A 57671-nucleotide genomic window follows, 5' to 3' on the forward strand; every position below is an offset into this window, starting at 1 on the left:
CGAAGTGGAAATACCCAGCTCCATTCCGAACCTGGAAGTCAAGCACTTCTGCGCTGATAATACTGCAGGGTCCCCTTGTGGAAATGTAGGTCGCTGCCAGCTCTTGAGTATTGCATTCTTTTAAAATGTTCCATTTTATCAGAGTATTGCAACTTTTAAAGCCTATCTAAGCATTCTTTCCTAGTCTGTTTAGATAGGTTTTTTTTTGCCTGCATAGCTCCAACGGTAGAGCAATTCCATGGTAAGGAAGAGGTTACTGGTTCAAATCCAGTTGTGGGCACCACAACTTTAAACTCTATTTCTTTTTATTATCTGTTGAAGTAGTTTCCAGTAACCAATTAATATTATCACTCCTATATAAAAGAACTGTATTATTGTTAAAGATTTTTGAGCCATTATAAAATGGATTGTGATAAGAATTAAACTTAAATATACTAGCTTATGATAATTTTTAAATATCTTATAAAGCTTATTAGTAGATGTTATTGCCATAAATAGTAAGATTAAAAATGCAATCATACCTAAATAGATAAAAGGTTTATCTATGGTCTCTTTTATAAGAAATTCAATGTTAAATTCTGCATCTAATACTAAAAAATTTAAAAAATGAATTAGTGCATAGAAAAAACCATATAGACCTATCATTCTTCTATATTTTATTAAATTATAATGTTTTTTTATTAGGGAGATGCAAATACTAAAGAAAAGTATAACAGTAGCAGTAACTCCACTAATTGTATAAATATACTTTATTGGATCTTTTACATTTTGTATTAAAAATAATTCATAACATGCAAATATAAAAGGAATTAAAAGTATAAAAAAAAGTAAAACTCTTTTCATAATAATCCTTTAATAATGTTTTGTTAAATCCATACCTTTATATAAGTGGGCAACTTCTTTTTCATATCCATTAAACATAAGTGTTTTTTGTTTAAAGAATTTTCCTAAAACTCTTTCTGTTTTTTGAGACCATCTTGGATGGTCAACATTTGGATTTACATTTGCATAAAAACCATACTCTTTTGGGTTTGATTTTTGCCAAGTATTTAAAGGTTCTTTTTCAACAAAGGATATCTTTGCAATTGATTTTATTGATTTAAATCCATATTTCCATGGTACAATAAGTCTAATAGGTGCACCATTTTGTTTTGGCATTGATGTGCCGTATAGTCCTACTGCAAGTATTGCAAGATCATTCATAGCTTCATCCATTCTAAGTCCTTCCACATAAGGATATTCTATTGCTGGAAAAATCATATTTGCTTGGTCAGGGAACATATCATCATCAAATAAAGTTTCAAATCTAATATACTTTGCCTTTGAACTAGGATTTACATATTTTATAAAATCACTTAGTTTTATTCCAATCCATGGAACAACCATTGACCAACCTTCTACACATCTAAATCTATATATTCTTTCATGTAAAGTGAATTTCTTTATTAAATCATCAAAATCTACTTCTATTTCTTTATCTACTAATCCATCAATAGTAATTTTCCATCCATTTGTATCTAAAGTATGAGCCATATGTTTAACTCTCTCTTTTGATGTTGTAAATTCGTAGAAATTATTATAAGAGGTTATTTGTTCATAAGTATTTAATTCTAGATTATCTTTGTTCGAATCTTTTATATATTTTAAGTTAGCTGCTGGAATGTTTTCTTTAGCTAGTGCTTCTACAATTGCTGAAGATGTAACTAATGATGCTGCACCTAATTTTATAAAAGTTCTTCTTTTTTCAAATAATTCTTTAGGAGTAATATCTTTTTCATTTAGCTGCCATGAAGGTTTTTTAAAATAATTCATTATAAATCCTTTATTTTCTACTTATAATGAATTGTAAGTTATTTGTGTTAAGTTAATGTGTAGTTAAAATAGAGGAAACCTCTATTTTATTGAATCAAAGACTGCTTGATAGTTTGGTTGGTCTGTTATGTCTTCACAAATTTCTTTATGTATTACTATTCCTTCTTGATCTGTAACAAATATTGCTCGACAAGTAACTCCTTTTAGAGGTCCATCAGCTATTAATACTCCATAAGAATTTGCAAAATCTTTATCTCTAAAATCACTTCCTACTTTTAAATTGTCAATTCCTTCTGTAGTACAAAATCTTCCTGCAGCAAATGGTAAATCCATTGATACTACAATAACTTCAATATCTAGTTGTGCTGCTTCTTCATTAAATTTTCTTGTTTCTTCAGCACATACAGGTGTATCTAAAGAAGGAACTACCGCTATAATTTGAGCTTTTCCACCAATTTTAATTTCTGATAAATCATTTGCAATAACAGTAACTTCAGGTGCTTTATCACCAATATTAACTTCTTTTCCAGTTAAGTTAACAATATTTCCTTTTAATTTAGTTGTTGCCATATAACTAACCCTTTTTGTAAAAGTTTTAGAAGATTGTATCTAAATTAAAAATATAATGAACTTATGGAGATTTATATATTATTAAATAATGTGATTTAAAAAAGACTTTATGGCAATCGTAATATAATAATTTACTTATTATTTAGGGCTTCTTATGAAAAATATTTCTATTCGTGTAAAGTTAATATTATTATTTATTTTAATAAAAATCATACCCTTGTTTATTGTTATTTTTATTGCTTATGAAGGTATTATAAGCTTAGAAAGATATTTAAATGATAATAGAAAAAATTTGTTTAATGAAAATAAAGAGATTATATTAAATACTGCTAATAAATCAATTGAAGATAGCATAAAGTATTTAGATAAAAAAACTCAATTGTCTTTAGAAAGATTAAGTTTTGAAATTGCTAATAAAGTTGCAGACTTTTTATATGAAAGGGATAAAGACTTACTTTTTTTATCAAAAATAGATATTAATCAAGAAATATTAAAAAATTTTTATGATGTGAAGAATAGAGATATTATTTTACAAGAAGAGTATATTTATGATGATAAAAATAAAAAATGGACTCCTAAAAATAAAAGGCAAAAAATTCAAAGAGAGGTGACAACAGCAACTTTAAAGGATAATGAAAAGAATTTTAATTATACAGATCCAATTGAGTTAAAGAAAAAGTCAATTCCAATATATAAAGAAGTTGTATATTTTGATATAAATGGAAATGAACAGTATAAAGTTTCAAGTATTAGCAATAAATTAAAGAATATTTCAAACAAAAAAAATACATATATAAATTCAGAGAATTATTTCAAAGAGATACAAGTATTAAAAAAAGGTGAAATATATGTTTCTGATGTAATTGGAGAATATGTAGGAACAAAAATAATAGGTCCTTTTACAAAAGAAAAAGCCAAGAAAATTAACATCGCTTTTGATCCTGAAAAATATGCACATGCAGGAAAAGAAAATCCTGTTGGCAAAGAGTTTGAAGGAATTATTAGATTTATTACACCTGTTTTTAAAAATGGAATAAAAAAAGGGTATATCTCTTTTGCATTAGATCATAAACATATTATGCAGTTTACTGATACTTCAAATCCAACAAGTAATTATGCAATACAAACTCTTCCTGATCCAAAGAATGGGAATTATGCTTTTATGTGGGACTATGAAGGTAAAAATATTTCCCATGTAAGAGACTATTTTATTTCTGGGTTTGATAGAAATACTGGAAAAAGGGTAATACCTTGGTTAAGTAAAGATGTTGCAATAAAATTTGAGAACTCTAAAAAAGATATAAATGAGTTTTTATCTACATATCCTAAATTTGAAGAACAATCTTTACAGAAAAAACCAAATATTAAACAACTTTTAGAAGAGGGAAAAGTAGCTTTAGATTGTAGGTATTTAAATTTTGCTCCACAATGTGAAGGATGGATGCAAGTTACTAAAAATGGAGGATATGGTTCTTTTGTTATCTTTTGGAGTAATGTTTGGAAATTAACAACTGCAGCTGCAATTCCATATTATACTGGTAAATATGCAGATAGTAAAAGAGGTTTTGGTTTTATAACTATTGGAGCAAATGTAGAAGAGTTTCATGCTCCTGCAAATGAAACAAAAAGAAGTGTAACAAAAATCCTAGAAGAACAAACAAAGAATTTGAAAGAAGTTTTAGCTAAAAATAAATTTGAAGTCACATCTTTTATTGACTCTTTAATTCATGAATTATCAATAGTTACTTTAATTATGATAGTTTTAATTATATTTATTTCAATATTTATCTCAAAATATATTACTTCAAAAATTGAATACATTTTACAAGGAACAAAAAGATCTATAAATAATGATATTTTAGATATAAGCAAAATAAAAACTGATCTTTATTTTATTAGTGAACATGTAGTAGAACTATTTTCAAAAAAAGCAAGTGAAAAACATCTAAAACTAATATTTAATATTGACCATAAAATACCTCTATGTATCTTAACAGATGGAATAAGATTAAGACAAGTATTATCAAACTTATTATCAAATGCAATTAAGTTTACTCACGAAGGTAAAGTATCTTTAAATATAACTCTTCTAGAAGAAAAAGATAATAGATGTAAAATAAGATTTGAAATAGAAGATAGTGGAATAGGAATACCACAAGAGAAGCTAGAAAATTTATTAAAACCCTTTGACCAAGTAGATCATAAGGTAAATAGACAATATGAAGAAACTAGATTAGGATTAAGTAATTGCTTTCATATTATACAAGCATTAGGTTCTAAAATGAATACACAAAGTGAAAAGAATGTAGGAAGTAAATTCTTCTTTGATTTAGAAACCAAAAGTTGTGATGATAATCTTCATATTTCAAAAAGCTTTTTAAATCATCTTAAATTTAAAGTAACTAAAGAAGATAGTGATTTATATCACTACATAAAAAGATACCTAGGATTGTTTGGAAAAGAAACTAAAGAAGATGAGAAACCTGATATAGTAATTTGCTCTTGTGATAAAATAAAAGAACAATTAAATACTATGAGAGATAAATATAAACATATTCCTATTCTAATTCTTTTTGAGTATGAAGATGAAGTTAAAGATTTTAAATTAAGAGAAAATGAACATACTTTAGTTCTGCCTTTTTATGCCTCAAAAGTAAATGATGCTCTAAAAGAACTTTTAAGAAAAACTAAGCAAATAAAAAAGACTTCAAAAGAAGAAATAAAATATGAAGCTAAAGTACTTGTAGCTGAAGATAATGAAACAAATCAAGAGCTAATTTCTAATATCTTAGATAGTATGAATATAAAATACTCAATTCAAGGAAATGGATTAAAAGTTTTAAACGAATATAAACAAAACTCATATGACTTAATCCTTATGGATATAAATATGCCAGTATTAGATGGTGTAGAGAGCTTTAAAGAAATAAGAAAATATGAAGAAGAGAATTTTTTAAAACAAATACCAATAATAGCTCTAACTGCAAATGCTATAAAAGAAGATAAAGAGAGATTCTTAAGCTTAGAAATGAATGAATATTTAAGTAAACCAATAAATATAGATGAATTAAAGAAAGTATTTAATAAATATCTAAAAAAGAGATAAAAGCTATTATATAGCTTTTATCGAAGTTTCATTAAGTATGATTTTTTTATCTTCTAATAGTTTTGTTAGTGAAGCTTTGAAAGCTTTTTTACTCATTTTAAAAGTATCTTTTATATCTTGGGTATCACTTTTATATGTAAAGTTTAATTCTCCACTATTTTCTTTTAGAATATCTAAAACTCTTTGTGAGTTGTCATCACTTTTTTTAGCACCAATTTTTTGTAGTGAAATGTCAAGCTTGTCATCTTCTCTAACAAATTTGATATAAGCTCTTTTTTTATCTCCAACTTGAATTTTCTCAAAAATCTCATTGTGATAGATAAGACCTGGATATTTGTTATTTACAATAACTTTAAAGCCTAGAGGTGTTTTAATATATGGAATAATCTCTACTTCATCGTTTTGTGAAAACTTATAATCAAGTTTTTTTAGTTCAAATTTTTCAGTTCCAATAAGTCTATGTGTTTTTTCATCTTCTATAATTTGAACTACTTTTTTCTCTCCTATATTAAAAGTAGATCTTTGCTTATTTTTAGGAACTAATAAGTCTTTTGGAAGACCTATATCTAAAAAAGCTCCAAATTTTGCAATATCAATTACCTCTAAAGCTACAAAGTCACCTTTAAATCCATAAGGAGTTAAGGTTGTTGCTACAAGTCTATCTTCACTATCTGTGTATATAAATACATCTATGATAGAATCAATTTGCATCTCTTTTTTAATATATGCATTTGGAAGTAATACTTCTTCATCATTTAAGGCTTTTAGATAAAGTCCTGGTTCACTAACTCTTGATACTTTTAGTTTATTTATTTCACCTAAGTTTATTTCTTTGTTCATTTTTTTCCTAATAGTTTTACCAATAAAAGTGTGATTACACCAACAATAATGATACTCGCTCCTGAGCTAATGTCATATACATATGAAACTAACAATCCACAAATTGTGAAAAATGTTGCAAAAAGTGAACTAATAATCATCATTGAAGAGAGTCTTTTGGCAAAAAACTCTGCTATAAAAGTAGGAATAGTTAATAGTGCAATAACTAAAATTAGACCTACAACTTTAATTGCTGCAACAACACTAAGCGCAGCAAGAATTAGTATTAATGTATAAAAAAACTTAACAGAAATACCTCTTAAACTTGCAAATTCACTATCATAAGAGACTGCAAGTATTTGTTTATAAAATAGTGATACTGATATTAATATAAATAAGTTTAAAACCAATAGATAATAAACATCAGCTTGAGAAACTGCAATAATTGATCCAAAGAGATATGACATTAAATCAACATTATATCCTGGGGTTATGTCAATTAGAATAATACCTATTGCCATTCCTAAAGCCCACATAATACCTATTATTGAATCAATTCTCTTTCTATTTTTTAAAGTTATTGCTGCAATAATCACTGCTGTTAATATTGCAAAAAATGTTGCTCCAAATAAAATAGGTAAACCTAAATATATTGCAAGACCAATCCCTCCGTAAGAGCTATGGGCAATTCCTCCAGCTAAAAAAGTAATTCTATTAACAACAATTAATGAACCAATAATTCCTGCTGCAATAGATACAAGGATACCTGCAAGTATTGCATTTTGTATAAAATCATATTGTAAGGCGTCTAGCATTTTTTCTCTTTATACATGTGTTGAGTTACAACAAACTTGTTTTTTACCAAGGGCAGAAAGTAGTTCTACTTCACATAGATGCTCATTATCATCATACTTTTCTTCAATATTTTTTAAATGATGATAAACTAAATTTTTATTTATATGGGCAACATTTTTTGCATAGTTTAAAAGTACTGAAATATCGTGACTAACAACAACAATAGCTATAGACTTATTTAATTCTTTTAATAAATCATATACTTCTTTTTGTCCTTTTACATCAATACTTGCAGTTGGTTCATCAAGTAGCATTAATTTTGGATTTGCACAAAGTGCCCTTGCTATAAAGACTCTTTGTCTTTGACCTCCACTTAAATCACCAATTTTACTATCTGCAAAATTATCCATACTAACTTGTTTTAATGAGTGCATTGCACAAGAAATATCTTCTTTTGAATAACCAAATAGTTTTTTCTTTTTTAACTTATGACCCATAAGCACTACTTCTAAAGCAGTAATAGGAAAATCAATATTTAAATTTGTATTTTGGGGAACATAACCAATTTGGTTTTCTTTTAAAAAATTTTTGATTTTACCTTTTTTGGGCTCAAGAAGTTTTAGTATTAGTTTTAGTAGAGTTGATTTCCCTCCACCATTTGGACCAATAATAGCAAGAAAATCATCTTTTAAAATATCTAAATTGATATCTTCTAAAATAGTTTGTTTATCATAAGAAAAAAATATATTTCTTAATTCTATAATTTTATTCATTTATATTTATATTACCCCTTGTTAAGGGCGGTATTATACTATATTAAGTAAAGAAAAGTCAATCAATAAGGAATTTTACTTTTTCAGTTATTGAGTGCCAAAGAATTCCTATATATTCATGCATTGCAGATTCTGTTTTTTTAAGGTTAGAAGCTTTGGGAACACTAAATATTTTACCTTCTTCTTTAGCTAAATAATCTGTAGGTGCAGCAATTGGGTTTAGCCAATTATCTTCAAATATTTTCATAGCTCTTGGCATATGAGATGCAGATGTAACAAGAATGAAAGGTTCTTTTTTTAAAGTTTTTTTAGTATATTCTGATTCTTCTTTTGTATCTTTTGCTTCTTCATGCAAAATGATACTTTCTTCTTTTAGTCCAAGTTTTATTGCAACATTTTTCATCATTTGAGCATTTGATAGTTTTTCATCACCTTTATATCCAGAAAGAATAAGTTTTGCATTGTTTAGTTCTTTATATATTCTAATTCCTTCTGTAAGTCTCATCAATGCAGTTTTTGAAAGTTGAGAAACATCTGATAGATTTTCATTATTTATATGCCCTGAACCTAAAACTAACACATAATTTATTGATTTGTCAATTTTTAAATATGAAGGATATTGATTTTCTAAAGATTTTACTAAAGTATTTGAGAAAGGAGAATAGGCAATTAGTGCAGTCCACAAAAAAGCAATAATCATAAAAAAGTTTGCTTTTCTTTGTTTTTGAATTAATAGATAAAATAAACCAATTACAAATAAAGTTAAGCCAATAGACAAAGGCATAAGTAAAGCAGAAATAATTTTTTTTAAAGTAAATAACATTTTTTAGGTTTTTTCTCCAATTAAAAATGATGCATATCCCACTACACTTTTGTTGTCTTTTGTTCTATCATAACTTGTACAATAATGTAAAAATTTAGTTATATAGTTATTTTTTATGGAACTTTCTATTATAGCTTTTACGCCAATTTTGCCACAAGCTTCACAGGGTTTATCAAGTAAAGTTATATCCTTATTTATTATACCATTTAAGCAAATATTGTCAAGATGTTTTGCTTCTTCAAGCTTGTAAAAGTGACTTAAATCTGTACTTATTACTATTAAATTATTTTCTTTTTTTAAAAGTTCATCAATTAAAAAAGATAATTTCTTGAAATCTATCTTGCCATATACTATTTCTATTATTTTTGAATTTTGAAAATAGTTTTTTATAAAAGGAGCTTGTGTTTCAGTTGAGTGTTCAAAGTGGGCATCTTCATCAAATCCAAGAAAGTCAAATTTATTTTTTAACTGCTCAACTAGATTTAAATTGATTTTTATATTTCCCAAAGGGGTTTCATATTCACTTTTCGTTGCAATAGAAGCACCTTCTAAGTAGTGTCTATGAGAAGGACCAATAACAATTATATTTTCAAAGTTTTGTCTAGCTGCAATATTATATGCTAAGTTAGCAGTAAAGCCACTGTAGATATATCCAGCATGGGGAACAATAATAGCTTTTATATTCATATTTAAATCATTTTCTAATGTGAAACTTGAATTAAAGTGCTCTATATATTTTTTAATCTCTTCTTCTCTGTCTGGATAAAAACTTCCACTTACTACTGCTTTTCTAATATCCATAAAAGACTCCTTCTAGTTTTTTGTTGCACTTAGGACATAGGTCATTTTTTAGATTATACTTTTTTACATTAAAAAATTCCCTTGAAATAAGAAGTTCATTGCAGTTTGAACAGTAAGTATTATTTTCATATCCTACATTTCCAATATAAACATATTTTAATCCATACTTTTTTGCAATATCATAAGCTTCTTTTAACTTCTCAAAAGAAGTTCTAGGAAGGTTTAACTCTTTATAGTCAGGATGAAAAGCAGAAATATGCCAAACTGTATTTTCTCCAAGGTTTTCTTTAATGAACTTTACAATTTTTGTTATCTCTTCTTTGGAATCATTTTTTGTTGGAACTAATAATGTTGTAATTTCAGTGTGAATATTATTTCTTCTTAATTGTATTAAATTTTCTAAAACTTGATTTAAATTTCCACCTAGACTTTTTTTATAATAGCTTTCACTAAAAGATTTCAAATCAACATTTATTGCGTCAATAATACCTTTCATATCGTTTATGACTTCTTTACTTTCAAAACCATTACTTACAAAAACTGATTTGATTCCAAACTTTTTAGCTTCAATTGCAATATCCTTCGCAAAGGGGTAGAAAATAGTTGGTTCATTATAAGTATAAGAAATTGATTGACAATCCCTTTGTTTTGCTATATTTACCACTTCTTTTGGTGATATATATTTTGTTTTATCTATTTTCTTTTCTTGAGAAATACCATGATTTTGGCAAAAGTTACAATGGAAATTGCATCCTACAGTTCCTAAAGATAAAGACTTAGACATTGGAAGAAAATGATATAAAGGTTTCTTTTCAATGGGATCAATATTAAAAGCACTAATATGACCATAAACTAAACATTTAACTTCATTGTTAATATGTTTATTAACTCCACAAATACCTATTTGGCTATCTTTTAAATCACAATAATAAGAACAAAGTAAACATTTTAATTTGTCCTTATTAGATTTAATAAAATAGTCCATATTAAGATTCTTTTATTTTTTCTGCTTCATAGATTTGGATTTTTGGATAAGTAGGTAGATTTGTAGGATCTAGTCCTGCTTTTTTACAAAGTTGTGAGATAAAAGCTTCAAAAGTAGGAAGTTGTTCCCATACATGAGGGAGGAAAGTTGCTCTTTTCCCTCCTATTTCTAAAATAACTCCATGTTTATTTGGTATTAGTTTTTGTTTTAAGTCATCTAAGTCTGTGTAGATTAGCTCTTGAGGTGGTGTTAATATAGAAATCTCAATTTCGATATTTTGAAACTCTTCATAGCTTAATCTATTAAACCTTAAGTCATTGAACGCTGCTGCTTTTGCGTTGTGAATAATATCATCAAATAAGGTTTTATGAGCAACAAGTGAGCCAACACAACCTCTTAGCTTATTGTCAAGATTTATTGTTACAAAGCTTGCAGCTAGTTCATTTAAAATTGGAAATTGAGTTTTTAAAGAAGTATCTAAATAAGTTGTTTCATCAAATTCGCTTTTGATAGAATCTTTTGCTAACTTTAAAAGAACATCTTCTATTTGCATTTTTTGCTCCTAGTTTAATTTTGTAATATCTTTAATAGCTTCAATAAAAATATCATCATCATTTACACATTTGCAAACTCTGTAATCTTTTATTCCTATTTCGTCTGCTTCTTCTTTGTATTCAATACTTAATTCAAAATCAGTTTCTGAATTATCAACTATAAATGCAATAGGGTAGATTAATACATTATCATCTTTATATTTTTTTAGTTGATCATCTAATGATGGCTCTAACCATTTCATTGGCCCAACTTTTGATTGGTAAGCTAAAGAAATCGATTTAAATTTAATACCTTTTTCTTTTAGCTTTTCTGAAAGTATTTGTACATGATCATTAACTTGTTTTTCATAGGGATCTCCTGCATCTACAATTTTTTGAGGTAGTCCATGTGCTGAAAAAATTAAGTTAAAATCTTCAGTTCTAGCATTTGAAACTTCTTTTGTAATAGAATTTATAATTACTTCATTATAAATGTCATTTTCATAAAATGGTTCAATAACTGTAAGGTTAAATTCATTTTTTGCTGCTTCTTCAAAATCTTCTAATGAAGATTTTGTAGTTGTAGTTGAATATTGGGGATATAAAGGTAATAATACTACATCTTTAATACCTTTTTCTTTTAATTGTTTAATACACTCACTTGCAAAAGGAGGAGTATATCTCATAACTTGGAAAGTTTCTACTTCTTGTAATTGTTTGTTTAATTTATTAACTAAATCTTCTGTAAGTGGGTTTAAAGGAGAAAATCCTCCAATTTCTTCATAGTTTTCCCATGCTGAGTTTAATCTTGTTGTAACAATAAACTTTGCAATAAATGATCTAAGAAGATTACTTTTTACTGTTAATATATTTTTGTCATTGAACATATTTGTTAAAAACATTTTTAGTTCATTTTTATTTCTTGCCCCACCCATATTTAAAAGTACTAATGCTTTTGTAGGAGTTTTGTTCATTTGTTTTAATCCTTTTGTAATTCATTTAAATTAATTATTTTATCGCTGCTCCAGTTGGCAAGACTGTTATCGTGAGTAATTAGAAGCATACCACATTTATCTAAATTATTTATTAATAATTTCATAACTTCAATGGCGACAATGTTGTCTAAAGCTGAGGTTGGTTCATCTACTAATAATAAATCAGGTTCCATGAGTAATGCTCTTAAAATAGAACATCGTTGAAGTTGTCCACCACTTAGTTCGTGAGGTTTTTTATTAATTAACTCTTTTGATAGATTTAATTTTTCTAAAAGATCTTGTATTTTTTCTTCTAAGTTGACAGGGTTAATTACATCTTTAATTTGTTCAATAATTTGAAATGATGGATGAAATGAGCTGTACGGATCTTGATAAATACAAGATACTCTTTTTGACTTTATTGAGCCTTGCAAAGGTTGCAAATTTTTACAAATTAGTTCAAATAAAGTACTTTTACCACTTCCACTTGCTCCTACAATAGAAATTAATTCATTGTTTTTAACTTCCAAAGAGAAGTCTTTATATATTAAATTATCTTTTGTATAACCAAATGACAAGTTTTTTATAGATAATACAGCTTCTTTACTATTCATTTTATATCCTATTTTCAGAAGCTAACTATATAAAAAAAATCATTAAGATTTATTTTTATTGGATGATAATTTGATTTTTGTGAGTTACTTGAAAAGTAATGTCATGTTGGATTAGTAAATCTGTTACAAATACTAATGCTGCTGTAGGAATATTATCTGAAAGAAAAGAATCTCTATCTTTGCAATATTCAAATTTCAAATATGGATATTCTATTTGTACTTTCTTTTTTATTTTTTTTAAATTAAACTCTTTAGTTGATAAAAATTCGTTTTCACAAGTAAATTTTCTACTTATGATTTTTGTTAGTTGATTTTGAGAAAGAGGTTTTATAATAATACTTTTTCTAAATTTATCTTTACAAAGTTCACAGTTTTTTTCTAAAGGACAATTATCTTTATCAGATAATAAAAATATTTTTTGGTGAGGGTTTGTTTCAATTATGGTATTTAATATTTTTTTCCCTATATCGTCATTATAGTCTATAAATATTTTATCATAATAATGTTTATTGAAAAAGTATAACATATCATTGTAATTTGATGCTTTATTTACAATAATTTCAATAGGGTAAAGATTAATCATATTACAAAACTTTTCTAAGTCTTGTTTATTATTATCATAAATTAGAATTCTCATACGGTATTGTACTAAAAAAGTGTCTCAAAAGTGTCTCATTTTAATATAAAATATGTAAAAAATATATTTTTTATATATATCTTTTTATTGTGGAATATAGTTTCTTTATTTCAATAGGTTTTTTTAAGTGATCATTCATCCCACATTTATGTGATTTTTCAATATCTTCATCTTGACTATTGGCTGTAAGGGCTATAATAGGGATATCTTTGTTCTTTGTTCTTATTATTTTTGTAGTTTCATATCCATCTAAATCAGGCATTTGTATATCCATTAAAATTAAATCAATAGAAGAGGAGTTATTTATTTTTTTTATAGCATTTTTTCCTGTAGAAACAATTTCTAAGTTGGCTTTTGTTCCTTTAAGTATTCCTTCTATGATTTGTTGATTCAATTTATTATCTTCTACAAGAAGTATTGTTTTATTTGAGAAATCTGGTTTTACATTTATTTTTATTTTTTCATCTTTTTTTGAGTAAGCTTTTAGTTCAAGTTTTACAAAAAAAGTACTTCCTTTGTTTTTTTGTGATTTTACCCAAATTTTACCATTCATTAATTGTACTAAATCTTTTGATATTGCAAGTCCTAATCCTGTACCTTCATACTTCTTAGAAGTGCTTAAATCACCTTGAGAAAAAGATTCAAATATAGTTTTTTCTTCATATTTATCAAGTCCTATACCAGTATCTTCTATTTCAATATATAATATATCTTCTTCTTTTTGTTCAATTTTTAATCTAATATAACCTTTTTGGGTAAATTTTACTGCATTGTGTAAAATATTAGTAAAAACTTGAGAAACTCTTAATTTATCACCAAAATAGTATTCACTTAAGTTTTCATCATACTCTAAAATAAATTCTAAATCCTTTTCTTCTAAATCAATATCAATGTAATCAATACAATCACTAATTACTTCTCTTAATTTAAAAGGAGCATTATGAAACTCTATTTTACCTGCTTCAATTTTTGAAAAATCTAAAATATCATTGATAATTCTAAGTAAAGAATTAGCACTTTTATCAATTTTTTCAATATATTCTTTTTGATCTTTTTTAAGTTCAGTCTCTAATACAAGATGACTCATTCCAATAATTGAGTTCATAGGAGTTCTAATTTCATGACTCATATTTGCTAAAAAATTAGCTTTTGCTTTTGTTGCTTTATAAGCTTTATTTCTCTCTTTTTGCAATTGCCTATTTAAAAGAGTAAGTTTTCTATTCCAATACAGAGTAATTAGAATAATAAATAAAGAGATAATTGAAAGTTGCCAAACTAAAGTATAATCTGTTTTGATTTGATAATTAATTTTAACCCATTTATTAAATATTTCTTCTTTGATTTCTTTTGTTAATACTGTTAAAGCTTTTTCAAAAATAGTATTTAAAATAGGAAGATCTTTTCTAGTAGCAATAGAAAGATTCATCTCTCCGTTTAGTTTTCCAGATACAGCAATTGAACCTATGAAATTTTTTTGAATAATATGGTTAATTACAATTGAGTTATCAATAAAACCGAATATCTCTTTTTTTTCAACTTTATTTAATCCCTCTTCAACAGAATCAACTTCGATAATATTAACATTTGGATAACTTTGTTTTAATACTTTAAATAAATAGTGCCCTCTTAGGACAGCAAAGGTTTTATCTTTAACTTGTGCAATATTATCAAAAAAAGGTACATTTACTTTCGTTGCAACTACAATATTTAATTTAATAAATGAACTTGTAAAGTTTAAGTAAGCTTGTTTATCTTTTGAAGGAAAGGCTAAAGGTAATATATCACAACGTTTATTTTTAATTTTTTCTAAAGACTCTAACCACGTGTTTGTATGTACTAATTTTGTTTCAATATTAAGTTGATTTGTAAGTATTTTTAAAATATCAGAAGATATACCTATATATTTACCATCTTCAATCTTTTCAAAAGGTTCCCAATTAGGTGAAACACAAATTTTTAAAATACTATTTTGCTTTAAAAACTCATTTTCTTCTTTGGAAAATTCAATTCTCTTTTTATAGTAAGCATTGTCTTTAAAATATATTGTTAATTTTCCTAATTTATTATATGTGTACTCTTTTTTTTCAATAATATCTTTTTTTATTGAGTCATAAAGTTTATATTTTTCAGGAAGCTTTTTAGTAAATTTAATTTTATTATTTTCATCTCTATAAGCAGTTACAAGAGTTTCATTTAAATAAATATCTTTTATTTCAATTGCTTCTATAAAGTTATTTTGGAAATCTAACTCTATTTTATCTTTAAGTCCTTCAATTGCAAAGTTTGAAAGATAAATAACACTAGATTTTGCAATTATTTTTGCTGTTTTATCTATATCTTGTGAAGTATTTATTATAGTTTCATATTTTTCAGGTGCATTTTTTGTTTCCAAAAAATACTTTTTTATAGTAAATTCTCCAAATAAGTAAATTAGTACTATAAGTAAAGCAGGAACAAAAGTATAAGAAAACCTTTTTAAACTTCTTTTTTTCACAATGTATTTAATATCTTTCTAAAATTTTATCATAAGTGCCATCAGCTTTTATTTCTTCAAAAGCTGATTTCCAATCCTTTATTATATCATCACTTGTGTCTTTATTGAAAGCAATATATAATTTTGATTCAAAGAAAGCTTCCATTTTTACTGGAAGAATTTTTTTATCTAAATCTTTTTGTTTAAGATTATAAATAAAAGTCACTTCATCTGCAGGTAGAAGGTCAGTTTTATTTTCTAGCAACTTATTTAGTCTATTGTTAGCTAATGTATTTATATCAAGATTTTTAAACCCAAGCATTTTAAGTGTGTCAAATGTAATAGTATCACCTTCAACAATAATTGAATCTACTTTTTTTGCATCTTCAAGAGTTTTTATATCTAAATCTTTTCTTGATGCATTTTTAAAAAATCTTACTTTAATTGAAGCAATAGGACCTATCCATTTAAAAAGTTTTTCTCTCTCTTTTGATTTTGAAGTAAGAAATAGGGCATAACCTTTTTTTCTTAGGGTTATATTATATGCTCTTTTCCAAGGGAAGAGTTTTATCTCTTTTTTATTTCCTAATCTTTTTTGTATCTCTTTTATTAAGTCTATGCTAATTCCAGATAATCCATTTTTATTTTCTATTTGATAAGGAGCCCATGACTCAGTAAGAGGCTGTATTTGATCACTTGAAAACAAAATATTTATAAATAATAAAAGTATAAATAAAGTTTTCATAACTCTCTCTTTTTTTATAAATTTTTTAATTATATAAAAAAAGTAATAAAAGTATTCTAATATTTTATGATAATGGTTATCAATATAATAAAACTTTAAGTTTTCTACTGTTACTATACTGATATTCATTATCATTTAAAGGATAGAGAGATGTCAGTTTTAATTATCGGTGGAGACAAAATTGATACTATAAAAAGTATTTTAGATCAGTTGGGAAGTTTTTCAGTTACGCATTGGGATACAAGAAAAAAATCAAGTGCTTGTAGAAAAGATATTCCTCAAAATACAGATTATGTATTAATGTTAACAGATTTTGTAAATCATAATGCAATGTACAAATATAGAAAGGAAGCAAAAAAGAAAAATATTCCAGTTATTTGTACAAAAAGAAGTGCTAGTTCAGTGTATTGTGAGGTTTGTAAGTTTTTAAATATAAAAAAATGTGAGGCATAGATGAGCGAATTAGTTATCAATGAACTTAATGGTTTTAAAAACTATAAGTATGAATCAACAACAAGTAGAGTAGTAAACTTAAAAAATATATCTGATGCAGATTTAGATGAATTTTTAGCTATTACAAATATATTAGATAGAAATTACATTAAATATAAGTTTACTACAAATATAGACATTAGAATTTTAGGTAAAAAGTAAAAAATAAAAGGGAAAAAATGTCAAATTTAATTTTAAGAAAAGAGATAAGAAGTGTCATTAGAAACTCAGGACAAGTAGCAAATTCTAAAATGCTTTGTTCAATTGTAAAACTAATGAATATGCGATATAAAAACTTAGATAAAAAAAGAGTTGTATCATTAACAAATGAATTACTTTTTGAGTCAAGAATATAGATGAAAAATTTTGGCTTTAATAGTAAACATGAATATCTTCCTTCTTTTGATAAATTTCAAAGTAGTGTAAATCAAAGATTAATGTTTTTAAAACTTTTTAATCAACAAGTAAACTGTTCTTTGAAGTTTTCAAAAAAGGAGATGTTTTTATGTAAAAACAACTCTTTATTTGAGATTTTTATTAACAAAATATTTACTAACTTACAATGTAGTTCTAATTATTCTTCTAATGTTAATATTGATATAAAAAAAACGATATTAATAAATAAGTTCTTAAAAAAAGTTAGATTAAGAACAGAAACAATCCCTATAAAATACTCTATATTTACAAAAAATATTAATAATTTAAAGAAATCAACTGCTTTAATAAAACTACTTTTAGAAAACGATTTTTCATTTTTTTTAGATGGAAATAATAGTTTTAAGAAGTTTGTTTCTAATAAAATTGTTAGTTCTTCTCATAATAGAGAAGTAACTGTTAGTGATGACTGCATTGATATAATCTCACATGAACAACTATTCCAGACTAAAATATTCACTTTTTGGGAATTTATAAATAGTAAAAAACTAGATATTGATAAACATATAAATAAAGCAGTTAAATGTATTAAAGAAAGTAATTTTAAACAAGTTTATTTAGTTTATCCCAAAAATGATGATTTTTGTAAACATGTAAGTGTTAGATGTAATGATATAAAAAGCACTGAGTATAACATTAAATTAGTTCCATACTCAATGCGTTCAACTTTAAGATAATTTAGGAGGAAAAATATGAAAGCAATATTTTATGCAACAAGTACAGGAAATACAGAAGAGGTTGCAAATAAAATTCATGAAAAATTAGATGGGTTTGAATTAATAGATATTTCAAGTGATGGCGTTGATAAAATCAATGATTGTGAATCAGTTATTTTAGGTGTTTCTACTTGGGGTGAGGGTGAATTACAAGATGATTGGGAAGATTGTTTTGATGATATACAAGAAATAGATTTTAAAGATAAAAAAGTTGCACTTTTTGGCTTAGGAGATCAAGACAGTTATGGTCATGAGTTTGTAGATGCTTTGGGAATTATGTATGAAACATTAGTTGAAAAAAATGTACAAATCGTAGGTGAAACTTCAACTGATGGGTATGATTATGAATATTCTAAAGCTGAGGTAAATGGGAAGTTTGTAGGATTAGTAATTGATGAAGATAATCAAGAAGATTTAACAGATGAAAGAGTAGAAAATTGGTGTAAGCAAATAAAAGATTTAATATAGTATTGATAATTATTCTTAAAATCAAGAAATATTAAGTTTTTTTTTATTACAATTCAAAACTAATTCAAGCTGGTTGAATTACACACAAGGAGATTTAATGAAAAAAATAAGTTTAATTGCTGCATCTTTACTATTATCAACTAATTTAGTTGCTAATAGCTTTGATGAAGCTTTCAAAGCAGGTTCTGTAAGCGGTGACATTACACTATATGGTGAAAAGCAAGATAATAGTGGTGGAAATAAAGACTCAGGTTTTTCTATGGGGTCTATTGGACTTTCATATGAAACTGGTGAGCTAAATGGTTTTAAAGCAGCAGTAGGTTTTAGAGGAAATCACGATTTTTCTGAAGTAGAAGAAGATGATTATTCTGATGGAAGTGAAAAAGAAGCAATTCTTCATACTGCTAATATCTCGTATGCTAATAAATATTTAGGATTAACTCTTGGTAGACAAGAGATTGATTTAGAATGGTTAGGAGACTACCATGAATCAGCGGTTCTTGGCATTACTGCAATTCCTAATACAACTGTTGTACTTGGATATACAAATAGAATAGCAGTTGCAGATGCAGATGCACCTTTAGAAGATTTTGATGATTTTGGTGAAACAAGTGAAGGTAAAAAGATTGATTATGCTGCTGTAATAGATGCAAAATATGAAGGTGTAAAAGGTTTAGTTGTTAATCCTTATTTTTATGATGCAGACAATTTAGCTAACTGGTTTGGTTTAAAAGTTGATTATGATACTGATATGTTTGGTGTAACTGTGCATGGGGCAAGTTCAAATGAAGATGTTTCAGGAACAAAAGATGGAGATATCGCTCATATTGAAGGTAGATTAAATATTGCAGGATTTGGTTTTAATCTTGGATATATAACTACTGATAATAATGGTGGAGTAGGTTCAATGGCTACTTTAGGTGAGAATATTAATCCTTTTGATGCCTTAAGAGGTGGTGATGGTGAAAAGGTTTATGAAACAGATACCGAAACTACTTATTTAAATGTAAACTATGAAATATCTGGTGTTGAACTAGGAGCTATGTATGGTGAAATGGAATATGGAAGTGACAAAGATAAAGAGTTTGATTTTACTGTAGATTACGGAATCACTGATAACTTATCTATTGGTGCACTTTATGTAAATCTTGACGCCCAAGATAGTGATGATGATTATGATAAATTAACTTTAACAGTTGAGTATTCATTTTAATAAAACTTATTAAAAAATAAGGAAGAGACTTTTTTAAGTTCTTCCTTATAAACTTTATATAATCTCTTCTTTATCTAATTCAGAAAATTCATTATTAATTATGGCATCTTCATGGAAATATTCAATCTTATTTTCTGCTGTTTCTAAATTCTTAAATTTTGCAATATGAAAAATAGCATCACCTTCTTGGATTAAAGGAATTTCAGATTTACCAATAATTATTCCATCAAAACTTGCTCTTATTTCATAACTCATGTCATCTAAAGGTTCATCAACATAGGCTATAACTTCATCTTCTTTAACTGTTTCTCCTAAGCCTTTAATAGTTCTTATAATTCCACTTTCAGTTGATCTAATCCATTGACTTGTTTTTGCAATAATAGGAAGAGAAAATTTTTTTCTTTTAGTTGTTTTAGGAATCATTTGTGTCTCTCTTAAGACATTTATTATTCCTTTTACTCCTATTCTAATTGATTTCTCATCAAATCTTAAAGCTTCTCCTGCTTCATAAAGTAAAACAGGAATTCCTCTATTTTGGGCTTCTTCTCTTAATGAACCATGTCTTAATTCAGAGTGTAAAACAACTGGTGCTTCAAAAGCTTTTGCAAGATTGTAGGTAAAAGGATTATTTAAATCTGTACGAACTTGAGGTAGATTTGATTTATGAATAGAAGCAGTATGTAAATCTATTCCAAAATCACATTTTGTAACAATTTCATCAAAAAATATTTTTGCAATTCTACTAGCAAGTGAGCCTTTTTTTGAGCCAGGAAAAGATCTATTTAAATCTCTTCTATCTGGCATATATCTTGATAAAGTTGTTACTCCATATGTATTTACAATAGGAATTAAAATCAAAGTTCCTTTTAGTTTTTTAAGAATAGTAAGCTTTCTTAATCTTCTAATAATTTCAATACCATTTAATTCATCCCCGTGAACAGCTGCACTAACAAAAATAGTTGGACCATCTCTTCTTCCTCTTATGATTCTAATAGGTAATCTCATAGGAGAGTGATAAAGTTTTGGAAGCTTTAAATCTAAAGTAATATTTGAATTTGCTTCTATTTCAGTATCAGCTATTATTAGCTTTTTCATAATTATGCCCCAATATTATCTCTTTTGATTCTTCTTTTTTTGCCTCCTGGGTTAGGTACATTCTTTTCAATATAATCCATAATCTTTCCAGCAATATCAATTTGAGTTGATTTTTCTATTCCTTCTAAACCTGGACTTGAATTAACTTCCATTACAAGAGGACCACGACTTGAAGGAATCATATCTACTCCACAAACTCCTAAGCCCATAGCTTTTGCAGCTGCTAAGGCAGTTGATTTTTCTTTTCTATTTAATTTATAAGATGTAGCACTTCCACCTTGGTGTAAGTTTGATCTAAAATCTCCTTCTGCACCTTGTCTTTTCATTGCTCCAACAACTTCACCACCTACAACTAAAGCTCTTATATCAGCTCCTCCTGCTTCTTCTATAAACTCTTGAACAAGTAAGTTTACATCCATCCCATAAAAGGCATCTAAAACAGATTTTGCAGCTTTTTCACTATCTAGTAGTACTACTCCAACACCTTGAGTTCCTTCTAAAATTTTAAGAACCAATGGTGCTCCACCACTTAGGGCAATAACGTCCTTTGCACTCGATTTGTTTGAGGCAAAAACGGTTCTTGGCATATCAACACCATTCTTTGATAAAACTTGTAAACTTCTTAGTTTGTCTCTACTTCTTGCAATAGCTAAATTTCCAGAAGTACTAAAAACATCCATCATTTCAAAATGTCTTACCATTGCAGTTCCATAAAATGTTCTACTTGCGCCAATTCTTGGAATAATTGCATCTGGAACAGGTAATTTTTTTCCTAAATAATTTATTAAAAGTTCACCTTTAATAATTTCAATTGTGCACCTTAAATAATCAATTACTTTTATTTCCCAGCCTTTTTTTTCTCCTGCTTCAACTAATCTTCTAGTAGAATATAGCTTTGAATTTCTTGATAAAATATATACTCTCATTTTGCCCTCTCTTATAATTTAGATAAATACTCTTTTGATACATCAACTAAGAACCTCTTACTTAAGAACTTTCTTCCTATTAGCATAGGTAGTTTCATATCTGCTCTATTTGTAAGAGTAATTACACTCTTATACTTTTTGCCCATAAATTCTACATTAACCTTGATAGAAGCTCTTTCTTGAAGTTGACCATTAGAACTTCTTACTTTTTTTAATTTAAAAAGTGGCATTTTCATTCTCTTCCCATGATAAGAAGGGTGTACTTCATCAAGTAGTGTAAAATATACTAAATTATCTTTTATCTCTATATCATCACAGTGTAATGCATTTGAGTCTGCACCTGTGTCAACTTTTGCATCTAAGTCATAAAGTTCTAAATCAATTATTGATATAAGTTCTTTTTTACCCACAATTTTCATATGTAAATACTCGCATATTAAGATGTAAATTAATTAAAATTATTACTCTATGCTATCATAAAATTATTAAAATATAAGTGTTTGAGTTTAGAAGAGGGAGTTTATTCCTCTTCTAGTAGGTGTTCGTATCTTTTGTCAGTTAAAAGTTTCATAAATGCAACTAAGGCATCTATTTTTCTATCATTTTGTTTTTTTGCTTTTAAATCCTCTAAGGAAATAGTCTCTTCTACTTCAGGTTCTGCCCAAGGTTTTCCTGTTTCTGGATTTATTGTTCTTTCTTTATTATTATATTTATCATAAAATTCAACTACAGTTCTTAAATCTTTAAATACACCATTGTGCATATATGGAGCAGTAACTGCTACATTTCTTAAAGTAGGAACTTTGTGTTTACCTAAATGTTTTTTATCAGTAACTTTTGGATTTGCTAATAAGCCTTTATCAATATCTTTTACACCATTTTTAGCTCTTAATTCATGATTAATAGGTGTTCCTATATTGTGATACTCATAGTTTGTAAATGTTTCACCCTCTGAATCTTCTGGTTTATTTAAGTGGCAGTTGGCACAAGAGTTATTTGCATTTGAGAAAAATAGTGATCTTCCTAAATCCTCTAATGGAGTTAAATCATATTCCCCTCTTAAAAATCTATCATATTTTGAATCAAAAGGTGCAAATTCTTTTGTTTGTTCAAATTTTTCAATTGAATCAGTCATTGCAGTATAAGCTTTTTCATTTGATAAGAAAATATCTTCCCCATAAATTGTCTTAAATGTTTCTAAATAATAAGGGTTCTCTTTAAGTCTATCTACAACAGCTTTTTTAGATGGCATTCCCATTTCAATTGGATTTGTAGGAGGACCTCCTGCTTGTCCTGCTAAAGTATCTTCTCTTCCATCCCAGAATTGACCACCAATATATTGCTTGCTTTCTTTATCATAATGAAACTTTGGGCTAAACATTGCATATGCTGCACTTGGTGCTTGTCTATCGCCTAGAGATTTGTTGTTGTCCCCAAGAGATGCCATGGCTTTTATTCCATTGTCTCTATCATCGGTAAAACCTCTATTAGGATTGTGACAAGTAGCACAAGCTTGTGTTCTATTTTTAGATAAGTTTTTATCAAAGAATAAGACTTTTCCTAATTGTTCTTTTTGTTTTATTTTTTGTTCTAACTCTTCTTTTGATAAAGTAGAGTTTGTACAACCAGCAACAAGTAAAGCAGTCGTTGCTAGGGCAACTAGATTTAAATATTTCATTAACTTCTCCTTCTTAAAATATTTATAAATGGTAATAGTAATAAGTTTTTTATTGAGTTATACTCTTTCATTTGCTCTTTTCTAAGTCCAAATTTTAAAACTTTAACTTCCTGTGAAAGTTTTAATGTTCCAAAAACTCTATCCCAAACACTCAAATATCCACCATAATTTTTATCAAAAAAGTTTTTACTATGATGTATTTGATGTTGTTTTGGTGAAATAAGCCATTTTTCTAAAAAAGTAAAATATCCAAGAGGAATATGTGAATGTCTTAAGTTTGAACCTAAAAAAGAAAAAAGAAATACAAAAGCATTAGCCCCAATTATTTCTACAGTTCCAATTTTTGAACCAAAAAAATACAGAAATACTCCAGTTGTAAGTCCTATACTAAAAGAGTATCGAAAACCAAAAAGAATATTCTCTATTGGGTGAACTCTATAAAAAGTTAGAGGATTTAAAACTTTTGCACTATGATGTATCTTATGAAACTCCCATAAAAAAGGAATAGTATGAAGAAATCTATGAAGCCAATATCTTGTAAAGTCACTTATAATAAAAAGTGTAATAGTGTACATAATAATTACTACTTCATAAGAAAGAGTATTTATATGATTAAATCCAAACTCTAAATAAAGAAGTTTTCTTATATATAATGCAACACTATTTGCGCTAATTACTATTGGAAAAATTATTGCAACTTTAATAATATATGAAAGAATAAAATAGTAATAATCAAGCTTAGCACTTGGGTGTAGCCATAAAGCTTTAGATATATTAGTTCTTATATATTTTTTATTAAAGTATAAATAAATCATTGCAATAGCAATTGAAGAGATAATATAAACCCAGAAAGTTCTCTTATCTGGGTTTATTAAATACTCAAAGAGTAAAAGGTCATTCACTTTTAGTCACCATCTGCATCAATTATTTTTGCATTTATTGAAAGTTCTTCAATTAAGTCTAAAAAAAGAACAACATGAATTGTATTTGTTACTTCATAAAGCTCTTTTGCATCTTTAAAATCATCATCTTTAATCTTATCATTTAATGAGATTGCTTTTGTAATAGAGTCTCTTAAAACATCAACTTGTTTATTATGAGTTAAATCTTTAAGATAATCTCCATAGTCATAATAATTTTCGCTGTTAAAAATATTTTTATATGTATTTAAAATAGCAGCAATAGCTAAAGAAGAGTTCTTACTAATAAAATATTCACCTCTTTTATTATCAAAGTTGTCTTTATATTTTTTGCTAGTACCTAAAATATCTCCAACTCTCCACTCTTTTAGTTTATATGTATTTTGAATTAATCTATTGATTAAAATTCCATTTGCTTTTTTTAAATCACTTAGAAAAGTTTTATGTAAGGCTTTATACTCATTATTGATATCTTCAAGGTAAGACTTAATTCTTTTTACAATAGTAAGAGTTAGTTCATTTACTCTTTTATTTTTAATATCTTTTTTATATAAAACATACTCTAATGCATTTATTGATTTAAGTGAGTTTTTAAATAGAGCAATTCTTGGTTCATCGTTACTTTTTATAGCTCGGTCTAATTGTATTTTTATATCTTCATTTCCATGATGATAAATATCAATTAATCTTGGAGTATCAATATAATCTTCATTTAAATCACCTAAAATGTAAACTGATTGAACACTTTTCCATGATGTAACAAGGTTTTTAAACTCTTTTTTTGCATTTTCTATATTTTTATTAGTAATCTCTTTTTCTAAAGCTTTAATATCTTCTAAAACTTTTTGTGAATCTTTTAATATCACTTGTTCATAGATATTGTTTAATGCTTTTTTATTTTTGTCAACCGCTGCATTTGAGATAGTAACTAAACAAAGTATTGTTAGAACTATTTTTAATATTTTCATTTTATAACCTTTCTAAAAATTGTAGTAATTCTTTTCTTTTTTCTTTTTGTAAGTTCATGAACGCTTCTTTCGAAGTTTCTGCTTCTCCACCATGCCAAAGTATTGCTTCTTGGAAGGTTCTTGCTCTTCCATCATGTAATAATCTTGGCTTTTTGCCATTAATCTTTTCATGCAAACTTAAACCCCATAGAGCAGGTGTTTTCCATTCACTACCACTTGCATTAAACTCTGTTCTTCCATCTGCTAAACCCTCTCCCATGTCATGCAATAATAGGTCAGTAAATGGTGAAATATTTATACCACTTTTTGTAGTAAATGAATCTTTATGACAATCTGCACAACCAATAGATTTAAAAAGTTTTAATCCTTTTTTATATAAATCATCTTTTGGAGCAGTATATGTTTGTCTTTTCTTTATATAAAAATCAATTGCATGTAGTCTATTGTCTGGTAAGTCTATTTTATGTCTAGCTTTTGGAACTTTTTTGCAAGCTATTTGTTTATCTGTACATCTATCTTCTGTAAAAATTGTAGTTGTTAAACCCATATCATTTATAGCTGCATCTGCTGTTTGATGTACTAGTGATGTATTATTTGCTTTCCAAGAATATTTACCTATTTCTTTTTTCTTTGTAATAGGAGAGTAGGCATAATTAACACGTCCAGAAATTCCATCTTTATTTTTATCAAATTCATCTGCATTTGCTAATATTTGTTCATCCGGAATATCTTCTATTAGTCCTAAACCATTTAAAGAGGGTGCAATTCTAAATGTTATAATAGTATCTTTGTGTAATTCTCCATATTGTAAATCATTTAATACATAAGTAGGTTTTAAAATAGTATCAACTTCACCATCTGGAAACTTCACTTTAAGTTCTTCAAATTTTATTTCTGGTTTTGCTTCAAACTTTACATCAAGTGTACCATTTATTGCAATTTGACCACCATAAGTTGGTTCAGGAATTAAGGGATTTGTTTTTAAAAACTCTAACTCTTCTTTTAAGCCTTTTGAAGGAATTGATAGTTTAGGAATAACAGATCTTGATAAACTACCATCTTCATTGTATAAATTACCTCTACCATTACTTGGGTGACAACTATTACAGGTATTTGCATTAAATAAAGGACCTAATCCATCCCTAGCTGTAGTAGCACTTGGAGCTTCAACCCAAGGAATTCTAAAAAAACTTTTTCCTAAAATAAATTTATCGTACTCTTCATTTGATAAAGAATTTACAGGCTTTAGTAAGGTTTTTTTATTTTGGCTATGAGTTATTTCTGAACTATTAGCTAAAACCGCAAAAAGCCCAATAGCAAAAAGTGCTACGAGGCTTTTATTTATAAGGGTTTTATTAATTGATTTGAAATTATAGTTTTGTTTCTTCTGGATCTGTAACATCGTCTGTACTTAAAGAGATTCCATTTGCATTTGCAATTGTAACCATTTCATCACCAAGTTTTCTCATTTGATTTTTAAGTTTTACAATAACTTTTGCCATTGGATTATCTGGCTGAATTTGGTAATCAAAGTGTTCTTTTGTTTTTGCTGTTTTATCAACTTTTGCAATTTTTTCTTCAATAGATGACATTAAAGCAGTAATTCTAGCTTTGTCTTCTTTTGAAACTTTATCTAATAATGATGGACCATAGTCTTTACCATTATAAGTTGATGTTAAAATATTTTTGAAACCTAAATAGTTTGTTACAATATCTCTATGTGTATTATCAGAGAAGCAAGAGTGCTCATCTTCTTCAGATGGTGTTAATACAGCAACTGCAATTCTTTCATTTGCAAGTTCTGATTTAATAAATACACCCATACCAGCAATAACTTGTTTTAATGCTTCTTCTTTAGATAAATTTTTAGCCGCATCTTTTCCTGTTAATTTTCCTTGGAATGCTGCTTGATATAAACCATCTTTATTCCAAGCTGAAGTAACAGTTTCTAAATCAGAAACAATTTTTTGTGCAGAAGCTTTTAAGTAAGCTAATCTTCTTGGTGCATTTACATCTGAAGTAAAATCAGAAAGTGGTCTTTGTCCCGCTGTTAATGGACCATGAGTAATTGAATCTTTTACAAAGTTAGAGTAATCTTGATCTTGTCCCCATAATAAAAACTCAACAGCGTGATATCCAGTAGATACATTTGCTTCTCCACCATTTTCATTTAATGCAGTTAAAGCATCAACTGTAATAGAACTTACATCAACTGTTGATGAATCTTCTCCACCTGGATTAAACTTACCTTTTGTATCAATGATATTTCCAGCAGTTCTTTTACCATTTGCATCAATAGTATAGTCAATCATATTTTCATCTAGTGGCCAAGCATTTAATTGCCCTTCTAATGCACCATATTTTTCTGCTACCCAACCTTCTTCTGCATCAATTGGACCATTTGAAAGTCTAAAAATTTCAGTTTGTCCATAAGACTCTCTAGAAACTAACCAAGCATCTTTTGCTGCTAGTAAATTTTTTTCTGTAGGATTTGCTGCAAATTTATTAATAGCATTTTGTAATGCTTTTGCATCTTGAAGTGCATCATTGTAGTTATCATGTGCAATCATTGCATAAGCACTTAAAACATCACCTTTTTCTATGTTGTGGTGTGAATGTACTTTTGAATCTGAATTTGAAGCTGCACAACCAGCGAATGCTAGTGCTGCTGCAAAACTAATACTTGCTGCTAATAATTTTGTTTTGTTCATATTTTTCCTTTTAGTTTTCTAAGTGATAGTCGTTATCAAATAATAAGAGTATTCTAAATGAATCACACTTAAATCATACTTAATATTGATAGTCTTTATCAGTATTATAGATTATTAATATATTTTCTAATTGTGTTTATAAGTTCATCATTAATTGATTTCATATCAATTTCATCTTTATAGCATTCGTATTCTTCTAAAATAAAAATATAGTTATTTAATGTATTAATTAACTTGATTTCATTAGTTAGTAATACTAATTTTGAAATAATAGATCTAATAACTACTTTTTTTTCTGCTAAGTTTTCACAAGACATTGTAACAATCTCATCACTTAATATAGAAAAGGTATTAAGCTTTTTTTCTCTTAACCATTTTTTTCTATCTTGCTTTTGAGAAATTTTTGAACTAATTACTGAATCAATTAACTTTGTGGCAATTGTTCCAACTAATGCATTGCTTGCAAGAGTGTTTATAGCAGGTAGTGCAATCATTTTTTATCCTTTACTTGATAATAGCTATCAAAATTATAAGAGAAGAAGTCTTAAAAGGAGTTTAAAATGATAATTACTATCATTAATATTAAATTAAGAATATTTACATTAGTATTTTGATACTGATTATTAAGGTTGAAAATGAAAAGAGAGTATCAAGTATCAAATTTACATAAAAAGAATATCAAAATTCATAGTAGGCTTTGGAAAGTTTATACTCTAGCTTTATTAGTTAGTATTGTAATAATATATATAAGAGGATAATAATGAATACTAAACATGGAATGACATTCGATGCATTTTTAAAAAACTTCAAACTACATGTATCAAAACTTGGATTTAAAAACTCAATTCAAAAAGATTATATTTTAAAAATTCTTTTTTATTCAGAGGAACACTTAACGGCTGAACAAATAGCTTTTAAAGTAAAAGAAGAATATAACATTGATGTGGGAATTGCAACAGTTTACAGAACAGTTAAGTTTTTTGAAGATTTAAATATTCTTGATAGTTTAGATGTTGGAGATAGTGTAAAAAGATATGAGCTTAAAATTTCAGAACATCATGACCACTTAGTTTGTACCTCTTGCCATAAAATTATTGAGTTTTCTGATGACACAATTGAAGAAAAACAAGAATCAATTGCAAAAGATAATAATTTTATTTTAAAAGACCATGCAATGATAATTTATGGCTTGTGTGAAGATTGCCAATAAAAGAGTTTCTCCTTTTTTAACAAAGAATCTTTAACTTCTCTTTTTCTTTATTTTATAAATTAATAAAAATAAAATTTGTTGATAGTGATTCTAAATTTATAATAAGTTATTATTAAGATTAAGATACAATAATTACAAAAAGGAATTAAATGATAAGTACTGAAGATATTATTAAAATAGCTAGCTATTTTACTGTTATAGCTCATACTCCTGGAAGATTAAGAGTAAGAGTAAATCCAAAAATTAAAAATGAAAGTGGAAATATCACTTTAGAGGATATAGAAAACTTACCAGAAAAGATTGATGGAATAAACAGTATTAAAGTTAAAAAAATAATAGCTTCTGTAACTATTACTTATGATCCTTCTGTTTTTCCTCCTAGTCTATGGGATGATTTAATAGCAAATAGAAACCTAAATGAAATCACAGAGCTAATAAATAGTTTAGCAAAGGAGGTTGTGTAATTGGCAGCAAATTTAGATGAGGCTTTATTAATAAGCCAGAGAATAGATGTAAATGATCCTCAACCAATAGTTTCTCAAGCACTTAGAATAGCAATTTATGATGAATGTAAAGCATATGAAGCATATGTAAGAATAATTGAGAAATTTGGTTTAGTTCAACCTTTTGTGCATATAAAAGAATCTGAAGCTAGGCACTATCAAGCTTTAATCTTTTTATTACAAAAATATAATGTAGAGGTACCAATTAACGATTGGCATTTAAAGATTGAAGCACCAAATAGTTTTATTGAAGCTTGTGAATTAGGCGTGGCAAGTGAAATTCAAAATATTGCTATGTATGATAATCTTTTAACTCATGTTCAAGAAGCAGATATAAGAGATGTTTTTTATCAACTACAGGCTCATTCTTATAATAACCATTTGCCAGCTTTTAGAAACTGTATTTTAAATCATTATACAGTAGCAAATGATGTTCAAGGTTTTAATCAAGAACAAATAATGGAAAAAATTGGTGAGTATCAAATGATATTAGAAGATATGCTAAATGGAAATATGGATGAAGCAAAATTGACAAATCTATTTTCTAAGTTAAATCTTTCAATGCTTTCAGGAGCAGCACTAGGCGCAGCTGGTGTTGCATTTTTTAATGACTATATGAATAAAAAAGATAAGGAGTAAGTCATGGCTTTACCATTTGTAGTAGGATTAGCAGTAGGAGCAGGGGCAGTATATGCTTTTACAAAATCAGATAAGTTAAAAGAAAAAGCAACTTCAATATTTTCAAAATCAAAAGACGTAGCTAATACTTCAATTGAAAAAAGTAAAGAAACTGTTGATGAGGTAAAAGATACAATCAATGCAACAGCAGCATGCATAAAAGAGAAAAAAGAACAACAAAAACAAGAAAATAATAAAGAAAAAAAAGAGGACTCTAAATAATGAATCAACCTTTAATTAATAATCCATCAAATCCTATTTTAAGAAGTGTAATAACTGGAGCAATTGCTTCAGCTGTTGCATCAAGCACTATTAATATGAGAAAAGTTAAAAATCAAGAGATTAGTAAAAAAGAAGCACTAAGAGATACTTTTAAAAGAACATCTCAAGGAGCAATTGCAACGGGAGCTGCTGTCGCTACTGCTGATTATCTATCTCAAAAGGGTGGATTTATAAAAGCAATGACAACTATCTCTGTTGGAATGGCAGGAATTTATGCATTAGAAGTTTTAGATGATAAACTAAATAAATGTGATGAAAAAGAGTGTTGCGAAGATGTTACTTTAATTGCAAAGGAGCAATAGATGAATCAAAATGGAAATCAAAACCCACAAAATATGAATATAAACCAAAATCAAATGAATAATATGAATCAACAAAATATGTATGATCCAAATATTGATAATACAAGAGTTGGAGCAACTGCTTCAATGAATATAAATCAAAATCCATATATAAATCAAAATCAACAGTTTTCAAATGCACAACAAAATCCTCAAAATCAAGGTATGTTTAATAATGCTGATTTTGTAAAGGGTGCTTTAGTTGGAGCAGCTGTAACTTTCCTTTTAACAAATAAAGGTGCTCAAGAAACTATTATGAAAGCAGCTTCAAAGGGAACTGAACTTTTTCAAGCAGGAATGGAAGAGTTAAAAGAGCGATATGAAGATGCAAAAGCTCAAATGGAAGCAAACCAAGAATAATAGCTATGAGTAATAACTATAAAATAGTACACCAAACTAACTTACGGGTTAGATATAAATATTCTTTATTAGATGATAAATATATTGATGAAAATATATTAAAAAAAGATTTAGAGAAGTTAGAAGGTGTAGAAAGTGTAAGAGTTAATAAAGTAGCAAAAAGTGTTGTAGTTAACTTCACTGACTCTAAAGTTTTAGAAGCTGTAGAAAAGAGACTTAAAGATTTAACCCTTGATGATTTATTAGAATCTTGTAAAAATGAAGCAGTGTGTGTTTCTTGTGTTAGTAATGAAGATCCTAGCATAAAAGGAATAGTGAGAGCTAGTTCTGCTTTACTTGCAGAAAGACTTACAAAAAATAGTTTAATCAAAGCTACTGTTTCTTCTGTTGCTGCTGCACCTTTATTACTTGAAGGAAGTAAAGAACTTTTTGAAGAAGGTCTTACTTCAAAGGTATTAGAAAGTGCAGCAGTTGGTATCTCTTTATATAGAAAAGATTATTTAGCTGCAAACTCTACAAACGCAATGTTAGAGTTAGGTGAATATATTGAAGAAACAACAGTACATAAAAGTGATGATTTATTAAAAGAGCTTTCTAAGCCAAATGTTGAAGAAGCTTGGATTGAAAAAGAAGTTGACGGAAAAATCACAGAAGTTTTAGTTAAAAGTAGTGAGATTAAAACTGGTGATGTTGTAGTTGTAGGAGTTGGAAATACAATTGCAGTTGATGGTCATATTTTAGATGGAAGTGCAAGTGTAAATGAAGTTTCAATGACTGGTGAAGCTGAACCTGTTACTAAAAGAAGAGGGGATAGAGTTATTTCTGGAACTATCATTGAAGATGGTAGATTAAGAATTTGGGCTGAATATGTAGGGGCAGATACAGCAACACAAAGAATCAAGCACTATATAGAAAACTCATTGAATGAAAAGTCTTCTGTTCAATTAAAAGCTACAAAATTAGCTGACAAATTAGTTCCTGTAACTCTTGGACTTGCTGGTACTTCATATGTTTTAACAAAAGATTTTGAAAGAACAGCTTCTATTTTACAAGCTGATTACTCTTGTGCTTTAAAACTTGCAACTCCTGTAGCTTTTAAAACAACTATTTCAAAAGCAGGACATAGTGGTATTATGATTAAAGGTGCAAAATCTATTGAATCTTTAAGTAGCGCTGATACCTTTGTTTTTGATAAAACTGGAACTTTAACTGAAGGAGAACTTGAAGTTATCTCAGTTGAGTCATATGATGATGAGTGGACTGAAGAAGATGTTTTAAATCTTACTGCTTCAACAGAAGAACACTATTTCCATCCTGTTGCTGAAGCTGTTGTAAAAGCTGCAAAAGAAAAAGGGTTTGTACATATGCACCATGAAGAAGTTGAATTTATTGTTGCCCATGGTGTAAAAACAGAAGTTGATGGAAAACAAGTAGTTATTGGAAGTAGGCATTTTTTAGAAGATGATGAAAAAATTAATTTTGGTAAAGCTAAAACAAGAATTCAGAAATCCTTAGACAAAGGAGAAACACTTCTTTACATAGGTTTTGATGGAAAACTTTTAGGAACAATCTCTTTAGCGGATAATTTAAGAAAAAATACTAAATCTTCTATACAAAAATTAAGAGAACTTGGTGTTAAAAATATTGTAATGCTAACAGGAGATACTAAGAAAAAAGCTTCGATGATAGCCCAAGAGCTTGATATTGATGAGGTAAGAGCAGAACTTTTACCAACTGATAAAGCTAAAATTGTAAAAGAGCTTATGGATGAAGGTAGAAAAGTTGCATTTGTTGGAGATGGAATAAATGATGCTCCAGCATTAATCTCTTCTCATGTTGGTATATCAATGAGTAGGGGAGCAGATATTGCAAAAGCAACAGCAGATGTAAGTTTATTAAAAGATGATATATCAGCAGTTGTAGAAGCTAAAGAGTTAGCAAATAACACAATGAAATTAATTAACAATAACTTCAATGCAACAGTAGGAATAAATTCAGCTATTTTAGCAGGAGCTACTTTTGGATTGTTTTCTCCTATACAAACAGCAGTACTACATAATGGTACTACTATAGGTTTACTTCTAAACTCAATTAGAGGTGTAAAAGTAAATAAATTAAAGTAGAAGAAAATTCTTCTACTTTTAATTATTCTTTAGAAATTTTCATTAAATTTACATACCAGTCTTCATCAACTGTGTCTAAATCAATACTTGAAAGAAATATCTCTAAATTATATGCATCATTTACATTTAATTCTTCGATAAACTCTTCTGGAATAAATAGTGCTTCTGTGCAGTAACTAAATAGTTGTTCTTCACATTGGATATCTTCCATACCCCAACCATCTTCAAAATCACTTACAATAAAATATCTTTCTGGTTCAACTTTACTCTTCAAGTAGATCCTTTCTTTTTTGGTTTATTTAAAAATTTCTTGATCAATTTTTTTAAAGTTTTTGTCAAAAATTGCGACATGATAACTTTTCTCATCTGTATATCTTATTAGATAATATTTAGGATTTGAAATAAGTTGTAATCTCATTGTTTTATAATCAAAATTATCTAGTTCTAAGCCCCTAAATTGAAGGTCTTTATAATCAATTAAATAAATTTTGTTATTTTTAGAAATTGCAAATCCTGCTAGTTTTTGTTGGTTATTTTCAGCTATTTTTATATGTTTTATTTCAATATTTTTAGGATAAGTAACTTCTTTTAAATAAATTTCATTATTAGCTCTATTTATTTTAAAAAGTTTATCTTTTGCATCAAGAAAAAAGTAACCTAAATCAAATGGTTTTAAATTTGTTGCTTTTCCCCAAATATTTTTAATTGGAAAAGTGACATTGTTTTTCTTAACTAATTTCTTAACCTTATTTGTAAGTTTATTATCTAGCTTTTCATCAAAGTTATATATTTTTATTTCTTTATTTTTAAATAAAATAAACTCTTCTGGAAATTTAATCATTCCTATATTACTTATTGGATTTATAAAAGGAAAGAAGTCTAGTTCTTGTTTTTTTAAATCTTCTGGGTTGTATGAAAAACTTAATCTTGATTCTTTAATAATTTTTTTATTAAAACTTTCATTACCAATTTTTATTGGAAGTTTATTTTGAATATCAAGATTTCTCCAATATACAAAAGGTAGATAAGACTCATAAGTCTTTCTATCAAAGGTTTCTTTACCTTTTATTCCATATTCAAAATGATGCTCTCCAAAGTTTTTTTGATAAATAAACTCTTCTTTTATTGGTGAATAGAATATATAGTATTTATTAAAACTTTTTTTGTATTTTTCTTTGTAGGTATTGTAGGAGAAGAAAGAAACTATTACAATAGATATAAGAAGCAAACTTTTATATAATTTACTTTTTAGTCGTTGTTCTTTTATACTATAAAAACTATCTAATGTAATAAAAAACATTGTAGCAAGCAATACTAAGCAAAACAGATCAAAAGATGTATATATACTTTTATGAAAATTAGTTGTAATAAATAGAGTAATAAGTAGTTTTATTACACTAAATAAAGGCTTTCTTTCAATAATAGCAGAACTAATCCCAAGGTATAAAATTGTTGCTGAAAGTAAATAGAAAAACATATCTTTTAAAGCTATAAAAATCATCTCATAAGGATAGTAGTTTAATAAAATAAAATAAGTTGAAATACTAAAGATAATACAAATTATAAATAGACAAAAAAATCCTACAGCAAGGTGCATAGATAAAGATTTGTACATGTCAATTGGAAGATGAATCATTATTTTTATTTTTTTACCCATTTTTTCAGGAATAAATTGAAAAGAAGATATTAAAAAGGCTGTTATATAAAACAAGTATGAAAAATATTGGTATGGTTTTTGTTCTAAAGTAATAAACCTATACCACATCATAGACTCAGGTTCAACAGTTGAAAAAAGAAAATCAAGCCTAAACCAAAAATATCCTAATATAAAAATACTTAGAAATAATAAAGAAATTACTAAATATTTAATCTTTAACCACTCTTTTTTAACAATTGAATAAATCATTTTAATACTTTCCTACAAAACCTAAGAACTTATCTTCAAAACTAGTTTGAACTTCCTTTAGGTTTTCAAATTTTTCAAAACTATATATTTTCTTTTTGCCCTTGAACTCTTCAATTCTATGAATAAGTGATTTGTCTATTTTTTCATTATGAAATTCATAGCATCTAAAATTATCAATAAAATTAGACATTTTATCTTGATATACTTTTCCACCCTTTTGGACAATTGCCATGTCATCAATTAGGTCAACTAAATCTTCCATTACATGAGAGGTTATTAGTACCGTTATTTTTTTTTCTTTTATATAATCTTTTAAATAATCAATAAAAAGTCTTCTATATCCTGCATCTAATCCCATTGAATAATCATCTAATATAAGTAGTTTTGCATTTTGTGCAAATAAACCTCCTAAAACAACTTGAGATTTTTGTCCAAAGGATAAAGTTGAGATTTTTTGCTCATAGGATAAATTCATTAAGTCAATAAGTTCATAGAATATATTTTTATCCCAAGTTTCATAAAAAGAAGAATAAAACTCTTCGTTTTGTTTAATTGTCATAAAATCATAAGCAATAAACCCTTCATGAAGAAGTGCAATTTTTTTCTTTGTTTGAGACGATAAATTATGAGAAGACTCATTAAATAGTGTACAACTACCTTTTAATGGTTTGATATATCCCATTAAAATATTTATTAAAGTTGACTTTCCAACACCATTTTTGCCTAAAATACCATAAACTGAGCCTTCATTAATTGAAAGGTTTAGATTTTCATATATAATTTTCTCACTATACTTGTGTGTTAGGTTTTCTATTTTAATAATTGTTTTTTGCAAATAATAGCCTATTTATAATTTTAATAATTGATATCAATTATACTAATTAAAAATTAAATAAAGATGAAAAGAGTTAAAATAATTTTATAATTTATTTATACTTTATTGATTACTTTTTAACAAAAATAATGATATATTAACTTTATAATATTCTATGACTGGAGAGATATGGGAACAAAATATAAGGTTGTGTTTTTAATTACAAGTTTATTAATTATATTGTCTATTTCTATCTCTTTTATTAACTATTCAATTTCATATTATTCTGTGCAAAAACAGTTAAAAAATCAGACATTACCACTATTTTTAAATAATGTATATTTAGATATTCAAAAACATATTGTAAAACCACATATTATTTCTTCTACTATGGCAAATAATAGTTTTCTAAAAAACTGGCTTAAAGAAGAATCCAACACAGAAAAAATAAAAGAGTATTTATTCTCTATAAAAAAAGATTATGATTTATTTAATACTTTTTTAGTATCAGAAAAAACAAAAAAATATTATACTAAAGATGGAGTATTAGAGGTTATAAATGAAAAAAATCCTTTAAATGCTTGGTATTTTGACTTTAAAGAAAGTGATAAAAACCATGAAATGAATTTAGATTTAAATAAATTTATGTCAGATGACTTAATCATATTTATAAATTATAAAATCTATGATGAAAATTCAAAATTACTTGGAGTAACAGGAGTTTCTCTTAAAACATTATATATAAATAAAATATTAAAAACATTTAGAACTCATAAGCATTTTATAGTAAGCTTTTATAATAAAAATGGACAAATGGTTTTATCGGAAAAGTATATAAATAGTAAATACTCTGATTCTGGGAAAAAGAGTTTAAGTAAATTTAAACAAGAGATTTTAAGTAAAGACTCTTCAATGTTAGAGTATAAAGAAAATGGAAATACTTATATTTTAAACTCTAAATATATCCCTGAACTTGATCTATATTTAACCGTAGAAACAAATTTAGAAAATTTTACTTATAATATAACAAATGTCTTATATTTTAATATGATTGTTTCTTTTTTAGTCACAGCAATAATTGCATTTTTAGTTTATTTAATTATAAAAAACTATAGTAAAAAAATAGAGTTTTTATCTCAACATGATCCATTAACAAAAGTTTCTAATAGAAGAGATTTTGAATTAAAACTTAATACTTATTTTAACTTAATGAAAAGAAAGAGAAATGATATATGTTTAATCTTTATAGATATTGACGATTTCAAAAGTCTTAATGATAAATTAGGTCATCATATTGGAGATAAAGTATTAGTTCAGTTTGCAAATATAATGCAATCAGAAATAAGAAAAACTGACTTATTTGCAAGATGGGGAGGGGAAGAATTCCTCATAGCTCTTATTGATTCAAATATATCAGATACAACAAACTTAACAGAAAAATTAAGAATGCTTATAGAAAATGATATTAAATTAAATAAATTAACAAAAACAAAAGTCACAGCAAGTTTCGGTATCACGAAGTTAGAAGAAGATGATACGATAGAAGAAGCAATATCAAGAGCTGATAAAGCTATGTATCTATCAAAAAATGAAGGTAAAAATCAAGTTTCAATATTATAAGAGTTTTTATCTAAATAAGAAACTAAAATATCCTTTCCTTCTTCTTTCGCTTTTGATAAAGCATCATAAGTTTTAGTTAATAAAGAATCAAGATTATCTTGTGGATTGTCAATTGTAGAAAGACCTATACTTGTTGTTATATTAATTTTTTTATTTTTATACTCAAACTCCATATTTCGAGTCTCATTTAATAATCTTTTTGCAAGAATTTGTGCATCTTCTAATGAAGTCATTGGAAGAAGTAAAATAAACTCTTCCCCACTGTATCTAGCTAAAATATCAGAGTCTCTAATACTACTTTTTAAAAGTTCTGCAAAACTTTTAATAATAGTATCTCCAAATGCATGAGAACATGACTCATTCACATGGGTTAAATTGTCAATATCTAAAACCATACACGTAAGACAACTATCATATCTATGAGCAAGTGATATAGCTTTATTTGCATGATCATTTAAGTATCTTCTATTTCCTACTTCAGTTAAGATGTCATTAAATGCAAGTGTTTTTAGTTTTGAATTTGTACCTTCTATTTCTTCAGTTTTTTGAATTAAAAGTGCATCTAAATCTTTATTTAATTCTTCTAATCTTTGTTTAGTAAGTTTTAATTCTGTTACTTCTCTTGATATTCCAATAACTTTCTTTTCATGAGTATCCTCATCATTTATAGGAATAATCATAGTATTATAGTATCTGTCTTCACCATTAATATTTACTGTTTCTTCTTCTATAATAGGTTTATTCTCTTCTAAACACTTTAAATATTTTTCTTCTAAAAAACAAGCATTTTCTTCACCTAAAAACTCTTTTAGTTTTTTATTGATAATTTTTTCATTTTGACCAAGATTTTTCATTTGCGATGGATTCATTTCTTCGGCAACAAAATCTCCATCTTTATCAAGGGATGCTAAAAACATATTATCATTTGAATTGCTCCAAAAATGGTCAAAAAGGCTAAGTTTTCCTTTTGCTAATTTAGAAATTGTATCCATTTAAATTCTCTTTTTTTAAAATATTATTGATTATATTAACTTATAAATTATGAAAATAATATTAAGAGTGACTTTATTTTTTATTAATTATTTTATACTTTTGGTTTAATATTAATAATAAAAAAATTTTTTTTAGGTAAAATAATTATATTGTAAATATGTGTATGTGAGGTTTTATGAAAGTTTTCTTATTTGTTATTTTTCTTACTACTTTAGTTTTTTCTCAAAAACTTGATTTTTTATTAAAAGAGTATGAAAGCTCATCAAAAAACTCACTTGAAACATTAAATGAAAAAATGGGTTATGTAATTGTTTATACAAAAGAAGAACTGGAGTTTATGCAGTATAACAATTTATCTGACGTGTTAAAAGATATTCCTTCAAGTAATTCTAATATTAATAGGTTTGGTTTAAATACTATTTCACTTTCTGGAAGTAAAACTGATGTAACAGGATTTTTTAGATTATATATAAATGACCATGAAGTAAGTTCTATTTATAATCAATCTCCTTCTTTAACTTGGCTTCAAATGCCTGTATCTATGATTGATCATATTGAAGTTTATTATGGAGAAGGCTCTTTTACATTAGGAAATGAAACAGGAGTTCAGTTTATAAGAGTTTATACTAAAAGTGCTCAAAGAGAAAATGGAAGTGAAATACAAACTGTTCAGTCAAATAAAAATACAAATACTCAAAGTTTTACTCACTCTGCTATTTTAGAAAATGGTTGGAGTTATTTATTACACTTTACAAATAACAATAATGATTCATATAAAAATTTTAATAATAATCAATTAAAAAATAATCTAAACTCTCAATACTTTTTTATAAACTTAAACTCTCAACGAATAAATATTGATATGGGATACTCAAAAATAAAAAAAGATATCTATACTGGATATTCTTCTGATTTTACACCAGATGATGGTGAGTTAAAGTCAGATAACTTTTTTATTAATGCTAGTACCTCTTTTTTAAGGGATAATTCTTTAAAAGCAACACTTTCTTATGATATAAATAATTTTAGATATGAAGAAGAAAATGATAATGGTTTATTTATTGTTCCAAATGTGGACTTGACAAATCCATTTCTTAGTACAAATTATTTTAAAGAAGATATAAAGTTAGAAAAGATTAATGCTTCTTTATCAAAAAAGTTTAGACTTGGTAAACATGAAATCTTTACTGCAATAAGTTTAAAAGATAAAAAATATACTGTAAAAGAAAGAGAAACAAATTTAAATAAAAATATTGGCAAGTATAATGATTATGATGAAGAAAAAATTTACTCTTTTATGTTTCAAGAGGATTATGAACTTTTTGACAATCTTCATCTAATAGGAAACTATAAGATTGATAAATACAATAGAGAAGGTTATTCTGTAGATGATAAAACTGAAAGTTTATATAGAGTAGGGGCTATTTATTTACCTACTGATTATTTAGGTTTTAAATCTTTTTATACTAGCAGTTATACTCCTCCAACTTTTTATAATATAGACTTTAAAGATAAAAAACTTTCAACTATAAAAACACAAAAATATAAGTATTTTAATATTGAGGGAGTTCTTACTTTAGGAGACTCAAAATTTAATATTGATTATCATAAAGTAAAAGTAGATGATTTTGCCTATCTTACTCCTGTTGGATTTATTAATATAGAAGATCAAATAAAAACAAGTGGCTTGATTTTTGAGTATGAATACAAGTTTGACAAAAACAATAAATTAAAATTAAACTATTTTACAAGTAATTTAAATAGAAATTATACTAATTCAAATAGAGGTGGATATGCTAAGTATCTAGGAAAATATCAAAATATAGATTATTTTACTTCTTTAGTATATAAAAACTCATATGAATATTTAGGAGTAGAGGTTGATGATAGTTATAATTTAAACCTTGGATTTACATATCATCATACCAAAAATTTAAGTTTCAGTTTAAAAGGTGAAAACCTTTTAAATGAACCAACTGCTTCACTATTTTCCGCTAGTTCTTTTTCTTTAAGGGGATTAAATAGTGAAAATATAGCATTAAATGATTATGAAAGAAAAGTATCATTTGCTATAAGGTGGCTATTTTGATTAAGAAAATATTTATAGCCACTTTTTTAGTTGTTTCTTTAAGTGCAAACAACTATACATATCTTTTAGATGAATATAAAAAAGATACAGAATTAGAGGCAAAAATTGTTTTAAAAATAGCAAGGGATATTTTAAAAACAAATCCTGTACATCTATATATCCCAAATATGAAACCTTTAGATAGTAAGGTTTATTCTTCAGAAGTAAGATTAGTAAATACTTGTGAAAAAGCAAATTTTGTTTTTGTTAAATATAGTAAATCTTTTCAATGTGAGAAAAATAAAAAACTTTTTGTTTTAACAAATAATTATAGACAATTATTGTCAAATCATAGTTTTATAGGTGCATTTTTTTGGAGTAAAAGTAGACCAAATATTGTTTTAGTAAAAAGTAGATTGACTCAAAAAGCTATTATTTTGCCAAAAGAGTATGAACGATATATTGAGGACTTAAAGTGAAAACAAAAGGACTTTTATTTAACAGATTTTTTTTGATATTTATTTCAATATTTGTCTCAATATCACTTTTTCTTTTGCTTTCTGGACTTACTAAGTTTGAAGAAAGATTTGAAAAAAAAGTTTTAGAAGTAGTTACTGCTGATATTATTGGAATTATAAAAAATACAGCAAACTCTATTGAAAACAATTTAGAAGGTAGTGAAAATTATATTGAAACAATAAAAAAGTCAAAGATGACACAGATTAATTTGGAAAATAAATTATCTGTACTTTTAACTGAAAATATAAAATATGCTTATTTACTTTATAAAGATAAAAAAAATGTTTTTAGATTTTTAGCAGATGGGGCACCAGATGAACAAAAAGCATTTTTAAATCAAAAGTTTGATGTAGAAAGTGAAGCTTGGTTTGAGGTTTATAAAACAAAAAAGCCTGTACTTCTTAAGCAGCCTTTACTTCATCAGCTCTCAATTACGTATTTAGAACCAATATTAAAAAATGATAATGTAGAACTTTTACTTGTAATTGATTTTTCTATAGAAAAAACAAAAGATGTAAACGAAGTGATTACTTTGGTAAAAGATATTGTTATCTCAATTAATATTGTAGTAGTGATTTTTATTTTAATCTTACTTATTCAAACAATTAAATATTATATGGTTAAGAAAACTGCTTATGTTGATAAACTTACAAATGTTTATAATAGAAACTATTTGCAAGAAAATGAAAATAAAATAAACCTTGAAGAATATATTTTAGTTGCAATAGATATTGATCATTTTAAAAATGTCAATGATACTTTTGGGCATGATGCTGGAGATCTAGTTTTAAAAGAAGTTGGGAAAACAATTCTTAGTTCTATTCGTTCTAAAGAAGATATTGTAATTAGGTATGGTGGAGAAGAGTTTATTATTTTAACTAAAAAACAGCAAAGCCATGACATAAAAAGTCTTAGTGTGATAAAAAGAATTCATAAAAATATTCAAAGAAAAAAATTTAGAAATACTCGTGGAGAAACTATTAGTATAACTGTTTCTATTGGTGTAAATCTTTATCCCCATGAATCAAGAAACTTTAAAGAAGCATTCAATCTTGCTGACAAAGCTTTATATAAAGCAAAAGAAGAAGGAAGAAATCAAATTCAAATATATAAAAATTAATATATAAAAAGATTTGATTATTTATGGTGCGACCGACGAGATTTGAACTCGTACACCCGAAGGCACCACCCCCTCAAGATGGCGTGTCTACCAATTTCACCACGGTCGCTTTTTAAAGAAGTGAAATTATAGCTTTTTCATCTTATAAATTTTCTTAATTACATATACTTTATTATGTGAGAGGATGGTGTATTTAAAGAGAAGCCAAAGGCTTACTCCCTAAATTTTTTATTATGTACGTTATCAAGAATCTTGTTTGCTAAATCAGAAGTATTTTTAGCTATATCATGAGTTTGAGATGCTACAGAAGCATTATTTTGTGTTTGTTGGTCAAGTTTATTGATTACATCATTAATTTGTTCAATACTTGTCTTTTGCTCTTTTGAAGCATCAGATATATCTTTGATAGCTTTTGTTGTTTCTTCTATGTTTTCATTTAGCTTTTCATATCCTTTAATCATATGGTCAGCAATTTTCTTGCCATTATTTGTCTTTTCTGTGGCATTTTCAACTAATGTTTTTATTTCTCTTGCCGCTTCTGCACTTCTAGTTGCAAGGTTTCTAACTTCAGCTGCAACAACTGCAAAACCTTTTCCAGCTTCTCCTGCTGTTGCTGCTTCAACTGCTGCATTTAATGAAAGAATATTTGTTTGAAAAGCAATTTGATCGATTACTGTAATTGCTTCTGCTATAGATTGTGTTTGTTCATTAATCTCATCCATTGATTGTACTGTAGAGTTTGCTAAGTTATTACCTTCTACAATAGATTTTCTTAGTTCATCTGAATGATTAGACATATCTGAAATTCTATTTGTGTTGTTTATAATTGTACTTGTAATCTCTTCAATTGACGCAGCAGTCTCTTCTAGTGAAACAGCAGTTTCATTAGAAGATCTATTTAATTTATCAACATTTTGTAGTAATGTTTTTGAGTTACTATCAAGTTCAATACCGTTTATTTTATTCTCTTTTAACATTTGGGTAATAATAGAGCATAAGTTATTTAGACCTCTTGATACTTTTCCGTCTGGGTTATCAATTAAATTAGTAAAGTCAAGTTTTGAATACTCTTCTAATACTTTTAAAATAGGATTAATATCACTATTTACATTTGCATTTATTTTTTCAATCATTTCATTTAAAATATCTTTTAACTCATTTAGTGCTTTATTTGAGGTATTTGTTTTTACTAATATATCAAGTTTTCCATCATTTATATGATTTACTACTGATTTTACTTCTTCAATTAAAGCTCTATCTTCATCTAAACCTTTTGAAATTTGTTTTATCTCTGCATCAATTACTCTTCCCATATTTCCAAATTCATCATTAGTTTTTATATTTAACTCTTTTGCAACATTTTCTTCACCTTTTAAATATTTGAAGAAGAACTCAAGTCCATCTTCAACATCTTTTAGGGGAGCTAAAAGTTTTGTCATTGCTAAAAATAAAATTAAAAGAATAACCACCAGTAAAATAGTATATAAAATCACATCTTTTATAATATTTCCTATGATTTCATCAATAATCTCTTCTTTATCAAGTTGAACAAGGGTGTACCAGTTTGCAGAAGGGATTTTACTAAAAGATGCTAATACTTTTTTATCTTGGTATATAGCTTCTCCAAATTTATTTTCTTCATTTTTTATGTCATTATAAACAGTACTTTGTTTATCTAATACTTTTTTATCTTTATGAATAAGAATCTTCCCTTCTTCATCAACTAAATATGCAAAACCTGTATTTTTAAATTTTATATTTAAAATTGTATTTACAATAGTATCAATAAAGATATCAGAGCTAACTACCCCAACTAACTTATCTTCTCTTACTAATGGATAAAATACTGATACAACTAATTTTTTTGTAGTAAAATCAACATAAGGTGGAGTTACCCCTCCTGTTTTCATTTCAACTGCTTGAGTATACCAATCTCTTTTTCTAGAATCATAATCAGTTGTTTGAGGTGTTCTTTTAGTTCCATCTGACATCAAGAAATTTCCATTTTCTTCATATCCTACATATACAGCAACAAAATTACCAGATTTTGAAGCAAGTCTTAGTTTATCTTCAATATTTTTATTATCTATAGTAAGTTCATCAATGTCTTGGGGAAGTTCATCTGCAACAGCTTTTAGAATATTTATTCTAGATTGCAAATATCCTTCAATATAATTAGAACTCTGTTTTGAAATATCTATCTCTTTTTGTTTTAAGTTTTCAAATTGAATATTATATTCAGTAGTTAAACTATTTACACCTAAAATAACAAATGAAATTGTTATTGAAATCAATAATAAAACTAAAATCTTAGCTTTTATACTACTTTTTTTCATAATGCTCCTTAATCTTAAGTATTCATTTTGAAAATATATCATTTAAAAGTAGCAATTTGGAGTCTTTTTTGTATTTAGGAAAAATTAAGTAAAAAAAAAGGTCAAAGTTTAATACTTTGACCTTTTTTTATTAGAAGTTTTATAAAATCTGTAGTTTTATAAATTACCCTAAAAATGGATTTGCATATAATGCGATCATCGCAATAACTAATGCATAAATAACTTGTGCTTCGATCATCGCTAATGCAATGAACATAGTAGTCATTAATTTTCCACCTAAACCTGGGTTTCTAGCAGTACCAGCAATAGTCGCAGCAGCAGTGTTACCCATACCGATAGCACCACCAAGTGCAGCAAGACCAAGACCAATACCTGCAGCAACTACAGAGTAAGCTTTTAAAGTTTCGTTAGCAACTGCGCCATCAGCAGCAAATGCAGCACCAGCAATAGCTAGCATTAAAAGAACGATTTTTTTCATTCTAGATTCCTTATAATATATTTTTTTTCAAAGTCCGTTCGGATTGCGTAACCTTATCATAAAGATAAAGCGACCATAACATAAATGCCATGATTCTCCCTACTTATCACTTTGATTGGCAAGATTTTATCTCAATGAACTTTAAAGTTATATTATAAGAACAAATTTTTAATAAAAAAAATTAAAAAAAATAAAATAATAAAAAGTTCAATTTGATTGCAGTATAATATGGCTTTAATATAAAAGGAAATAAATATGAAGAAACTCTTTTTTTCTCTTACTCTTATTATAGTTTTAATAATAGCTACAATATATGGAGTATTATTTACAAGTCCTGGTAACTCTTTAGTTGCTTCAATTATCGAAAATAAGGTAAATGAAGGACAAAAAAATGTAAATCTAAAAGTAAATAACTTTGTTTTAACACTAGATAAAATTGTGTTTAAAGCAACTATTGATGATAATTCTGAAATAAATGTTTTTGGTGCATTAAATCTTTTTTCAAAAACAATAAATGTAAATTATAATATAAATATAAATGATCTTTCAAAACTTCAAAATATTACAAAACAAAAATTAAATGGTTCTTTTTCTACAAAAGGTATAGTAAGAGGAAATGAGTCTCTTGCTGAAATTATAGGTCAAAGTTTAATAGCTTCTGGTAAAACAGAGTATGACGTAAAACTTGAAGATTTTAAACCTAAAAAAATCTTAGTAGAGATGACAAATATAAATATTGAAAAATTATTATATATGCTAAATCAACCAAAATATGCAACAGGTATTTTAAATGTAGATGCTGCAATTAAAAATGCAGATATAAACAATTTAGATGGAATGATAAATACTTCTATTAAAAAGGGTGTTCTAAATACTTTAGCTATTCAAGCAAAAAATAATAAAAAGAGTTTTGAACCTATACTTTTTAATGTAAATACACATACTCAACTTTCAAGTGAAGTAGCTTCTTCCCAAGTTGCTTTTGATAGTTCAGTTGCAAGTTTAGATATCAAAAAAGCTGATTATAATCTAAAAGAGAATTCTTTAGTAAGTGATTATAAACTATTTGTTAAAAGTTTATCAAAGTTAGAACCTTTAATTAATCAAAGATTAAATGGTAACTTTACTGCTATTGGTGATGTTAAGTTTGAAAATAATAATTTAGACTTATCAGGTACTACTGATATTTTTAAATCAAATACTACATATAAAGTAACTACAAAAAACAATAAACCCAAAAGTGTTATCCTGAATATGAACGATGCCCAACTAGCATATGTTTTAAATTTAGTAGATCAACCAAAATTTGCAACTGGTCTTTTAAGTATTGATGCAAATATCAAAAATGCTGACTTAAATAATTTAGATGGAAAAGTTATTACAAAAGTAGTAAATGGTTTAGTAAATAATAGTATTGTTAATAAAGAGTTTGAACAAAAATTAAAAGATAAAATAGATTTTAATGCAGTAATTGATACTTCATTAAATGAAAATTTAGCAAGTTCTATTATTGATGTAAATAGTTCTTTAGCAAATATTGATATGAAAGAAGCAGTTTATAATTTAAAAGATTTAGTGTTTACAAGTGATTATTTATTAACTGTTTCTGACCTTAGAAAACTAGAAGATGTAACTGCTCAAAAGATGAGAGGTAGTGTATCTTTAAATGGGAATATAAGACAAGCTAAAGATGAATTAAAAGTAGATGGTCAATCAAAACTGTTTGGAGGAGATATTAACTTTAATCTAGTAAATGATAACTTTACAGCTAAAATAGATGGAGTGGAAATTAAAGATCTAACTCATATGCTTTATTATCCTGAAATTTTTACTTCTAAATCAAATATTGATCTAAATTATAATACAACTTCAAAAATTGGTAATATCAAAGGAAGTTTAATAAACGGACAATTTATTCAAAATGAATTCTCAAATATTATTAATACTTTTGCAAAGTTTGATATTACAAAAGAGATTTACAAAACAGTAGATATTGATAGTAAAATAAATAAAGACATAATTAATACTATTGTAAATATGGAAAGTAAATATACAACGATAAAAGTTCCAAATAGTACCTTAAATACAAAAACAAATACAATTAATGCAATAGTAAAAACAAAAATCAAAAAATATGATTTTGATACAAAAGTTACAGGAAATTTAGCTAATCCTAAAGTTCGTGTAGATACAAGTAAGTTTGTAAAAGATAAAATAAAAAATAAAATAAAAGAAAAACTAGAAGAAAAGTTAAAAGACTCTATTTTAAAAGATCTTTTAAACAAAGCTCCAATTCAAGAAGAACAAATAAAAAAACCAGCTTCAAATGAAGAAATAGCAAGAGCTTTTAAAGAGATGTTTGGTCAAAACTAAAGTTATTTCATCTGTTTTGTAAGTGGTAGGGAAACCCCTACCCAAGAAGCCACTCCTCCTCTGTACCAAAGAATTTTTTCCTTTGGAAATCCTATTTTTATAAGTGTTTTTATAGCCCTTGGTGATTGGGCACACCATGAACCATTACAAAAAAATAGTGCAGTTTTTGCTTTAGTAAAGTCATATTTATTTTTGTCAACTATTTTTACTCCTAAAAGTTCATAGGCTCTTTCATATTCTATCTCAAAATCTTCATCATAAACTAACTCATCATATGGAATATTTACTGCACTAGGAATTGTTCCTTTATCAAACCAATCTTTTGTTCTACTATCTACTAATATATAATTTTTAGGGTCTTTATTGGATTTATTTTCAATAAATTCTAATACTTCTAGTTCTGCAAATGTTTTTATATCTTTATGTATTTGAAGTGGTTGAATAGTTCCTTTTGTTGTAATAAAAGTCTTTTTACACTTTTTATGAACTTTTGAAGAAGCTAAGTTTTCACTTTGAAAAGTTTCCACATTTACTGCTAGATTTAAACACTCTTTGTAAGATTGTCTTTCAATTATATAGTTTTCTTTTTTACCATTTGAGTAAGTATGCTCTACTTTTACACCTTTAAGAGGTAACATTATAGGGTTTATTGCATAAGAATGAATAAAAAAGAAAAATATAAAAATAAGTTTTTGCATAAAGAACTCCTAAATTTATTTTATAGTAAGCTATGGTTTTAATAATATCTATTTTTGATTTAAAGAAATAATTATACAAGGATAAAGTATGTTTAAAAGAGTATTAGTAACTGGTGGAAATAAAGGAATAGGAATAAAAGTTGTTGAAAAGTTTTTAGAACTTGATTATGAAATTATTACAATAGCTAGAAGTTATGATAATTTTCCATATAAAGATAATGAAAAAGTAAAAACTATAGAGTACGATTTATCTGATGTTGATGGTTTAGTTACTTTAGCTAAAGAAGTAGGGGACATTGATATTCTAATAAACAATGCAGGATATATGCAACCAAAATATACTTATAATAACTATCCAAAAGAAGCAAAAGAACATATTATGAATGTTGATTTACATGCTCCTGTTGAGCTTATGAATCTATTTAGTGAAGGTATGAAGAAAAAAGGTTATGGAAGAATTGTAAATACAGCTTCAATTGCAGGACAAATAGGTCATCCTGATGTTTGGTATGGTATTGCAAAAGCAGGGCTTATAAATGCTACAAAAATTTATGCAAAGCTTTTAGGAAGTGATGGTATCACTGTAAATTGTGTTGCTCCAAGTGCTGCTGAAACTGATATGCAAAAAGATAATGATGAAGCAAGAAAAGCTGCTTTTAAAGCTGCTGTTGTAACAAATAGATTTGCCGAACCAGAAGAAGTAGCTGCTGCAATTTTTTGGTTAGCAACAGATTGTCCAGAGTACATAAATGGAATAACAATTGACATAAACAATTGCTTTTATCCAAGATAGGTTTTAAACCTATCTTGGGAAATTAGATTTTTTCAACTTTTGCATTTACTCCAATAACTTTATATTTAAAGCCATATCCATAATCTACATCTGTATTAATAGTTCCTGTAACTTTTATTTTGTCACCTTTTTTTACTTTTTCATCTTCATTTGTTGACCTAAAGATAATTGCATTATCATTGTTTTGGATTTTGATCCAAGTATTTCCCATAACTTTATTTGATACTTGAATTACTTCTCCTTGAACTATTACGTTTTTATTTTTAAACTTTTGTGCATTTTTATAAATAGTTGAAATATCAGTTTTAATAGCTTTTTCTTTTGAAATAGTAATATTATTAAACTTTGGATTAGGCTTTTTTGATGCTTGACCATGAATTCCATGTACATTATCAACTCCATGAATAGCTTTTTTTTGACCTTCAATTTCACCAAAAAGAACTTTATCAAAAGTTTTATCTAAAGTCTTACTTTTAAAATTTGTCATCCATGTTGACTCTTTAAGTGTTACTTTATCTCCAACTTTTACATTAGTTTTTGGTATTGCTGCCCAAATCTCTTCATTTTGTTTTTTTAATTTAATATAGATGTATGCTCCAGAGTTTTGTAACTCTAGAATCTCACCCTTGTGTAGTTTTCCTGCTGCAAATAAACTACTTCCTAATAAAAGTAATCCAATACATATTTGAGATATTATTTTCATCATTTTGTCCTTTAACTGAATAGTTATTCATATAATTTTATCACTATTTATTTATAAAAAAATTGATATTAATCAAAATAGTTAATTTGTTGACAATTAATATATAATAAAAATAATATTAAGTACAATTTATAAATAGGGGTTATAATGAATATAAAAAAAATAATTGCTTTTGTTTTTCTATCAATTTTTATAATAGGATGTGGTGAAAAAAAAGAAGAACAGCTAGAAGAGAAATTTCCTAAAGTTGTCAAAATATATAATCTTGAAGAAGCTGGAAGTTATAAAATTAGTTTTGAGTATCCTGCACAAATAGAGGCATTTCAAGATTCAACATTAGCCTTTGAATTATCAGGAAAAATAGTTGAATTCAATTATAAAGAAGGACAAAAAGTAAAAAAAGGTTCTTTAATAGCCAAACTAGATGATGAGATATATATAGCAGATTATAATAGAGCTAAAGCAAATTATACTCAAGCTTTACATGATTATAAAAGATATAAAAAACTTTTTTCTTCTAGATCAGTTGCAAAAGTAGAACTTGAAAAGCAAAAACAAAATCTTGATATAAATAAAGCCGCCTTCCAGATTGCAAAAAAAAATCTTGAAGAGACAAAACTAATTGCAGAGTTTGATGGAGTATTAGCAAAAAAACTAATTGATGATTATGAAAGAGTTACCGCCAAACAACCAATAGCAAGACTGCAAGATAATTCATTTTACAAAGTAAACTTTTTTGTTCCAGAAACAGATATTTTAAAACTTGATGGGGAACTAACTTTAGAATTTATATCTACAGTTGTAGATTTTTATGTTTATCTTCCAAATATTGATAAAAAGATAGATGCAAAACTAATTGATATTTCAACAACTGCTGAAGAAGTAACAAGAACTTATGAAGCAAGTTTACAAATAACGCCACCAAAAAATTTAACTATACTTCCAGGAATGACTGCAAAGGTAAGAGTTATTGCTAAAAATAAGGGTAAAAACTCTATGTATATTCCATATAAAGCCATTTTTACAGATGATTCAAACTTTTCTTATGTTTGGAAAATAGACAAAAACAATAGAGTTCAAAAGGTAAAAGTTGAACTTGGTAAATTACACGATGATTCTGTTGAAATTTTAAATGGACTTGAAAATGTTTCAAAAATTGTTCTTTCTGGAATTAGATTTTTAAATGAAAATGATGAAGTAAAAGAGTATGAAAAAGTAGGCGAATAAAATGGATATTGCAAAATTTAGTATAAAAAACAAACTTTTTATTTATATTCTTACAATTTTAAGTGTTGCATATGGACTTATTGTATATGAAAAAATGGGAAAACTTCAAGACCCTGAATATACAATTAAAGATGCAATTATTGTAACAAACTACCCAGGAGCAACAGCACTAGAAGTAGAAAAAGAAGTTTCTAATATATTAGAAGAAGCAATACAAAAACTTTCTTACGTAAAAAAGATAGTTACTAAGAATAGTAGTGGACAATCTTTAATTATTGTTAGTATGAAAGATAAATATAATTCAAAACATCTTCCTCAGATTTGGGATGAACTTAGAAAAAAAATTCGTCAAGCTAGTTTGCAATTACCTCCAAGAGTTGAAAAACCATATATAAATGATGATTTTGGTGATGTATATGGAATTCTTTTTGCTGTGTATGGAGATGAATACTCTTATGATGAATTAAGAGATTATGTTGACTTTTTAAAAAAAGAGTTGATTTTAATTGAAGGTGTTGGAAAAGTTGATACCTTTGGAGAACAACAAAGAGCTTTAATCGTTGAAATAAAAAATGAAAAACTTGCAAAACTTGGTATTACTAAAGAGCAAATTGTCCAAGAACTTTATTTAAAAAATCTTGTTCCTTATTTTGGTAGAGTAAATGTAGGAAGTGAATTTTTAAGAGTAGAAGCAAATGGTTTTGAATCTATTAAAGAGCTTGAAAATATTGTAATAAAAAGTACTCAAGGCAAATCTCAGATTCTTTTAAAAGATATAGCTTTGATAAAAGATTCCTATAAAGAACCAAGCTCTGAAATTTTGTATTATGATGGTCATAAATCAACTGCAATAGGAATTTCAACAACAAATGGTGGAAATGTTGTTGCCATGAGTAAACTTGTAAATGAAAAGTTAAAAGAGCTTGAAAGTAAAAAACCATTAGGTATAAAGCTTGGAGTGATTTCTGAACAAGGTGCTGATGTTGAAAAAGCTATTAACTCTTTTATTTTAAATTTAATTGAAGCAGTTGCTATTGTAATTATTGTTTTACTTCTTTTTATGGGACTTAGAAGTGGTCTAATTATTGGAGCAGTTTTACTTGTAACAATTATTGCAAGTTTTATTTTTATGCCACCTTTAGGAATTATGTTAGAAAGAGTGTCTTTAGGAGCTTTAATCATTGCCCTTGGTATGCTCGTTGATAATGCAATTGTTGTTGTAGATGGTATTTTAGTGCGTATAAATAGGGGAATGGAAGCAAAAGCAGCAGCTTCTCAAGTGGTAAAACAAACAGCACTACCACTATTAGCTGCAACAATTATTGCTATTTTAGCTTTTGGTTCAATTGGTTTATCTCAAGACTCAACAGGGGAATATACAAGATCGTTGTTTTTAGTTGTAATGATATCCCTTGGACTTTCATGGATTACTGCAATGAGTTTAACTCCAATTTTAGCAGTGCAGTTTTTAAAACCTGTAAAGAAAAAAGAAAATGATGAAGAGTATAGTTCTTTTATTTACAAAATATATGGTTCAACTCTAAAGTTTGCAATAAATAATAGGTATTTAATAGTTGTTTTGGCAATTATAATTTTTTCTCTTTCATTACTAAACTTTAAACATATAAAGCAGAGCTTCTTCCCTGATTCATCAAGACCACAAATTTTAGTTGATTTTTATCTTCCTCAAGGAAGTTCAATTGAAGCAACAAGTGAATATTTAAACTCTTTAACAAAAAATATAAAACTAATAAATGGAGTTGAACATATATCAACTTTTATTGGAAGTGGTAGTTTGAGATTTTTATTAACATATGAACCAACTCATCCAAATGCTTCTTATGGTCAAATGTTAATAGATGTTGATGATTATAAAAAGTCAGACAAGATAATTAAATCAATTGAAACTTTAACAAAACAGACATATCCAGATATAAATGTATATGGTAAAAAGTTTATCTTAGGGCCAGCTTCAGGGGGTAAAGTTCAAGCAAAAATTTTTGGAAAAGATATAGATAAGTTAAGAGAGTATGAACAGAAAGTTTATAATATATTTTCACAATCACCTTACTCAAAAGGAGTTAGAAGTGATTGGAGAAATAAAGTAAAGGTTTTAAAGCCAGTTATCTCTTATGAAAAAGCAAATTTAAATGGTATTACAAAAGATGCTATAGCTCAGGCTATACTTGATACTTTCCAAGGAAGAACTATTGGAGTTTATAGAGATGGAGTTGAACTTTTACCTATTATTTTAAGAGCTCCACAAAGTGAGAGAGAAGACATTAAAAATATTGAAAATATTCAAATTTTTTCTCCTGTTGCTAATAAAATGATTCCATTAAAACAAATAATATCTTCTTATGAAACTATTTTTGAAGATGATATTATTTATAAATATAATAGAAAAAGAGCAATAACCATTCATGCTGATCCAATTGCAGATAAACTTCCAAATGATTTGTTATTTGATATTAAAGAAAAAGTAGAAAATATTCAGTTTGAAAATGGTTATTATATACAATGGCATGGACAATACAAAGAATCAAGAGATGCCCAAGAAGCAATTATACAATCTCTACCATTTTTTGGAATACTCATGGTTTTGATAGTAATTGGTTTATTTAATTCAATAAAGAAAACCCTTGTTATTTGGCTTACCATTCCTTTTGCTTTAATTGGAGTTGTGATAGGACTTTTAATTATGGATTTGCCTTTTGGATTTATGTCTTTACTTGGTTTTCTAAGTCTTTCTGGGATGTTAATAAAAAATGCTATAGTGCTTATCGATGAAATTACCATAGAACATGAGGTGAATAAATTAGATTTAAATGAAGCTATATATAACTCTGGATTAAGTAGGTTAAGAGCTGTAACAATGGCTGCATTTACAACCGCACTTGGTATGCTTCCATTGGTTACTGATCCTTTTTTTGCATCAATGGCTGTTGTGATTATTTTTGGTTTAGTTGTTGCAACCATGCTTACAATGATTTTAGTTCCTGTGTACTATTCAATTTTCTTTAATGCAAAAAAATTAGAAAAATAAAGGATATAAATTATTAAATAAAGGTATTCTATCTAGAGTTCAACTTTTTTCTTTTTGTATATTTTTATATTATTTAAAATCTTTACTGCAATTATAGTCATGATTGTTCCAATAATAATTGAAACAGTGATGTTTTCTTTTAAAAATAGTGCACTTAGTGTAATTGCGGCAAAGGGAACTAAAAATATAAAGCTACTAACATTTGCAGCTCCTAGTTTTTCTATACCTAAAAAGAAAATAGTATTTGCAAACGTTGATGCAAAAATAGTGATTGCAAAAAGATTTATATAAAATATTGAATCAAATTTCTCATAAGCAATAGTTGTAAAATCCATAAAGAAAGTAGCCATAAAACTACTTACTATATATAGATAAAAAGTAAAAACAATTGGTGATATCTTTGTAGCTTTTGAACTTGTTATTGTAAGAAGAGGCCAAAGAATTGAGGCTAAAATAAAATATAAATTATGAATAACAAAAACTTCATCTAAATGTGCACTCCAAACATTTAACATTGTTAAAACACCTAATGCTCCTAAAGTTAATGCAAAATAGTCTTTTTTGAATATCTTTTTACTTCCAAATATTGCAAGTATTAAAAAAGTATTAATAGGAATAAGTGTAGTTACAAATGCCCCACCTAAACTAGCAGTTCCTAATTTAGTACCAAGATAAAAATATTTCATATAAGCAACAAGTATTGCTGAAGCTACAATAACGATAAGAAAACTTTTTAAATCAATTTTAAAAGATTTTCTAAGTACTAGCATAATAGGAATCATCGTAACAGCAGTAATGATATATCTAAAAAACATTACATCATATTCGTTTATATAAGAGCTTAAAACTTTTATGTTTACCCACGAGCCACCCCAGCCAAGCATGGCAAAGAACATTAAGATATAAAATATATTTTTATTTGATTCAGTCATTGTATAATCTTTTTTTTCAGGGATTATACTATTTACTCGATTTATTTGTCTAGAATAAAATTGCGAATTGTAAAAATTACTTTTTTAAATATGAAGGTGAGTATCCAAAATATTTTTTGAAGTTTCGTCCAAAATGAGATTGATCATTAAATCCTACTTTTACACTAGCTTCACTTATTGATAAACCTTGTTTTATAAGATTATTTGCTTGATTTAGTCTTTCATTTATGATAAATGCATGGGGTGTAAGCCCAAACTCTTTTTTAAAAAGTCTTAGAAAATGATATTTACTCAAATTTACATTTAAAGCAAGAGTATCAAGGGAAAAGTTTGTATCTATTGAGTCTTTTATATATTCGTATGTATCTTTTACTATTTTTTTATCTTCAAATATTTTTTTATACTCTTTTGTATATAAAGTATTTGAAAGTATTAATTCAGATAAAGCATCAATAAGAAGTGTTTCTATTATCATTGAATTATTATTTTTAAAGTAAGTAGTGAAAAAATTATGAAGTTTTATAAAAAGTGTTCTATTTTCAATAATATGTCTTTCAAAAATTGGAACTTTTTTTTCATAAAACATTTGTTCATAGATATCTGATATAAGTTCAATTGTTGGATAAAAATTTACATGGGACCACTTTTCGGATTTACCTCCATGAACTTCTCCTGGATTATTTATTCTAATAGAATATTCATAAGAGTTATATGACTGGTAAGAATTATATGATTTTAGTACACCTTCATAGGTTAGACCTATTGTGTAGGTATCATGATAATGTTTAGTAAAGTCGTCATTTGAGGATTTTACATTTTCAAATAGTATATTTTCTAATATTTTGCCCATATTAAATTATAGCAAAACTATTAGAAGTATACTAGAATGATATTGCTACTTTAAAATAGTTTCTAAACTCTCTTTGATTTTACTAGGGTCTGAAAAGTGATCAACTTTAGCTTTAAATTTACCATCTTTATCAAAAAGATAGATATATGAAGTGTGAGAAACTGAGTAACCCATTGCTGAATCATCTAAAGAAATTTTTTCATAATAAGTTTCATATCTTTTTGTAATATCATCAATATTCTCTTTATTTGAAGTTGCTCCAATAAAGTTTTTATGAAAATATTTTGCATACTCTTTTAGATTTGATAGTGTGTCTCTATTGGGATCTACACTTATAAATAAACCTACAAAATCTTTTGTTTTGTTTTCATCAAAAGATTTTAATGCTTGAGATAATGAACTTAATGAAGTAGGGCAAACATCAGGACAATATGTATATCCAAAATAAATTGCTAAAGCTTTTCCTTTAAAATCATCTTTTGAGATTTTCCCATCTATTGTATTAACAGTAAAATCATATTTTTGACTTTCTTTATAATCTTCAACAAAAGGTTTTAATATTGAAATCAATATTACTGCAACTAAAAAAATAATACCTAATTTAAAAAATGTTTTCATTATATATCCGTTTTAAATTGAAATCTTGCACCAATGTTTTCAGTAGCTTTTTCTATTTTTATATCTGCATTCCATTGCATATCTCCCACAGGACAAGTAGGAAGTGTTCCTATAGCTTCATAATTTCCATTACCTAAATTTTTGATTGGAAGATTAAAATCACCCATAAACATATTTGTAGCATATATGTTTAAAGTCAAATTTTTTAAAGTTTCATTATTGCTTTTAATGATAAATTTAAGTGGTTTCATAAGTGGAATAGTTTTAGGTTCCACACTTAAAGTGAATTCTGTTCCATCTTGTATTTTTATTGTGCAAGAGCTTTGATGTAAATCACATTGTTTATTTTGAGTTACATATTTTACTTCACCTTTTAAAGATTGATAAAGTTTATTGAAATCTATTGCAAAGTACCCTATAACAATTAAAAGTATAATACTAAGTTGCAGTATTATACTTTTAAGATTGCTTTGTTTTTTTGTATCCATGAAATTAGTTTTTCATTCCATTTTGCATATCTTTATGATTTCCATGGTGTTTCATTCCACCCATCACAGTTTTAACAGGAGCTGTGATAGTTTTTGTTTCTCCATTAGATAATTCTAATGTTAATTCAACATTTTCACCTACTTTTAAAGGATTGTATAATCCAATTAACATAATATGAAAACCACCTGGTTTTAAAACAGTTTGTGATTTTGAAGTTACATCAATCTTTGGAACTTGATACATTTTCATAACACCATCTTTCATGTCATGTGTATGTAGTTCAACAACCTTTGATACTGGTGATGAGGCTTTAACAATTGCAACATCTTTATCTGTATTATTAATAACTGTCATAAATGCAGCAGAGTTTGGTAATCCTGGAGGTGTAGCTCTCACATAAGAGTTTTTAACTTCAATAGATGAAGCAAATAAAGCAGAAGCTATTACTAATAATCCAAGTAGAGTTTTTTTCATTTTTTGCCTTTTATAATTTTTGAAATAATTTTATA

General features: G+C 26.7%; 59 protein-coding genes, 2 tRNA genes and 1 rRNA gene. 24 read left to right on the forward strand and 38 right to left on the reverse strand.

The features are described 5' to 3' along the window. Window positions 1-102 (forward strand): 5S ribosomal RNA (rrf, locus tag CRV01_RS08915); the annotation flags it as partial. 105 nt (window positions 103-207) lie between these two features. After that, window positions 208-283, forward strand: a tRNA-Thr gene (locus tag CRV01_RS08920). 5 nt (window positions 284-288) lie between these two features. On the opposite strand, the gene CRV01_RS08925 is transcribed toward CRV01_RS08920, so the two are convergent. The 3 genes from CRV01_RS08925 to tpx all read right to left on the reverse strand — a co-directional run bounded on the left by CRV01_RS08925 (window position 289) and on the right by tpx (window position 2382). Next, complete coding sequence (locus CRV01_RS08925; RefSeq protein ID WP_129007863.1) at window positions 289-843, reverse strand: sulfite oxidase heme-binding subunit YedZ; 555 nt, start codon at window positions 841-843, stop codon at window positions 289-291. 9 nt (window positions 844-852) lie between these two features. After that, a complete protein-coding gene (msrP, locus tag CRV01_RS08930) occupies window positions 853-1812 on the reverse strand; it encodes a protein-methionine-sulfoxide reductase catalytic subunit MsrP (RefSeq protein ID WP_129007864.1) in 960 nt (319 codons plus the stop codon). An 81-nt stretch (window positions 1813-1893) separates the two neighbouring features. After that, complete coding sequence (gene tpx / locus CRV01_RS08935; protein WP_129007865.1) at window positions 1894-2382, reverse strand: thiol peroxidase; 489 nt, start codon at window positions 2380-2382, stop codon at window positions 1894-1896. 154 nt (window positions 2383-2536) lie between these two features. Between tpx and CRV01_RS08940 the strand changes: the two genes are divergently transcribed. Then, entirely contained in the window at window positions 2537-5488 is a 2952-nt protein-coding gene (locus tag CRV01_RS08940) for a response regulator (protein ID WP_129007866.1), read from the forward strand. A 6-nt stretch (window positions 5489-5494) separates the two neighbouring features. Here CRV01_RS08940 and CRV01_RS08945 read toward each other — a convergent pair whose 3' ends face one another. The 12 genes from CRV01_RS08945 to CRV01_RS09000 all read right to left on the reverse strand — a co-directional run bounded on the left by CRV01_RS08945 (window position 5495) and on the right by CRV01_RS09000 (window position 16460). Then, window positions 5495-6328 (reverse strand): S1 RNA-binding domain-containing protein, encoded by an 834-nt coding sequence (locus CRV01_RS08945; RefSeq protein WP_129007867.1) that lies wholly within the window; start codon window positions 6326-6328, stop codon window positions 5495-5497. After that, entirely contained in the window at window positions 6325-7122 is a 798-nt protein-coding gene (locus tag CRV01_RS08950) for a metal ABC transporter permease (protein WP_129007868.1), read from the reverse strand. The genes CRV01_RS08945 and CRV01_RS08950 overlap by 4 nt, the downstream gene beginning before the upstream one ends. Window positions 7123-7131: 9 nt before the next feature. Then, the gene (locus tag CRV01_RS08955) at window positions 7132-7875 is read right to left on the reverse strand and encodes a metal ABC transporter ATP-binding protein (protein ID WP_129007869.1); all 744 of its coding nucleotides are present in this window, start codon (window positions 7873-7875) and stop codon (window positions 7132-7134) included. Between the two features lie 58 nt (window positions 7876-7933). After that, window positions 7934-8698, reverse strand: coding sequence for an ElyC/SanA/YdcF family protein (locus tag CRV01_RS08960; RefSeq protein WP_129007870.1), 765 nt, complete (start codon window positions 8696-8698; stop codon window positions 7934-7936). A gap of 3 nt (window positions 8699-8701) precedes the next feature. Beyond that, on the reverse strand, window positions 8702-9499 hold the full coding sequence (gene amrB / locus CRV01_RS08965; protein ID WP_129007871.1) for an AmmeMemoRadiSam system protein B: 798 nt from the start codon (window positions 9497-9499) through the stop codon (window positions 8702-8704). Further along, complete coding sequence (gene amrS, locus CRV01_RS08970) at window positions 9489-10484, reverse strand: AmmeMemoRadiSam system radical SAM enzyme (RefSeq protein ID WP_129007872.1); 996 nt, start codon at window positions 10482-10484, stop codon at window positions 9489-9491. Before amrS ends, amrB begins: the two co-directional genes overlap by 11 nt. A 1-nt stretch (window position 10485) precedes the next feature. After that, on the reverse strand, window positions 10486-11037 hold the full coding sequence (gene amrA, locus CRV01_RS08975) for an AmmeMemoRadiSam system protein A (protein WP_258238373.1): 552 nt from the start codon (window positions 11035-11037) through the stop codon (window positions 10486-10488). A 9-nt stretch (window positions 11038-11046) separates the two neighbouring features. Next, window positions 11047-11991, reverse strand: coding sequence for a ferrochelatase (gene hemH / locus CRV01_RS08980; RefSeq protein ID WP_129007873.1), 945 nt, complete (start codon window positions 11989-11991; stop codon window positions 11047-11049). A 5-nt stretch (window positions 11992-11996) separates the two neighbouring features. Beyond that, window positions 11997-12605 carry an ATP-binding cassette domain-containing protein gene (locus CRV01_RS08985; protein ID WP_129007874.1) on the reverse strand — a complete coding sequence of 203 codons (609 nt, stop codon included), beginning with the start codon at window positions 12603-12605 and terminating at the stop codon, window positions 11997-11999. Window positions 12606-12660: 55 nt separating this feature from the next. After that, window positions 12661-13242, reverse strand: coding sequence for a hypothetical protein (locus CRV01_RS08990; RefSeq protein ID WP_129007875.1), 582 nt, complete (start codon window positions 13240-13242; stop codon window positions 12661-12663). A gap of 70 nt (window positions 13243-13312) precedes the next feature. Then, the gene (locus CRV01_RS08995; RefSeq protein ID WP_129007876.1) at window positions 13313-15634 is read right to left on the reverse strand and encodes an ATP-binding protein; all 2322 of its coding nucleotides are present in this window, start codon (window positions 15632-15634) and stop codon (window positions 13313-13315) included. 109 nt (window positions 15635-15743) lie between these two features. After that, window positions 15744-16460, reverse strand: a complete 717-nt coding sequence (locus CRV01_RS09000; protein WP_164970039.1) for an ABC transporter substrate-binding protein — start codon at window positions 16458-16460, stop codon at window positions 15744-15746. A 150-nt stretch (window positions 16461-16610) separates the two neighbouring features. Between CRV01_RS09000 and CRV01_RS09005 the strand changes: the two genes are divergently transcribed. From CRV01_RS09005 to CRV01_RS09025, 6 genes are all read left to right on the forward strand, one after another. Continuing rightward, entirely contained in the window at window positions 16611-16913 is a 303-nt protein-coding gene (locus tag CRV01_RS09005) for a DUF2325 domain-containing protein (protein ID WP_129007878.1), read from the forward strand. Further along, window positions 16914-17114 carry a hypothetical protein gene (locus CRV01_RS09010; RefSeq protein WP_129007879.1) on the forward strand — a complete coding sequence of 67 codons (201 nt, stop codon included), beginning with the start codon at window positions 16914-16916 and terminating at the stop codon, window positions 17112-17114. It abuts the gene before it with no gap. 17 nt (window positions 17115-17131) lie between these two features. Next, on the forward strand, window positions 17132-17308 hold the full coding sequence (locus tag CRV01_RS13740) for a hypothetical protein (RefSeq protein WP_164970040.1): 177 nt from the start codon (window positions 17132-17134) through the stop codon (window positions 17306-17308). Next, complete coding sequence (locus CRV01_RS09015; protein WP_129007880.1) at window positions 17309-18064, forward strand: hypothetical protein; 756 nt, start codon at window positions 17309-17311, stop codon at window positions 18062-18064. Between the two features lie 15 nt (window positions 18065-18079). Continuing rightward, window positions 18080-18571, forward strand: a complete 492-nt coding sequence (locus CRV01_RS09020) for a flavodoxin (protein ID WP_129007881.1) — start codon at window positions 18080-18082, stop codon at window positions 18569-18571. A 97-nt stretch (window positions 18572-18668) separates the two neighbouring features. After that, complete coding sequence (locus CRV01_RS09025; protein WP_129007882.1) at window positions 18669-19784, forward strand: Opr family porin; 1116 nt, start codon at window positions 18669-18671, stop codon at window positions 19782-19784. 54 nt (window positions 19785-19838) lie between these two features. Here CRV01_RS09025 and CRV01_RS09030 read toward each other — a convergent pair whose 3' ends face one another. The 9 genes from CRV01_RS09030 to CRV01_RS09070 all read right to left on the reverse strand — a co-directional run bounded on the left by CRV01_RS09030 (window position 19839) and on the right by CRV01_RS09070 (window position 28576). Further along, complete coding sequence (locus tag CRV01_RS09030; RefSeq protein ID WP_258238374.1) at window positions 19839-20879, reverse strand: succinylglutamate desuccinylase/aspartoacylase family protein; 1041 nt, start codon at window positions 20877-20879, stop codon at window positions 19839-19841. Between the two features lie 2 nt (window positions 20880-20881). Further along, on the reverse strand, window positions 20882-21805 hold the full coding sequence (gene rimK / locus CRV01_RS09035; RefSeq protein WP_129007883.1) for a 30S ribosomal protein S6--L-glutamate ligase: 924 nt from the start codon (window positions 21803-21805) through the stop codon (window positions 20882-20884). 11 nt (window positions 21806-21816) lie between these two features. Beyond that, on the reverse strand, window positions 21817-22224 hold the full coding sequence (locus CRV01_RS09040; protein WP_129007884.1) for a RimK/LysX family protein: 408 nt from the start codon (window positions 22222-22224) through the stop codon (window positions 21817-21819). 101 nt (window positions 22225-22325) lie between these two features. Then, a complete protein-coding gene (locus CRV01_RS09045) occupies window positions 22326-23483 on the reverse strand; it encodes a cytochrome-c peroxidase (RefSeq protein ID WP_129007885.1) in 1158 nt (385 codons plus the stop codon). Beyond that, a complete protein-coding gene (locus tag CRV01_RS09050; RefSeq protein ID WP_258238375.1) occupies window positions 23483-24385 on the reverse strand; it encodes a sterol desaturase family protein in 903 nt (300 codons plus the stop codon). The genes CRV01_RS09045 and CRV01_RS09050 overlap by 1 nt, the downstream gene beginning before the upstream one ends. 2 nt (window positions 24386-24387) lie before the next feature. Next, complete coding sequence (locus CRV01_RS09055; RefSeq protein ID WP_129007886.1) at window positions 24388-25371, reverse strand: imelysin family protein; 984 nt, start codon at window positions 25369-25371, stop codon at window positions 24388-24390. Between the two features lies 1 nt (window position 25372). Beyond that, a complete protein-coding gene (locus CRV01_RS09060) occupies window positions 25373-26773 on the reverse strand; it encodes a di-heme oxidoredictase family protein (protein WP_129007887.1) in 1401 nt (466 codons plus the stop codon). Further along, the gene (locus CRV01_RS09065) at window positions 26742-28082 is read right to left on the reverse strand and encodes an imelysin family protein (protein WP_129007888.1); all 1341 of its coding nucleotides are present in this window, start codon (window positions 28080-28082) and stop codon (window positions 26742-26744) included. The genes CRV01_RS09060 and CRV01_RS09065 overlap by 32 nt, the downstream gene beginning before the upstream one ends. Window positions 28083-28186: 104 nt before the next feature. Beyond that, window positions 28187-28576 carry a hypothetical protein gene (locus CRV01_RS09070; protein ID WP_129007889.1) on the reverse strand — a complete coding sequence of 130 codons (390 nt, stop codon included), beginning with the start codon at window positions 28574-28576 and terminating at the stop codon, window positions 28187-28189. Between the two features lie 266 nt (window positions 28577-28842). On the opposite strand from CRV01_RS09070, the gene CRV01_RS09075 reads away from it, so the two are divergent. From CRV01_RS09075 to CRV01_RS09105, 7 genes are all read left to right on the forward strand, one after another. After that, window positions 28843-29292: a Fur family transcriptional regulator gene (locus tag CRV01_RS09075; RefSeq protein ID WP_129007890.1), complete on the forward strand. Its 450-nt coding sequence runs from the start codon at window positions 28843-28845 to the stop codon at window positions 29290-29292. Between the two features lie 149 nt (window positions 29293-29441). Then, window positions 29442-29756, forward strand: coding sequence for an HMA2 domain-containing protein (locus CRV01_RS09080; RefSeq protein WP_129007891.1), 315 nt, complete (start codon window positions 29442-29444; stop codon window positions 29754-29756). Beyond that, the gene (locus CRV01_RS09085) at window positions 29757-30434 is read left to right on the forward strand and encodes a DUF2202 domain-containing protein (RefSeq protein ID WP_129007892.1); all 678 of its coding nucleotides are present in this window, start codon (window positions 29757-29759) and stop codon (window positions 30432-30434) included. A gap of 3 nt (window positions 30435-30437) precedes the next feature. Continuing rightward, window positions 30438-30695, forward strand: coding sequence for a hypothetical protein (locus tag CRV01_RS09090; protein ID WP_129007893.1), 258 nt, complete (start codon window positions 30438-30440; stop codon window positions 30693-30695). Further along, complete coding sequence (locus CRV01_RS09095; protein ID WP_129007894.1) at window positions 30695-31057, forward strand: hypothetical protein; 363 nt, start codon at window positions 30695-30697, stop codon at window positions 31055-31057. Before CRV01_RS09090 ends, CRV01_RS09095 begins: the two co-directional genes overlap by 1 nt. Beyond that, a complete protein-coding gene (locus CRV01_RS09100) occupies window positions 31058-31456 on the forward strand; it encodes a YtxH domain-containing protein (protein ID WP_258238376.1) in 399 nt (132 codons plus the stop codon). A 5-nt stretch (window positions 31457-31461) separates the two neighbouring features. Next, window positions 31462-33579: a heavy metal translocating P-type ATPase gene (locus CRV01_RS09105; protein ID WP_129007895.1), complete on the forward strand. Its 2118-nt coding sequence runs from the start codon at window positions 31462-31464 to the stop codon at window positions 33577-33579. A gap of 22 nt (window positions 33580-33601) precedes the next feature. Here CRV01_RS09105 and CRV01_RS09110 read toward each other — a convergent pair whose 3' ends face one another. The 3 genes from CRV01_RS09110 to CRV01_RS09120 are packed head-to-tail and all read right to left on the reverse strand — an operon-like array spanning window position 33602 to window position 36320. Next, the gene (locus tag CRV01_RS09110; protein WP_258238377.1) at window positions 33602-33853 is read right to left on the reverse strand and encodes a hypothetical protein; all 252 of its coding nucleotides are present in this window, start codon (window positions 33851-33853) and stop codon (window positions 33602-33604) included. Window positions 33854-33874: 21 nt separating this feature from the next. Next, window positions 33875-35485: a DUF4857 domain-containing protein gene (locus tag CRV01_RS09115; protein ID WP_129007896.1), complete on the reverse strand. Its 1611-nt coding sequence runs from the start codon at window positions 35483-35485 to the stop codon at window positions 33875-33877. A gap of 1 nt (window position 35486) precedes the next feature. Then, window positions 35487-36320, reverse strand: a complete 834-nt coding sequence (locus tag CRV01_RS09120) for an ATP-binding cassette domain-containing protein (RefSeq protein WP_129007897.1) — start codon at window positions 36318-36320, stop codon at window positions 35487-35489. A gap of 168 nt (window positions 36321-36488) precedes the next feature. Here CRV01_RS09120 and CRV01_RS09125 point away from each other — a divergent pair, with 168 nt between their 5' ends. Further along, window positions 36489-37919, forward strand: coding sequence for a sensor domain-containing diguanylate cyclase (locus CRV01_RS09125; protein ID WP_129007898.1), 1431 nt, complete (start codon window positions 36489-36491; stop codon window positions 37917-37919). On the opposite strand, the gene CRV01_RS09130 is transcribed toward CRV01_RS09125, so the two are convergent. Further along, window positions 37901-38911, reverse strand: coding sequence for a GGDEF domain-containing protein (locus CRV01_RS09130; protein ID WP_129007899.1), 1011 nt, complete (start codon window positions 38909-38911; stop codon window positions 37901-37903). The two genes, CRV01_RS09125 and CRV01_RS09130, sit on opposite strands and share 19 nt — an antisense overlap. Window positions 38912-39087: 176 nt before the next feature. On the opposite strand from CRV01_RS09130, the gene CRV01_RS09135 reads away from it, so the two are divergent. Genes CRV01_RS09135 through CRV01_RS09145 form a run of 3 tightly spaced genes read left to right on the forward strand, consistent with a single transcriptional unit; the run spans window position 39088 to window position 42619 of the window. After that, entirely contained in the window at window positions 39088-41001 is a 1914-nt protein-coding gene (locus CRV01_RS09135) for a TonB-dependent siderophore receptor (RefSeq protein WP_129007900.1), read from the forward strand. Next, window positions 40998-41459 (forward strand): hypothetical protein, encoded by a 462-nt coding sequence (locus tag CRV01_RS09140; protein WP_258238378.1) that lies wholly within the window; start codon window positions 40998-41000, stop codon window positions 41457-41459. The genes CRV01_RS09135 and CRV01_RS09140 overlap by 4 nt, the downstream gene beginning before the upstream one ends. After that, complete coding sequence (locus CRV01_RS09145; RefSeq protein ID WP_129007901.1) at window positions 41456-42619, forward strand: GGDEF domain-containing protein; 1164 nt, start codon at window positions 41456-41458, stop codon at window positions 42617-42619. Before CRV01_RS09140 ends, CRV01_RS09145 begins: the two co-directional genes overlap by 4 nt. 24 nt (window positions 42620-42643) lie before the next feature. Here the strand turns inward: CRV01_RS09145 and CRV01_RS09150 are convergent. From CRV01_RS09150 to CRV01_RS09160, 3 genes are all read right to left on the reverse strand, one after another. Next, a tRNA-Leu gene (locus CRV01_RS09150) sits at window positions 42644-42728 on the reverse strand. A gap of 103 nt (window positions 42729-42831) precedes the next feature. Beyond that, a complete protein-coding gene (locus tag CRV01_RS09155; RefSeq protein ID WP_129007902.1) occupies window positions 42832-44955 on the reverse strand; it encodes a methyl-accepting chemotaxis protein in 2124 nt (707 codons plus the stop codon). A gap of 163 nt (window positions 44956-45118) precedes the next feature. Continuing rightward, entirely contained in the window at window positions 45119-45433 is a 315-nt protein-coding gene (locus tag CRV01_RS09160; protein ID WP_079579822.1) for a F0F1 ATP synthase subunit C, read from the reverse strand. Between the two features lie 255 nt (window positions 45434-45688). Here CRV01_RS09160 and CRV01_RS09165 point away from each other — a divergent pair, with 255 nt between their 5' ends. Beyond that, window positions 45689-47806 (forward strand): hypothetical protein, encoded by a 2118-nt coding sequence (locus CRV01_RS09165; protein ID WP_129007903.1) that lies wholly within the window; start codon window positions 45689-45691, stop codon window positions 47804-47806. Between the two features lie 2 nt (window positions 47807-47808). On the opposite strand, the gene CRV01_RS09170 is transcribed toward CRV01_RS09165, so the two are convergent. Further along, a complete protein-coding gene (locus CRV01_RS09170) occupies window positions 47809-48504 on the reverse strand; it encodes a rhodanese-like domain-containing protein (RefSeq protein ID WP_129007904.1) in 696 nt (231 codons plus the stop codon). An 88-nt stretch (window positions 48505-48592) separates the two neighbouring features. Here CRV01_RS09170 and CRV01_RS09175 point away from each other — a divergent pair, with 88 nt between their 5' ends. Continuing rightward, window positions 48593-49297: an SDR family NAD(P)-dependent oxidoreductase gene (locus tag CRV01_RS09175; protein ID WP_129007905.1), complete on the forward strand. Its 705-nt coding sequence runs from the start codon at window positions 48593-48595 to the stop codon at window positions 49295-49297. Window positions 49298-49319: 22 nt separating this feature from the next. Here the strand turns inward: CRV01_RS09175 and CRV01_RS09180 are convergent, their stop codons facing one another. Continuing rightward, window positions 49320-50000 carry a hypothetical protein gene (locus CRV01_RS09180; protein ID WP_129007906.1) on the reverse strand — a complete coding sequence of 227 codons (681 nt, stop codon included), beginning with the start codon at window positions 49998-50000 and terminating at the stop codon, window positions 49320-49322. Window positions 50001-50147: 147 nt separating this feature from the next. On the opposite strand from CRV01_RS09180, the gene CRV01_RS09185 reads away from it, so the two are divergent. Together CRV01_RS09185 and CRV01_RS09190 are read left to right on the forward strand one after the other, a co-directional pair. After that, window positions 50148-51227, forward strand: coding sequence for an efflux RND transporter periplasmic adaptor subunit (locus CRV01_RS09185; protein ID WP_129007907.1), 1080 nt, complete (start codon window positions 50148-50150; stop codon window positions 51225-51227). A 1-nt stretch (window position 51228) separates the two neighbouring features. Then, window positions 51229-54273: an efflux RND transporter permease subunit gene (locus tag CRV01_RS09190; RefSeq protein ID WP_129007908.1), complete on the forward strand. Its 3045-nt coding sequence runs from the start codon at window positions 51229-51231 to the stop codon at window positions 54271-54273. Window positions 54274-54305: 32 nt separating this feature from the next. Here the strand turns inward: CRV01_RS09190 and CRV01_RS09195 are convergent, their stop codons facing one another. From CRV01_RS09195 to CRV01_RS09215, 5 genes are all read right to left on the reverse strand, one after another. Next, window positions 54306-55205 (reverse strand): DMT family transporter, encoded by a 900-nt coding sequence (locus tag CRV01_RS09195; RefSeq protein WP_129007909.1) that lies wholly within the window; start codon window positions 55203-55205, stop codon window positions 54306-54308. Between the two features lie 76 nt (window positions 55206-55281). After that, on the reverse strand, window positions 55282-56055 hold the full coding sequence (locus CRV01_RS09200) for an AraC family transcriptional regulator (protein ID WP_129007910.1): 774 nt from the start codon (window positions 56053-56055) through the stop codon (window positions 55282-55284). Window positions 56056-56100: 45 nt separating this feature from the next. Next, window positions 56101-56673, reverse strand: coding sequence for an SCO family protein (locus CRV01_RS09205; RefSeq protein WP_129007911.1), 573 nt, complete (start codon window positions 56671-56673; stop codon window positions 56101-56103). Then, the gene (locus CRV01_RS09210; protein WP_129007912.1) at window positions 56673-57161 is read right to left on the reverse strand and encodes a hypothetical protein; all 489 of its coding nucleotides are present in this window, start codon (window positions 57159-57161) and stop codon (window positions 56673-56675) included. Before CRV01_RS09210 ends, CRV01_RS09205 begins: the two co-directional genes overlap by 1 nt. Window positions 57162-57165: 4 nt before the next feature. Then, on the reverse strand, window positions 57166-57636 hold the full coding sequence (locus CRV01_RS09215) for a copper chaperone PCu(A)C (RefSeq protein WP_129007913.1): 471 nt from the start codon (window positions 57634-57636) through the stop codon (window positions 57166-57168). Window positions 57637-57671: the final 35 nt, after the last annotated feature.

The organism is Arcobacter sp. CECT 8983 (assembly GCF_004118855.1).
Lineage (GTDB): Bacteria > Campylobacterota > Campylobacteria > Campylobacterales > Arcobacteraceae > Halarcobacter.

Bases quoted from the DNA above. Each gene is read 5' to 3' on its own strand.
- CRV01_RS13740 (WP_164970040.1), top strand. From the start codon at position 17,132: ATGTCAAATTTAATTTTAAGAAAAGAGATAAGAAGTGTCATTAGAAAC.
- CRV01_RS09170 (WP_129007904.1), bottom strand. From the start codon at position 48,504: ATGCAAAAACTTATTTTTATATTTTTCTTTTTTATTCATTCTTATGCA.
- CRV01_RS09130 (WP_129007899.1), bottom strand. From the start codon at position 38,911: ATGGATACAATTTCTAAATTAGCAAAAGGAAAACTTAGCCTTTTTGAC.
- CRV01_RS09200 (WP_129007910.1), bottom strand. From the start codon at position 56,055: ATGGGCAAAATATTAGAAAATATACTATTTGAAAATGTAAAATCCTCA.
- CRV01_RS09075 (WP_129007890.1), top strand. From the start codon at position 28,843: ATGAATACTAAACATGGAATGACATTCGATGCATTTTTAAAAAACTTC.
- CRV01_RS09010 (WP_129007879.1), top strand. From the start codon at position 16,914: ATGAGCGAATTAGTTATCAATGAACTTAATGGTTTTAAAAACTATAAG.
- CRV01_RS09020 (WP_129007881.1), top strand. From the start codon at position 18,080: ATGAAAGCAATATTTTATGCAACAAGTACAGGAAATACAGAAGAGGTT.
- CRV01_RS09000 (WP_164970039.1), bottom strand. From the start codon at position 16,460: ATGAAAACTTTATTTATACTTTTATTATTTATAAATATTTTGTTTTCA.
- hemH (WP_129007873.1), bottom strand. From the start codon at position 11,991: ATGAACAAAACTCCTACAAAAGCATTAGTACTTTTAAATATGGGTGGG.
- CRV01_RS08940 (WP_129007866.1), top strand. From the start codon at position 2,537: ATGAAAAATATTTCTATTCGTGTAAAGTTAATATTATTATTTATTTTA.
- CRV01_RS08990 (WP_129007875.1), bottom strand. From the start codon at position 13,242: ATGAGAATTCTAATTTATGATAATAATAAACAAGACTTAGAAAAGTTT.
- CRV01_RS09030 (WP_258238374.1), bottom strand. From the start codon at position 20,879: ATGAAAAAGCTAATAATAGCTGATACTGAAATAGAAGCAAATTCAAAT.
- tpx (WP_129007865.1), bottom strand. From the start codon at position 2,382: ATGGCAACAACTAAATTAAAAGGAAATATTGTTAACTTAACTGGAAAA.
- CRV01_RS09180 (WP_129007906.1), bottom strand. From the start codon at position 50,000: ATGAAAATAATATCTCAAATATGTATTGGATTACTTTTATTAGGAAGT.
- CRV01_RS09205 (WP_129007911.1), bottom strand. From the start codon at position 56,673: ATGAAAACATTTTTTAAATTAGGTATTATTTTTTTAGTTGCAGTAATA.
- CRV01_RS09190 (WP_129007908.1), top strand. From the start codon at position 51,229: ATGGATATTGCAAAATTTAGTATAAAAAACAAACTTTTTATTTATATT.
- CRV01_RS09115 (WP_129007896.1), bottom strand. From the start codon at position 35,485: ATGATTTATTCAATTGTTAAAAAAGAGTGGTTAAAGATTAAATATTTA.
- CRV01_RS09210 (WP_129007912.1), bottom strand. From the start codon at position 57,161: ATGGATACAAAAAAACAAAGCAATCTTAAAAGTATAATACTGCAACTT.
- amrS (WP_129007872.1), bottom strand. From the start codon at position 10,484: ATGGACTATTTTATTAAATCTAATAAGGACAAATTAAAATGTTTACTT.
- CRV01_RS09015 (WP_129007880.1), top strand. From the start codon at position 17,309: ATGAAAAATTTTGGCTTTAATAGTAAACATGAATATCTTCCTTCTTTT.
- CRV01_RS09160 (WP_079579822.1), bottom strand. From the start codon at position 45,433: ATGAAAAAAATCGTTCTTTTAATGCTAGCTATTGCTGGTGCTGCATTT.
- CRV01_RS08925 (WP_129007863.1), bottom strand. From the start codon at position 843: ATGAAAAGAGTTTTACTTTTTTTTATACTTTTAATTCCTTTTATATTT.
- CRV01_RS09215 (WP_129007913.1), bottom strand. From the start codon at position 57,636: ATGAAAAAAACTCTACTTGGATTATTAGTAATAGCTTCTGCTTTATTT.
- CRV01_RS09070 (WP_129007889.1), bottom strand. From the start codon at position 28,576: ATGATTGCACTACCTGCTATAAACACTCTTGCAAGCAATGCATTAGTT.
- CRV01_RS09090 (WP_129007893.1), top strand. From the start codon at position 30,438: ATGGCTTTACCATTTGTAGTAGGATTAGCAGTAGGAGCAGGGGCAGTA.
- CRV01_RS09175 (WP_129007905.1), top strand. From the start codon at position 48,593: ATGTTTAAAAGAGTATTAGTAACTGGTGGAAATAAAGGAATAGGAATA.
- CRV01_RS08985 (WP_129007874.1), bottom strand. From the start codon at position 12,605: ATGAATAGTAAAGAAGCTGTATTATCTATAAAAAACTTGTCATTTGGT.
- CRV01_RS09105 (WP_129007895.1), top strand. From the start codon at position 31,462: ATGAGTAATAACTATAAAATAGTACACCAAACTAACTTACGGGTTAGA.
- CRV01_RS09060 (WP_129007887.1), bottom strand. From the start codon at position 26,773: ATGTTACAGATCCAGAAGAAACAAAACTATAATTTCAAATCAATTAAT.
- CRV01_RS09185 (WP_129007907.1), top strand. From the start codon at position 50,148: ATGAATATAAAAAAAATAATTGCTTTTGTTTTTCTATCAATTTTTATA.
- CRV01_RS09125 (WP_129007898.1), top strand. From the start codon at position 36,489: ATGGGAACAAAATATAAGGTTGTGTTTTTAATTACAAGTTTATTAATT.
- CRV01_RS08950 (WP_129007868.1), bottom strand. From the start codon at position 7,122: ATGCTAGACGCCTTACAATATGATTTTATACAAAATGCAATACTTGCA.
- CRV01_RS09155 (WP_129007902.1), bottom strand. From the start codon at position 44,955: ATGAAAAAAAGTAGTATAAAAGCTAAGATTTTAGTTTTATTATTGATT.
- CRV01_RS09195 (WP_129007909.1), bottom strand. From the start codon at position 55,205: ATGACTGAATCAAATAAAAATATATTTTATATCTTAATGTTCTTTGCC.
- amrA (WP_258238373.1), bottom strand. From the start codon at position 11,037: ATGCAAATAGAAGATGTTCTTTTAAAGTTAGCAAAAGATTCTATCAAA.
- rimK (WP_129007883.1), bottom strand. From the start codon at position 21,805: ATGAGAGTATATATTTTATCAAGAAATTCAAAGCTATATTCTACTAGA.
- msrP (WP_129007864.1), bottom strand. From the start codon at position 1,812: ATGAATTATTTTAAAAAACCTTCATGGCAGCTAAATGAAAAAGATATT.
- CRV01_RS08945 (WP_129007867.1), bottom strand. From the start codon at position 6,328: ATGAACAAAGAAATAAACTTAGGTGAAATAAATAAACTAAAAGTATCA.
- CRV01_RS09025 (WP_129007882.1), top strand. From the start codon at position 18,669: ATGAAAAAAATAAGTTTAATTGCTGCATCTTTACTATTATCAACTAAT.
- CRV01_RS09065 (WP_129007888.1), bottom strand. From the start codon at position 28,082: ATGAACAAAACAAAATTATTAGCAGCAAGTATTAGTTTTGCAGCAGCA.
- CRV01_RS08955 (WP_129007869.1), bottom strand. From the start codon at position 7,875: ATGAATAAAATTATAGAATTAAGAAATATATTTTTTTCTTATGATAAA.
- CRV01_RS09005 (WP_129007878.1), top strand. From the start codon at position 16,611: ATGTCAGTTTTAATTATCGGTGGAGACAAAATTGATACTATAAAAAGT.
- CRV01_RS09040 (WP_129007884.1), bottom strand. From the start codon at position 22,224: ATGAAAATTGTGGGTAAAAAAGAACTTATATCAATAATTGATTTAGAA.
- CRV01_RS09080 (WP_129007891.1), top strand. From the start codon at position 29,442: ATGATAAGTACTGAAGATATTATTAAAATAGCTAGCTATTTTACTGTT.
- CRV01_RS09100 (WP_258238376.1), top strand. From the start codon at position 31,058: ATGAATCAAAATGGAAATCAAAACCCACAAAATATGAATATAAACCAA.
- CRV01_RS09135 (WP_129007900.1), top strand. From the start codon at position 39,088: ATGAAAGTTTTCTTATTTGTTATTTTTCTTACTACTTTAGTTTTTTCT.
- CRV01_RS09165 (WP_129007903.1), top strand. From the start codon at position 45,689: ATGAAGAAACTCTTTTTTTCTCTTACTCTTATTATAGTTTTAATAATA.
- CRV01_RS08960 (WP_129007870.1), bottom strand. From the start codon at position 8,698: ATGTTATTTACTTTAAAAAAAATTATTTCTGCTTTACTTATGCCTTTG.
- CRV01_RS09055 (WP_129007886.1), bottom strand. From the start codon at position 25,371: ATGAAAATATTAAAAATAGTTCTAACAATACTTTGTTTAGTTACTATC.
- CRV01_RS09045 (WP_129007885.1), bottom strand. From the start codon at position 23,483: ATGAAATATTTAAATCTAGTTGCCCTAGCAACGACTGCTTTACTTGTT.
- amrB (WP_129007871.1), bottom strand. From the start codon at position 9,499: ATGGATATTAGAAAAGCAGTAGTAAGTGGAAGTTTTTATCCAGACAGA.
- CRV01_RS09095 (WP_129007894.1), top strand. From the start codon at position 30,695: ATGAATCAACCTTTAATTAATAATCCATCAAATCCTATTTTAAGAAGT.